Source organism: Plantactinospora mayteni (assembly GCF_016862935.1).
Lineage (GTDB): Bacteria > Actinomycetota > Actinomycetes > Mycobacteriales > Micromonosporaceae > Plantactinospora > Plantactinospora mayteni.
On sequence record NZ_BONX01000031.1, the window covers coordinates 113,457 to 171,127 of the forward strand.

47 protein-coding genes and 2 tRNA genes (2 of these 49 cut by a window edge) are annotated in these 57,671 nt (G+C 71.1%); 31 read left to right on the plus strand and 18 right to left on the minus strand.

Features of this window, described 5'->3' with window-relative positions:
- Positions 1-2,208 carry the 5' portion of a transglycosylase domain-containing protein gene (locus Pma05_RS22760; protein ID WP_203859475.1) on the minus strand. 660 nt of this gene lie to the left of the window's left edge, so 2,208 of the gene's 2,868 nt are visible here — the first part of the coding sequence; the start codon lies at positions 2,206-2,208; its stop codon lies off the left edge, out of view.
- Between the two features lie 200 nt (positions 2,209-2,408).
- Complete coding sequence (locus tag Pma05_RS22765) at positions 2,409-2,876, minus strand: DUF5318 domain-containing protein (protein WP_203859476.1); 468 nt, start codon at positions 2,874-2,876, stop codon at positions 2,409-2,411.
- Positions 2,877-3,075: 199 nt separating this feature from the next.
- Between Pma05_RS22765 and Pma05_RS22770 the strand changes: the two genes are divergently transcribed.
- Positions 3,076-3,693, plus strand: coding sequence for a PadR family transcriptional regulator (locus tag Pma05_RS22770; protein WP_203859539.1), 618 nt, complete (start codon positions 3,076-3,078; stop codon positions 3,691-3,693).
- Positions 3,694-3,743: 50 nt separating this feature from the next.
- Entirely contained in the window at positions 3,744-4,823 is a 1,080-nt protein-coding gene (locus tag Pma05_RS22775; protein ID WP_203859477.1) for an inositol-3-phosphate synthase, read from the plus strand.
- 251 nt (positions 4,824-5,074) lie between these two features.
- Here the strand turns inward: Pma05_RS22775 and Pma05_RS22780 are convergent, their stop codons facing one another.
- Positions 5,075-5,584, minus strand: a complete 510-nt coding sequence (locus Pma05_RS22780; RefSeq protein WP_203859478.1) for a methylated-DNA--[protein]-cysteine S-methyltransferase — start codon at positions 5,582-5,584, stop codon at positions 5,075-5,077.
- A gap of 167 nt (positions 5,585-5,751) precedes the next feature.
- Here Pma05_RS22780 and Pma05_RS22785 point away from each other — a divergent pair, with 167 nt between their 5' ends.
- The 6 genes from Pma05_RS22785 to Pma05_RS22810 all read left to right on the plus strand — a co-directional run bounded on the left by Pma05_RS22785 (position 5,752) and on the right by Pma05_RS22810 (position 12,952).
- Positions 5,752-6,330 carry a TetR/AcrR family transcriptional regulator gene (locus tag Pma05_RS22785; RefSeq protein WP_203859479.1) on the plus strand — a complete coding sequence of 193 codons (579 nt, stop codon included), beginning with the start codon at positions 5,752-5,754 and terminating at the stop codon, positions 6,328-6,330.
- 50 nt (positions 6,331-6,380) lie between these two features.
- Positions 6,381-8,576, plus strand: coding sequence for an MMPL family transporter (locus tag Pma05_RS22790; protein WP_203859480.1), 2,196 nt, complete (start codon positions 6,381-6,383; stop codon positions 8,574-8,576).
- Positions 8,577-8,721: 145 nt separating this feature from the next.
- A complete protein-coding gene (locus Pma05_RS22795; RefSeq protein WP_203859481.1) occupies positions 8,722-9,246 on the plus strand; it encodes a SigE family RNA polymerase sigma factor in 525 nt (174 codons plus the stop codon).
- A 22-nt stretch (positions 9,247-9,268) separates the two neighbouring features.
- Positions 9,269-10,477, plus strand: a complete 1,209-nt coding sequence (locus Pma05_RS22800) for a WD40 repeat domain-containing protein (RefSeq protein WP_203859482.1) — start codon at positions 9,269-9,271, stop codon at positions 10,475-10,477.
- A gap of 299 nt (positions 10,478-10,776) precedes the next feature.
- A complete protein-coding gene (locus tag Pma05_RS22805) occupies positions 10,777-11,289 on the plus strand; it encodes an NfeD C-terminal domain-containing protein (protein WP_203859483.1) in 513 nt (170 codons plus the stop codon).
- 133 nt (positions 11,290-11,422) lie between these two features.
- The gene (locus Pma05_RS22810; RefSeq protein ID WP_203859484.1) at positions 11,423-12,952 is read left to right on the plus strand and encodes a flotillin family protein; all 1,530 of its coding nucleotides are present in this window, start codon (positions 11,423-11,425) and stop codon (positions 12,950-12,952) included.
- 119 nt (positions 12,953-13,071) lie between these two features.
- On the opposite strand, the gene Pma05_RS22815 is transcribed toward Pma05_RS22810, so the two are convergent.
- Together Pma05_RS22815 and Pma05_RS22820 are read right to left on the minus strand one after the other, a co-directional pair.
- Complete coding sequence (locus Pma05_RS22815; protein WP_203859485.1) at positions 13,072-14,118, minus strand: hypothetical protein; 1,047 nt, start codon at positions 14,116-14,118, stop codon at positions 13,072-13,074.
- 13 nt (positions 14,119-14,131) lie between these two features.
- Complete coding sequence (locus tag Pma05_RS22820) at positions 14,132-14,749, minus strand: hypothetical protein (RefSeq protein WP_203859486.1); 618 nt, start codon at positions 14,747-14,749, stop codon at positions 14,132-14,134.
- 155 nt (positions 14,750-14,904) lie between these two features.
- On the opposite strand from Pma05_RS22820, the gene Pma05_RS22825 reads away from it, so the two are divergent.
- Complete coding sequence (locus tag Pma05_RS22825) at positions 14,905-15,378, plus strand: Rrf2 family transcriptional regulator (protein ID WP_203859487.1); 474 nt, start codon at positions 14,905-14,907, stop codon at positions 15,376-15,378.
- On the plus strand, positions 15,375-15,968 hold the full coding sequence (locus Pma05_RS22830; protein WP_239312890.1) for an NIPSNAP family protein: 594 nt from the start codon (positions 15,375-15,377) through the stop codon (positions 15,966-15,968). Before Pma05_RS22825 ends, Pma05_RS22830 begins: the two co-directional genes overlap by 4 nt.
- Here Pma05_RS22830 and Pma05_RS22835 read toward each other — a convergent pair.
- On the minus strand, positions 15,958-17,436 hold the full coding sequence (locus Pma05_RS22835) for a CCA tRNA nucleotidyltransferase (RefSeq protein WP_203859488.1): 1,479 nt from the start codon (positions 17,434-17,436) through the stop codon (positions 15,958-15,960). The two genes, Pma05_RS22830 and Pma05_RS22835, sit on opposite strands and share 11 nt — an antisense overlap.
- Positions 17,437-17,584: 148 nt before the next feature.
- Between Pma05_RS22835 and murJ the strand changes: the two genes are divergently transcribed.
- From murJ to Pma05_RS22870, 7 genes are all read left to right on the plus strand, one after another.
- Entirely contained in the window at positions 17,585-19,303 is a 1,719-nt protein-coding gene (murJ, locus tag Pma05_RS22840) for a murein biosynthesis integral membrane protein MurJ (RefSeq protein ID WP_203859489.1), read from the plus strand.
- Positions 19,304-19,733: 430 nt separating this feature from the next.
- A complete protein-coding gene (locus Pma05_RS22845) occupies positions 19,734-21,359 on the plus strand; it encodes a protein kinase family protein (protein WP_203859490.1) in 1,626 nt (541 codons plus the stop codon).
- 412 nt (positions 21,360-21,771) lie between these two features.
- Positions 21,772-22,563, plus strand: coding sequence for an RNA polymerase sigma factor SigM (gene sigM, locus Pma05_RS22850; protein WP_203859540.1), 792 nt, complete (start codon positions 21,772-21,774; stop codon positions 22,561-22,563).
- Positions 22,560-23,813: an RsmA family anti-sigma factor gene (locus tag Pma05_RS22855; RefSeq protein ID WP_203859491.1), complete on the plus strand. Its 1,254-nt coding sequence runs from the start codon at positions 22,560-22,562 to the stop codon at positions 23,811-23,813. The genes sigM and Pma05_RS22855 overlap by 4 nt, the downstream gene beginning before the upstream one ends.
- 183 nt (positions 23,814-23,996) lie before the next feature.
- Complete coding sequence (trxB, locus tag Pma05_RS22860; protein WP_203859492.1) at positions 23,997-24,953, plus strand: thioredoxin-disulfide reductase; 957 nt, start codon at positions 23,997-23,999, stop codon at positions 24,951-24,953.
- A 35-nt stretch (positions 24,954-24,988) separates the two neighbouring features.
- Positions 24,989-25,312, plus strand: a complete 324-nt coding sequence (gene trxA, locus Pma05_RS22865; RefSeq protein ID WP_203859493.1) for a thioredoxin — start codon at positions 24,989-24,991, stop codon at positions 25,310-25,312.
- Positions 25,313-25,746: 434 nt separating this feature from the next.
- Positions 25,747-26,916, plus strand: a complete 1,170-nt coding sequence (locus Pma05_RS22870; RefSeq protein WP_203859494.1) for an N-acetylmuramoyl-L-alanine amidase — start codon at positions 25,747-25,749, stop codon at positions 26,914-26,916.
- 46 nt (positions 26,917-26,962) lie between these two features.
- Here the strand turns inward: Pma05_RS22870 and Pma05_RS22875 are convergent, their stop codons facing one another.
- The gene (locus tag Pma05_RS22875) at positions 26,963-27,622 is read right to left on the minus strand and encodes a GNAT family N-acetyltransferase (protein WP_203859495.1); all 660 of its coding nucleotides are present in this window, start codon (positions 27,620-27,622) and stop codon (positions 26,963-26,965) included.
- Positions 27,623-28,143: 521 nt separating this feature from the next.
- On the opposite strand from Pma05_RS22875, the gene Pma05_RS22880 reads away from it, so the two are divergent.
- On the plus strand, positions 28,144-29,457 hold the full coding sequence (locus tag Pma05_RS22880; RefSeq protein WP_203859496.1) for an aminotransferase-like domain-containing protein: 1,314 nt from the start codon (positions 28,144-28,146) through the stop codon (positions 29,455-29,457).
- Positions 29,458-29,465: 8 nt separating this feature from the next.
- Entirely contained in the window at positions 29,466-30,497 is a 1,032-nt protein-coding gene (locus Pma05_RS22885; RefSeq protein ID WP_203859497.1) for a D-alanine--D-alanine ligase family protein, read from the plus strand.
- Between the two features lie 586 nt (positions 30,498-31,083).
- On the opposite strand, the gene Pma05_RS22890 is transcribed toward Pma05_RS22885, so the two are convergent.
- The 10 genes from Pma05_RS22890 to rpmH form a co-directional block, all read right to left on the minus strand.
- Positions 31,084-31,899, minus strand: coding sequence for a hypothetical protein (locus Pma05_RS22890; RefSeq protein ID WP_239312892.1), 816 nt, complete (start codon positions 31,897-31,899; stop codon positions 31,084-31,086).
- A gap of 1,116 nt (positions 31,900-33,015) precedes the next feature.
- Positions 33,016-34,047, minus strand: a complete 1,032-nt coding sequence (locus Pma05_RS22895) for a ParB/RepB/Spo0J family partition protein (protein WP_203859498.1) — start codon at positions 34,045-34,047, stop codon at positions 33,016-33,018.
- A gap of 27 nt (positions 34,048-34,074) precedes the next feature.
- Complete coding sequence (locus tag Pma05_RS22900; RefSeq protein WP_372441532.1) at positions 34,075-35,091, minus strand: ParA family protein; 1,017 nt, start codon at positions 35,089-35,091, stop codon at positions 34,075-34,077.
- A 1,021-nt stretch (positions 35,092-36,112) separates the two neighbouring features.
- Complete coding sequence (locus Pma05_RS22905; RefSeq protein ID WP_307836882.1) at positions 36,113-36,751, minus strand: HAD family hydrolase; 639 nt, start codon at positions 36,749-36,751, stop codon at positions 36,113-36,115.
- A 200-nt stretch (positions 36,752-36,951) separates the two neighbouring features.
- Complete coding sequence (locus Pma05_RS22910; RefSeq protein WP_203859500.1) at positions 36,952-37,851, minus strand: 16S rRNA (guanine(527)-N(7))-methyltransferase RsmG; 900 nt, start codon at positions 37,849-37,851, stop codon at positions 36,952-36,954.
- Between the two features lie 7 nt (positions 37,852-37,858).
- Entirely contained in the window at positions 37,859-38,545 is a 687-nt protein-coding gene (locus tag Pma05_RS22915; protein WP_372441533.1) for a Jag family protein, read from the minus strand.
- Between the two features lie 218 nt (positions 38,546-38,763).
- Positions 38,764-39,819, minus strand: coding sequence for a membrane protein insertase YidC (gene yidC / locus Pma05_RS22920; protein WP_203859501.1), 1,056 nt, complete (start codon positions 39,817-39,819; stop codon positions 38,764-38,766).
- On the minus strand, positions 39,816-40,079 hold the full coding sequence (yidD, locus tag Pma05_RS22925) for a membrane protein insertion efficiency factor YidD (protein WP_203859543.1): 264 nt from the start codon (positions 40,077-40,079) through the stop codon (positions 39,816-39,818). The genes yidC and yidD overlap by 4 nt, the downstream gene beginning before the upstream one ends.
- Before the next feature lie 26 nt (positions 40,080-40,105).
- Positions 40,106-40,540 (minus strand): ribonuclease P protein component, encoded by a 435-nt coding sequence (gene rnpA, locus Pma05_RS22930; RefSeq protein WP_203859502.1) that lies wholly within the window; start codon positions 40,538-40,540, stop codon positions 40,106-40,108.
- Between the two features lie 36 nt (positions 40,541-40,576).
- Complete coding sequence (gene rpmH / locus Pma05_RS22935) at positions 40,577-40,714, minus strand: 50S ribosomal protein L34 (protein ID WP_203859503.1); 138 nt, start codon at positions 40,712-40,714, stop codon at positions 40,577-40,579.
- A 640-nt stretch (positions 40,715-41,354) separates the two neighbouring features.
- Between rpmH and dnaA the strand changes: the two genes are divergently transcribed.
- From dnaA to Pma05_RS22960, 5 genes are all read left to right on the plus strand, one after another.
- The gene (dnaA, locus tag Pma05_RS22940) at positions 41,355-43,415 is read left to right on the plus strand and encodes a chromosomal replication initiator protein DnaA (RefSeq protein ID WP_275414738.1); all 2,061 of its coding nucleotides are present in this window, start codon (positions 41,355-41,357) and stop codon (positions 43,413-43,415) included.
- Positions 43,416-44,176: 761 nt separating this feature from the next.
- A complete protein-coding gene (dnaN, locus tag Pma05_RS22945; RefSeq protein ID WP_203859504.1) occupies positions 44,177-45,310 on the plus strand; it encodes a DNA polymerase III subunit beta in 1,134 nt (377 codons plus the stop codon).
- Between the two features lie 26 nt (positions 45,311-45,336).
- Positions 45,337-46,209, plus strand: a complete 873-nt coding sequence (gene gnd, locus Pma05_RS22950; RefSeq protein WP_203859505.1) for a phosphogluconate dehydrogenase (NAD(+)-dependent, decarboxylating) — start codon at positions 45,337-45,339, stop codon at positions 46,207-46,209.
- Positions 46,210-46,212: 3 nt separating this feature from the next.
- Entirely contained in the window at positions 46,213-47,388 is a 1,176-nt protein-coding gene (gene recF, locus Pma05_RS22955; protein WP_203859506.1) for a DNA replication/repair protein RecF, read from the plus strand.
- Between the two features lie 232 nt (positions 47,389-47,620).
- Complete coding sequence (locus Pma05_RS22960; RefSeq protein ID WP_372441537.1) at positions 47,621-48,163, plus strand: DciA family protein; 543 nt, start codon at positions 47,621-47,623, stop codon at positions 48,161-48,163.
- 160 nt (positions 48,164-48,323) lie between these two features.
- Here the strand turns inward: Pma05_RS22960 and Pma05_RS22965 are convergent, their stop codons facing one another.
- Positions 48,324-48,878: a hypothetical protein gene (locus tag Pma05_RS22965; protein ID WP_203859507.1), complete on the minus strand. Its 555-nt coding sequence runs from the start codon at positions 48,876-48,878 to the stop codon at positions 48,324-48,326.
- 591 nt (positions 48,879-49,469) lie between these two features.
- Here Pma05_RS22965 and gyrB point away from each other — a divergent pair.
- From gyrB to Pma05_RS22995, 7 genes are all read left to right on the plus strand, one after another.
- A complete protein-coding gene (gene gyrB, locus Pma05_RS22970) occupies positions 49,470-51,419 on the plus strand; it encodes a DNA topoisomerase (ATP-hydrolyzing) subunit B (RefSeq protein WP_203859508.1) in 1,950 nt (649 codons plus the stop codon).
- Positions 51,420-51,586: 167 nt separating this feature from the next.
- Positions 51,587-55,375 carry an intein-containing DNA gyrase subunit A gene (gene gyrA, locus Pma05_RS22975; protein ID WP_203859509.1) on the plus strand — a complete coding sequence of 1,263 codons (3,789 nt, stop codon included), beginning with the start codon at positions 51,587-51,589 and terminating at the stop codon, positions 55,373-55,375.
- A gap of 3 nt (positions 55,376-55,378) precedes the next feature.
- A complete protein-coding gene (locus Pma05_RS22980) occupies positions 55,379-56,467 on the plus strand; it encodes a DUF3566 domain-containing protein (protein ID WP_203859510.1) in 1,089 nt (362 codons plus the stop codon).
- Positions 56,468-56,636: 169 nt separating this feature from the next.
- Positions 56,637-56,710, plus strand: a tRNA-Ile gene (locus Pma05_RS22985).
- A 42-nt stretch (positions 56,711-56,752) separates the two neighbouring features.
- Complete coding sequence (locus Pma05_RS42690; protein ID WP_225945452.1) at positions 56,753-56,881, plus strand: DLW-39 family protein; 129 nt, start codon at positions 56,753-56,755, stop codon at positions 56,879-56,881.
- A gap of 48 nt (positions 56,882-56,929) precedes the next feature.
- Positions 56,930-57,005, plus strand: a tRNA-Ala gene (locus Pma05_RS22990).
- Between the two features lie 109 nt (positions 57,006-57,114).
- On the plus strand, positions 57,115-57,671 hold the 5' portion of the coding sequence (locus Pma05_RS22995) for a VOC family protein (RefSeq protein ID WP_203859511.1). Its footprint extends 184 nt past the window's final position; only the first 557 of its 741 coding nucleotides appear in the window; its start codon is at positions 57,115-57,117; its stop codon lies off the right edge, out of view.

Consider the following 57,671-nt stretch of genomic DNA (forward strand, 5'->3'; position numbering starts at 1 on the left):
GAAGTGGGCCTTGTTGTAGACCCCGCCGTTGGCGAGCGTGGCCAGCCCGTTGGCGTGGTCGAGCACGGTGATCGGGTACTGCCCGTACGCCACCACGTTGAAGAACGGGTCCGGCGCCAACTCCTCCGGCTTCTCCTTGGCGAGGTCGTGCCACTTCGGCGGGATGTCCTTGGTCTCCCACATGGTCCGGACGCCGGCCTGCCGAGCCATCGACAGCACCTTGTCCGCGCCGATCTTCTCGGTCACGTGGTAGAAGGGCACGTTGTACGACTTGATCGTGGATTCCTTGAGCGTGCAGGACTGGTCACAGGTCCTACGCACGTCCCGACCGGCGTTCTGCACCCTGATCTCGGTGTCCTTGACGGTGAACGGCCGGGCATCCCAGATCGAGTCGATCGAGATACCCGCCTCGATCGCGGCGGCCAGGGTGTAGACCTTGAAACTCGAGCCCGGCGGGTGCCCACCGCTCACGACCCCGTCGTTGGTGTTCAGGCCGGCGTAGTCGTAGTCCGCCCCGCTGTCGCCGCCGTAGTAGGCCAGCACCTTGCCGGTCTTCGGCTCGACCGAGACCAGCGCGGCCATCAGGTTCTTGGGCTCGTCGTAAATCGGCGAGCCCTTCTTGCGCTGGGCCGCGTTCTCGGCCTCCTTCTGGAGCTTCCAGTCGATGGTGGTCGTGATCTTGTAACCACGGTCCCGGAGCGCCGTGGAGCAGTCGAGCTTGCCGGCCGTCGGCGCGCCGAGGGTGCAGAGGCCGCGCTCCGCCATCTCAGCCTTGACGTAGTTGACCACGTTGCCGCGCGGGGTCTTCACCCCGAATGCCTCGTTGGCGCTCTTGCGGGGCAGCACCTTCGGATAGGTGAGCTTGGCCCGCTCCTCTGCCGACAGCCACGTCTTCTCGACCATGCCGTTGAGGACGTAATCCCAGCGGCCCTTGGCCTCCTCGAGGTTGTCCGCCGGGTCGAAGCCCTTGTGCCCGGTGGCCTCGTCGATCTGCGGCTGCTTGATCACCGCCGCCAGCACCGCGCCCTCGGCCACGTTGAGCTTGCTCGCCGACTTGCCGAAGTAGGTCTGCGCCGCGATCTCGATGCCGTACGCACCCCGACCGAAGTAGATCGTGTTGAGGTAGTGCTGCATGATCTCGTCTTTGTCGAACTGGTCGTTCAGCTTGGAGGCGAGGATCGCTTCCTTGACCTTGCGCTGGTAGCTGTCGTCCTTGAGGTTCTCGTACGCGTTCCGGGCGTACTGCTGGGTGATGGTCGAGGCACCCTGCTTGCTACCGCCGGTGAAGTTGTTCCAGGCGGCCCGGGCGATACCTGCGTAGTCGATACCGTCGTGCGTGTAGAAGTTGCGGTCCTCGGCCGAGGCGACCGCACGCTGTACGTGCTGCGGGATCTGCTTGCTCGTGACGATCTGCCGGTTCTCGTCGCCCAGCTTGGCGACGACGTCCTTCTTGTTGGCGGCGTAGATCGTGGTCGACAGCGGCAGTTCGAGTTGGTCCGGCATCGGGACGCTTGTCGAATACCAGGTCGCGGCGACCACGCCGCCGCCGGCCAGCATGATGAAGACCGCGAAGGCCGCGATCAGCATGTTGACCCGCTTGCGCTTCTTGGCCCGCTTCTGCGCCGCCGGGTCGAGGTCACCCGAGCCCCGACGACCCCGGCGGCCACCGGGTCCGTTCGGGTCGTCCGGTCCACCCGGACCGGCCGGCGAGACGGGCACCACGGCCCGGCCCACCCGGGCCCGGCCGGCAGCGCCATTCGCGCCACCACCGCTGACCGAGGCCGTGCCGACGCTGGCCCGGCCGGCTCCGTAGCCACCACCGGAGCCGGGCGCGTCGGGAACCGAGGCGCTGCCGACGCCGGCCCGGCCACCGACCCGGGCCCGCCCGGGGGAGGCCGAGCCGACCGAGGCGGAACCGGAGGCGGGCGACACGGGCGCGGCCCAGCCGCCGTCGGCGGAGGCCCGCCCCGGCGGTGTGGCCCGGCCGGACGAGGCCCGGCCGCTGACGCTGGCCCGGGCCGACGTGCCGCCGGCCCGGCCGTGGTTGGCGGGCCAGCCGCCCCGGTCACCGTCGGACGAGCGGCTAGCGGCTCCCGGATCGTCCCGGGACGGGCGCTGGTATGGATCGTCCGCTGCTCCGTGGTCGCCGTTCGCGCCCGGGTACTGGGCCCGACCGCGCGCGGAACTAGGATCGCCGTACGAGTTCATTCGTCACACCCTGCCGGTCGCGGTGATGGCCATGCGCGCCACCACCGGGTTGCCGTGAGTTGGAACACGCTCCACCCGGTATCGGAGATGCCGATCTACGGATGGTGCGACATCGGAAAAAACCGGACTTATCCGGTTTGCGAGATAAGACTCGTCCCGTCGGCGGGGGAAGATCCCGCAGGCCGGGGAACGAGTCGTGGTCACCGGCGCGCCTCACGCCTTCGTCTGACCGAGGTGCCCGTCGACACGGCCACGGCCGCACCGGCGACCGGCTCGGCGGCACCGACGCTGTCGTCGGCGGACAGGCCGTCCCGGCCGAGCAGGAACTGCTCGACGAGATGGTTCCAGTCGCAGCCGCGGCACACCTCCACCACGTACACCTGGAACTCACGCAGGGTCATCGCCAGCACCGACAACTCCGCTCGGGTGCGGGCCTGACCGGCCGACTGCTTGAGTTCATCGCCGTAAATGTAGTGGACGTGGGTCAGATTTTCTCGCCGGCAGACCGGACAGAGCGTCTCGGTCGGCTCGCCGTGGAACCGGGCAGCGTTCTTGAGGTAGGGCGAGGCGTCGCACACCTCGTGCGTCCCCACCCGGCCCGAATGCACCTCACGCAGCACCGCTCGCTTCTGTAGCGAGTAGTCGACGACCTGGCGCTGCGAACGCATGGGCAGAAGAGTACTGGGTCCGGCCGGACGAGGCGACCACCGTCACTTACTGTAATCGAGCCCGTGGCGTAGCGGAGTTTGCCTCGACGCGTCGGAGGGTCTACGGTGCGATGTATCGGGCCGATACATCGGCCTGGTGAATGGGCTCCCAACGGCGGGAAGCCACTGGGGTCCGGCGGAGACACTGAGAGGGGTGCTCGTGTTCGAGCTCGCCATCCTCGGTCTCCTACAGGAGTCCCCGATGCACGGCTACGAACTCCGCAAGGAGCTCACCGCCAAGCTCGGGGCGATCCGGGCGGCGATCAGCTACGGCTCGCTCTATCCGACCCTGCGTCGGTTGCAGGCGGCCGGCTGGATCACCGAGGCGGCCGAGACACCGGCCACCGCGGAGGAGATCCCGGCGCTGACCAGCCGTCGAGGCCGGGTCGTCTACAAAATCACCGCGGAGGGCAAGGAACGGTTCGCTGAACTGATCGCCCAGACCGGTCCAGAGAGTTACGAGGACACCGGGTTCGGGGTGCATTTCGCATTCTTCGCCCGTACCGACCGAGCGACCCGACTCCGGATCCTGGAGGGCCGGCGCCGCAAGGTGGAGGAGCGCCGCGAGGGCCTGCGCGACGTGTTGGGCCGAGCGGCCGAACGGCTCGACGCGTACACGCTCGAACTTCAGCGTCACGGCCTCGACGCCTGTGAGCGCGAGGTCCGCTGGTTGGAGGAGCTCATCGCCAACGAGCGCTCCGGCCGGACCCCGGATGGGTCCACCCCGGGCACCGCCCCGGGTCCGTCAGAAGAGAACATCCCGCCTCCGCCTGGGTAGTCCAGGAATGAGTCGGAACGGCCGTGATGAACACAAAGGAGGCAAACGCGATGGGCTCCGTCCGCGTCGCCATCGTCGGTGTGGGTAACTGCGCCTCGTCCCTGGTCCAGGGCGTCGAGTACTACCGCAATGCCGACCCCAACGACCGCGTCCCGGGTCTCATGCACGTCACCTTCGGCGAGTACCACGTCTCCGACGTGGAGTTCGTCGCGGCGTTCGATGTTGACGCCAAGAAGGTGGGCATGGACCTCGCGGAGGCGATCGTCGCCAGCGAGAACAACACCATCAAGCTCTGCGACGTGGCGCCGACCGGCGTGCTCGTGCAGCGCGGTCCGACCCTGGACGGGCTGGGCCAGTACTACCGGGAGATCGTCGAGGAGTCCGACCGCGAACCGGCCGACGTCGTCGCGGCGCTGCGCGAGGCCCGGGTCGACGTGGTGGTCTGCTACCTGCCGGTCGGCTCCGAGGAGGCCGCGAAGTTCTACGCCACGGCCGCGATCGAGGCGGGCTGCGCCTTCGTGAACGCGCTGCCGGTCTTCATCGCCTCCGACCCCGCCTGGGCGCAGAAGTTCGTCGACGCCGGGCTGCCGATCGTCGGTGACGACATCAAGAGCCAGGTCGGCGCGACCATCGTGCACCGGGCGCTGGCGAAGCTCTTCGAGGACCGGGGTGTCGAGCTGCTCCGCACGTACCAGCTCAACTTCGGCGGCAACATGGACTTCATGAACATGCTGGAGCGCAGCCGCCTGGTCTCCAAGAAGATCTCCAAGACCCAGTCGGTGACCTCGCAGATCCCGCACGAGATCAACAAGGGTGACGTACACATCGGACCGTCGGACCACGTGCCGTGGCTGGACGACCGCAAGTGGGCGTACATCCGGCTGGAGGGGCGCTCCTTCGGCGACGTACCGCTGAACGCGGAACTGAAGCTGGAGGTCTGGGACTCGCCGAACTCGGCCGGCGTCATCATCGACGCGGTCCGGGCCGCGAAGATCGCCCTCGACCGGGGCATCGGCGGACCGATCCTCTCGGCGTCGAGCTACTTCATGAAGTCGCCGCCCGAGCAGTACGCCGACCACGACGCCCACCAGGCCGTCGAGAACTTCATCGCCGGCACCATCGAGCGCTGACGACGACGCTCGGCAGGCGGGGTCGGACCGGAGAGGGTCCGGCCCCGCCTTCTGTTTCCCGGCCGGCTTGCGTCGTTACCGCCGGCGTGCTCGCCTGGACCGGCATCGTGCGGTGGCACCTAAATATAGAGTGCGGTGGCACCTATATAGGGCGGGCACGGGTATGGCGCGGTCGAGCCGTTGGCGGCGCGGCCATATCCGGACACCGCCGCGGTGATCGCCGCCGACGGCCACCCCACCGCCAGCCGGGATCAGGCCCAGGCGCGCTCGAAGGCGACCCGCGCCTCCAACTCCAGCAACTGGCGCTTGCGGGGCAGGCCGCCGCCGAAGCCGACCAGCTTGCCGCCGGCACCGACGATCCGGTGACAGGGCACGATCACCGGGATCGGGTTGCGGTTGCAGGCCACCCCGACCGCCCGGGCCGCAGCGGGATCGCCGACCGCCGCCGCCACCTCGCCGTAGGTGCGTGTCTCGCCGTACGGGATCTTCGACATCTCGGTCCAGACCGCCCGCTCGAACTCCGAACCCCGGCGCACCGAGAGCGGCACGGCGAACTCCGTCAACTCCCCGGCGAAGTACGCCCGAAGCTGCTCGACCGCCGTCGTCAGCCGGGCGGCGTCCTGGCCCTGGCCGGGTGGGCCGGGCAGGGCGGTGGCGGGCAGCGCCCCTTCCACCGGCCCGAAGTGCACGCCACAGACGCCGACGTCGTCGACTCCGACGGAAAGCTCCCCGATCGGGGAGTCGAGCACGATCCAGCGCATCCCGCCATTCTCTCCCCCGCGCCCACCCAGGCGCACGGTGCCGCCCGCGCCCGGCTGGCTGGCCCGACCCCCGGATCCCGATCCGAGAGTGGCTCAGGTCACATCCTGACCGATCGGTCAACTCTCTGACCGATCGGTCAGGCATGCTCGAATCCGGAGGTGTGGCGATGGCACGCAGCAACAGCCGGACCCGGGACGAGATCCTGGTCGTCGCGGCCCGGCAGTTCGCCCGGATGGGCTTCAAGGGCACCTCGCTGCACGACATCGCGGTCGAGGTGGGCTGTTCGAAGGCCACCCTGCTGTACCACTTCGACAGCAAGGAGGCGATCCTGCTGGCCCTGGTCGCGCCCGCCGCCCGGGACCTGGCCGCCCTCGACGCCCGGCTCGACGGGCTCGCCGCGGACGAGGCCCGGGAGACCGCCGTCGACGGCTTCCTCGACCTCGTGCTCACCTACCGGCGGGAGGTCGCGCTGATCTACGACGACCCGGCGCACCTGCTCGAACAGCCGGCATTCGCCGACCTCGCCCCCGTCACCGCCCGCCTGGTCGACGCCGTCGCCGGGCGTTCCACCGACCCGGCCGACCGGATCGCCGCCGAGGTACTGCTCGCCGGCATCTCGGCGGTCGTCATCGAGCACACCGACGACGACGAGGCCGACCTCCGCTCGGCGCTCCTCCGGGTGGCCCGCCGCGCGCTGCGCCCCGAGGCCGGCGTACCCGCCGTGGACCTCCGCGCGCAGCCCTGAACGCACACCGGTCCCACCACCACACCCGATCCTCGACCGAAGGAACCGACATGGCGACCCTCCTCTACCGACTAGGCCGGGCATCGTTCCGGCGCCGCCGGCTCGTGGTGGTCCTCTGGCTCGTCCTGCTGGCCGCGCTCGGCGGGGCAGCGGTGGCGTTCATGGGCCCGACCTCGACCAACTTCTCGATCCCGGGTACCGAGTCGCAGCGGGCGATCGACGCGCTGAAGCGGGAGTTCCCCGAGGCGAGCGGCGCGACCGGCACCATCGTGGTGGCCGCGCCCGAAGGCCAGCAACTCGGCACCCCGGACCGCCGGGCGGCAGTGACCGAGCTGGTACGCGAGGCCGGCACCCTGCCCGGTGTGGTCGGCGCGCTCGACCCGTTCACCACCGGGGCGCTCTCCCAGGACGGCCGGCACGCGCTCGTGCAGGTCCAGTTCGCCGAGCAGGCCGACGAGATCACCGAGGCGCAGCGCGAGGCGTACGAGCACAGCGGCTCGGCCGCGACGGCGGCGGGGCTGCGGGTGGAACACGGTGGCGAGGTGATGTCCAGCGTGCCCGAGGTGGGCGGCACCGAGGGCATCGGCGTACTGATCGCGCTGGTCGTACTGGTCGTGACGCTCGGTTCACTGGTCGCGGCCGGGATGACGATGCTGAACGCACTGATCGGGGTCGGCGCCGGAATGGCCGGCCTCTACGCGCTCAGCAACGCCATCGAGCTGACCAGCACCGCACCCGTACTCGCCCTGATGCTCGGCCTCGCGGTCGGGATCGACTACTCACTCTTCATCACCTCGCGCTACCGGCAGAACCTGCTGGAGGGGTTGGAACCGGAGGAGGCGGCCGGGCGGGCGATCGGCACGGCCGGCTCGGCGGTGCTCTTCGCCGGGGTCACCGTGGTCATCGCGCTCGCCGGGCTGGCCGTGGTCAGCATTCCGTTCCTGACGATCATGGGACTCGCCGCCGCCGGCACCGTCGCGGTCGCCGTACTCGTGGCGTTGACGCTGCTGCCCGCGCTGCTCGGCTTCGCCGGCCGGCGGATCCTGCCGCGCCGGCTGCGGCGCACCGCGACCGGCGCGGAGCCGGCCGCCGGCGCCGAGGGGTTCGGGTTCCGCTGGGCCCGGCTGGTCATCCGGCTGCGGGTACCGCTGATCCTGGTCGCCGTGCTCGGGCTCGGGGCGCTCGCGCTGCCCGCCGCCGACATGCGGGTCGCGCTGCCGGACCACGGCACCGCCCCGCAGGGAACGCCGCAGCGCGAGGCCGCCGACCTGATCACCGAGGGGTTCGGGCCCGGGTTCAACAACCGACTCGCGCTGGTGGTCTCCAGCGACTCGCCCGAACGGACCGGCACGGTCGCCCAGGAGGTGACCGCCGTACTCCAGGGCACCGAGAACCTGCTCGCGGTCAGCCCGCCGAACCTGAGCCGGGATCGGCTGACCGCGCTGCTGGCGGTGATCCCGACGACCGGTCCGACCGACCCGGCGACCGAAACCCTGGTGCACCAGATCCGGGAGAAGGTCGCCCCGATCGACGGGACCGCCGGCACCGAGGTGGCGCTGACCGGCCAGACGGCGGTCGGGATCGACGTCTCGGAGAAGCTCGCCGACGCGATGCCGTGGTATCTGCTGCTCGTGGTGGGCCTGTCGGTACTGCTGCTGATGCTGGTGTTCCGGTCCCTGCTGGTACCGCTGAAGGCGGCGCTGGGCTTCCTGCTCACCGTCGGGGCCACCTTCGGGCTCACCGTACTGGTCTTCCAGCAGGGTCACCTCAGTGAGCTGGTCGGGCTGGACACCCCGGGACCGCTGGTCAGCTTCCTGCCGATCCTGCTGATCGGCATCCTGTTCGGCCTGGCCATGGACTACGAGGTGTTCCTGGTCTCCCGGATGCGGGAGGACTTCGTGCACGGCGACACCCCGACCCAGGCCACCATCAACGGCATGGGGCACGGTGCCCGGGTGGTGACCGCCGCCGCGCTCATCATGACCTCGGTCTTCGCCGGCTTCGTACTGCTCGACGACCCGGTGATCAAGTCGATGGGCTTCGCCCTCGCCATCGGGGTGGCGATCGACGCGTTCGTGGTCCGGATGACGATCGTGCCGGCGGTGATCTCGCTGCTCGGCCGGAGCGCCTGGTGGCTGCCGGGCTGGCTGTCGAAGCTGCTGCCCAACGTCGACATCGAGGGCGAACGCCTGCGCCAGCACCTCGCCACCGACCCCGAACCCGCACGGGTCCCCGCCGGGGTCTGAGCAACGCCCGATCGTGGGCTGTTACTCCCCCTCTGGGGGTAGTAGCAGCCCAGGATCCGTTTGCGGAAGCCAGCCCGCGGCCGGGGAGGGGGAGGGAGGCAAACTTTTCTCGGTCCCTGGCGTCTGAGGGGGCGGGAGGTGTGCCGTGGGTCGGGCGTCCGAGCGGGAATTCACCGCGTTCGTGCACGAGCGGGGCGATGTGCTGCTCCGCGTCGCCCAGGCACTCGCCGGTGACCGCTACGCCGCCGAGGACCTGTTGCAGAACGCGCTGGCGAAGGCGTACGCCCGGTGGCCCCGGATCCGGGGCGACGCGGAGCCGTACGTCCGGCAGATCCTCTACCACGACCAGGTCTCGGTCTGGCGGCGGCGCGGGCGGCGGGCCGAGGTGCCGCATGCCGAGGTGCCGGAACCACCCGCCGCCGACACCCAGCACGACCACGACACGGCGGTCCGGATGATGCTCCGGGACGCGCTGATGATGCTGCCACCCCGACAGCGGGCGGTACTGGTGCTGCGCTATCTGGAGGACCAGACGGTGGAGCAGACCGCCGCCGCGCTCGGCTGCCGCCCCGGCACCGTGGCCAGCCAGGCATCCCGGGCACTGAGCAAACTCCGCGAACTCGTGCCGGAGTTCGCGGAGCTGACCCAACGGGCGGAGGCGCTGCGATGAGCGAGCGCGCGGAGGTACTGCGATGAGCGAGCGCGCGGATCGGCTGCTGCGGGAGGCCGTGGCCGAGTTGGCCGGTACCCCGCACCAGCCGCCGGACTTCGCGGCCACCGCCGTCGTCCAGGGGCGGCGGATGCGCCGACGCCGGCAGACGATCGCGGCGGCAGCGGCGATCGTCGCGGTCGGTGCGATCGTGGCACCGTACGTCTGGCTCCGGCCCGACCCGCAGCCACCGGCCGAGGCGATCGGCGGGCCACCGGCGGCGACCACTCCGGCGGTCACGCCGACGGGTGCGCCGTCCCCCCGGCCCACGCCCTCGGACGCCTGGCCCAACGGGCCGGTGGAGCTGCCCGGCGATGCCCTGGTGCTCAGCGCGGGCTCGACCAGACAAGGGGGCCCGACCTGGGCTTACGACGCCACCCGGCGCCGCTATGTCAGCATCCCGGCGATCTACACCTCGGTCCGGATGGCTCCGCACCGCCCGGTGGCCGCGGTACGCCGCACCGACCGACCGACCGACGTCGGGCTGTACGACCTGGCGACCGGCAAGCCGGAGTGGTTTCGGACCGACGGCGTCGTCACGGCCATGGAGTGGTCGCCGGACGGAAGCCGACTGCTGGCCACCGTCCAGGACAAGAAGAGCGCGATCTACTCGATCGGACTGCTCATCCCCGACGACGGACCCATCCGGTACCACCCGGTAAAGACGCGTCCAATGACCTGCACCGCTCTCTGCCGCTTCACCTGGCTGCCGAACGGCCGGGAGGTGGCACTGCCGCAGGCCGACCCCGTCGTCGACCGTCCGGGGTCAGACGCGTCCCGTCGATCCGGGCTGCAACTCTTCACCGCCGACGACGGCACGCCGACCCGGTTCCTGCCGGTCCAGGGCGACGTCTCCAGTTCGGCGGCGTGGTCTCCTGACGGCTCGCTGGTGGTGGTCTCCTCGTGGTCGGGGTCATCGGCCCCGGGCACCCCGGGCCCGCCGGCCAGCGGGAAGCCGACCGCGCAGCTCGTCTCGGCGCAGACCGGGGAGGTGGTACGGCAACTTCCGAGCGCCGACGTAACGTGGGTCACGTCCGGCCAGTTCCTCTATCTGGAAACGGTCCAGCCCGGCCGGCTCACCGCGGTGCTGGTCGATTCGACCGGTGTCGAGCAGGAGCGGGCCGAACTCCCGCGCGAACTGCTCAGGAGCGACGACGTCACGGTCGCGGGCATCACGGTCGCGGGCAGGTGATCGTCGGGTAACGATCCGGTACGCAGCACGCCGGAACCGGGAAGTTTTGCCCCCATTCGGGACTGCGAACGGCTAGTGTCGCACGGACGTCCGGCCGGGGTGGGTGCGGTGAACCAGGCCCCGATCCGCTGCCCACCGGCCGGCGTCCGAGCCTTCCCGACCGGGGGTCCAAGCCGTCCCGATCGGGGACCGCCGCATCGGATCCGGCGCCTCCGACCGACACCGTCCAATCTGGATTCACCTGCCGGGACGCAGGCACGGTCAACTCACGGGTTGCCCGGGCAGGTTACCTTTCAGTCGTGGCAGCGGGGACTCTGATCTTCCTCATCATCGGCGGCGCCGGAGTCGCGGTGCTGGTGCTCGCCCTGCTCGGCACCGAGTTGGCGCACATCGGCAACCCGAACATCGACGGCCCGATCAGCCTGGAGACGATCGCCGGGTTCGCCGGCGTACTCGGCTTCGGCGGGGCCATCGCCAACGAGGTACTCGGCGGGCGTACCCTCGGCCAGGTCGTCGCCGCCGCTGGCCTGGGCGCGCTGGCGGCGCTGCCGGCCGGCTGGCTCGCGGCCCGGCTCTCCCGGGCGGCCCGCAACATGCGGACCGACGCCACCCCGACCCGCAACGACCTGGTCGGGGCCCTCGGGGTGGTGGTCACCCCGATCCCCGACGCCGGCTATGGCGAGGTGCGGGTCCGGGTGGGTGGCCAGCCGGTGAAACTCAACGCCCGAGCCGAGCGACCGATAGCGCTCGGCGCGCAGATCTTCGTCGTCGAGGCGCTGACCGAAACCAGCGTCCTCGTCGAGACCTACTGACCCCGGGCCGGTCCGCCCGCCGAGCGCCACCGCCCGGACACCGGCGCCACCCACCCGGTACACCCGTCCACCACCCACGAACCCCGACAGTCGACCGCGCACGTCAAACCCCCAATCCGAAACGGACGGTGCAATGCTGATCCTCATCGCCATCGGCGGAGCAGTGCTCCTGGCCCTCATCCTCGTCATGTTCGTGCTCTCCCGGATCAAGGTCGCCGGGCCGAACGAGGCATTCATCGTCACCGGCCGCAAGGGCCGTACGACGCAGAGCGCCGACGGCAGCCGCTCCACCGACATGTCCGGGCAGAAGGTCGTACTCGGCGCCTCGGTCTTCGTCCTGCCGGTGGTGCAGAAGCTCCAGTCGCTCGACCTGTCCAGCCGGCGGATCGACGTCAGCATCAAGGGCGCGGTCAGCAAGCAGGGCATCCGGGCCGAGCTGCACGGCGTCGCGATCGTCAAGGTCGGCGGTACCGAGGACGCGATCCGCGCGGCGGCGCAGCGGTTCCTGCACCAGCAGGACGAGATCGAGAGCTTCACCCGCGAGGTACTGGCCGGTGCGCTCCGCTCGATCGTCGGCCGGCTCACCGTCGAGGAGATCATCCGGGACCGGGCGGCCTTCGCCAGCGCGGTCGCCGAGGAGGCCGAGCACTCGATGACCAACCAGGGTCTGGTGCTCGACACCTTCCAACTCCAGGACATCCTGGCCGAGGGCTCCTACCTCCAGGACCTCGGCCGGCCCGAGGCGGCCCGGGTGCTCAAGGACGCGGCCATCGCCGAGGCGCGGGCCCGGCAGGTCGCCGAGACGGAGCGGCTGCTCGCCGAGGAGGCGATCGCCGAGGCGAACCGGAACCTGGCGCTGAAGCAGGCCGGCATCCAGGCCGAGATCGACGCGGCCAAGGCCAAGTCCGCCGCCGCCGGCCCGCTGGCCCAGGCCGAGCGGGACCAGGCGATCCTGACCGAGCAGCAGAAGGTCGCCGAGCGCAACGCCGAGCTGAAGCAGCGCCAGCTCGACACCGAGGTCCGCAAGCCGGCCGACGCGGCCCGGTACAAGGTGGAGCAGGAGGCCGAGGCGTCCCGCAACGCGGCGGTGCTGGGCGCCGACGCCGAGCGGCAAGCCACCATCGCCGCCGCACAGGCGCACGCCGAGCAGGCCCGACTGACCGGTGAGGGCGAGCGGGCCCGCCGGGCGGCCCTGGCCGAGGCGAACGCGATCGAGGGTGCCAAGGAGGGTGAGGCCGAGCAGCGCCGGCGTACCGCGATCGCGGACGCGGTCGAGCGGGAGGGCCAGGCGGAGGCCGCGGCGATCCTCGCCCGGGGCCAGGCCGAGGCCGAGGCGATGTCCCGCAAGGCCGAGGCCTTCGCGTCGTACGGCGAGGCCGCCGTGCTCGACCTGCTGGTCAAGGTACTGCCGCAGGTGGTCGAGGCGGCGAGCGCTCCGGTCGGCGCGATCGACAAGATCACGGTGATCTCGACCGACGGCGCCTCCTCGCTGACCAAGTCGGTGGCGGCCAACGTGGCCCAGGGCCTCCAGCTCGGCAGCGACCTGACCGGGGTCGACCTGACCGGGCTGCTCGCCCGGCTCGGCGCGGCCCGGGGCGGCGCCGACCAGGTCGTCGACGGCACGCTGACCAACGGCGGCAAGGCGGTCGAGCCGACGAGCTGACCCGAGGACGTTCCACCCGCGGCCCGGCCCCGGAGTTGCCGCTCCGGTGCCGGGCCGCCTGCCGTCCCCGGCGGGGAGTCTCGCGCGGCCGTTCGTTCCGGCAGGGCGGGGCGGGGTTGCTACTGGAGGTCGAGCAGGAACGGCGTACCGGGGCAGGTGGGGCAGACGAAGATCCGGAGCGAGCCCCACCGTCCGACGGTCACGCCCGTGGGGCCCGGCGCGTACCGGTCCGGCGGCTCGTCGTCCGGCCGGGGCCGTTCGACCGGGCGCCACCGGTCCCGCGTGCCGCCGTCGTACTCGCTGGAGGCGACGACCAGGGCCAGCGCCGTCGGGCCGGCGCACTCCGGGCACGGGGTCGGGATCAGGTCGGTGAGGCTCCAGTTGGCGTACCCGCCGACCTTCCAGCCCGGCGCCATGAAGGTGGCGACGTAGTCGGCGCCGGACTCCTGCTCCCAGTCGTCCACCCGGGCGCGCAGCTCGGCGGGGAGTTCGTCCGGAAAGGGGTACTCGACGACCTGCTCCGGGAAGACCCGGCACGACCTCGGCAGGTATCCCTCGTTACCGACCTCGCCGGATGGCGGCGGCCCGGGGCGTACCCGGGTCAGCCCGGCCTCCCGCCGCCAGTGCAGCCGTACGGTCGGGCCCCAGAGGCGGTCCTGCTCGTGTTCGAACGGGCACCAGAGCACCTGCAACAGGTCGGCACCGCCCGGCCGGGGCAGGTCCGGTACGTCGTCCGCCCGCAACTGCGCCAGCACCGTCATCGGGTTCGGCACCGGGTGCGGTCGGGGCCGGTAGCGGTGCCCGAGCACCCGACCGCCGCCCTCGGAGCCCCAGCCGGTGAAGCCGTCCCCCACCAGCCGGCGGATCTCGTCGTGCAGCTCCCGTTCCCCGTCGGCGAGCACGTGCCGTGCGGTCCGCCGGGCCTCGGCCGCCCGCAACCGCTCGACCAACTCGACCGGGATCGGCACCTCCTCCCGCACCTGGTGCGGCGCGTCGCAGGTCGGCCACGGCTCGTCCGCCGGCCACCGCAGCGGCCCGCCGACGTGGCTGCCGGTCGCGGTCACCGGCCCCGGTCGCGGGTGCAGCCGGGTGGTGGTCCGGCCGACCGCCGCGAGCCCCGGAAACCGGTCCAGCAGGTTGGCCGGCAGTGCCGGCGTGGTGATCACGGTTCTGTGCTCCCTACTCCGAGCGGGCGTACAGGGTGGTGGAGGCCAGGGACTCCAGGGTCAGCTTGTCGCCGGCACAGGTGTGGCTGGACGGGGCGGTCGAGGCGGTGAAGGGCCGCCAGCGTCCGGGGGTACCGGCACCGACCCGAAGCCGTACCTCGGCGGCGGAGCGTACGTCCCGCAGCTCGATCCGGTCACCGGCGAGCGTGTAGCGGTAGTCGACCCGTCCCCGCAGTTCGAGCACGACCTCCTGGCCGGCGTGACTGCTGGCGAAGACCGTGCCGCTGCCGTAGTCGACGATCCCGACGCCCTCGGCGCTGAGCGAGAGCGTCGACCCAATGCCACCGGTGAAGCTCAGCCGGCCCACCTCGGGTACGTCCACCTGCTCTCGATGCGAGGTGACCCGCCAGGTGCCGGCCAGACAGCCGGCGGCGACCGGTGCACCGCTCGGGATATTCCCCGGCGTGGGGGTGCCGCCGGTGGACGGGCCGGTGCCGGTCGGGTCCACCGGCCCGCCGTCCCGGAGCACGAGTACGAGCACTGTCGCGACGACGAGGGCCACCAGCGTCGACCCCAGCGCCACCATCGGCACCAGGAAGGAGCGGTTGTCGGGCCGACCCGAGACGGCCACGATCACCTCCCCGCCGGTCGTACGCCGGATAGCACGGTAGCGGAGTGGGCGCGGCGGGCGAACCGGCCGTTCCGGCATTGACATCCCGCCGGCTGTAACAGAGGCTGTTACAGCGAACCAGATCTGTTACAGCTAACGGACGGCGGTGCGGCACGGTGGCGGCGAACAGTCGACTGACGATCGCGGTGCACGCGCTGACCTGGATGGCGCTCGCCGAGCGGCGTGGCCGGCAGGTGCTCACCTCCGAGCAGGTCGCCGCGAGCGTGCGGACCAACCCGGTGGTCGTCCGGCGCAGTCTCGGGCAGCTTCGGCAGGCGGGCCTGGTCACCGTGCGGCACGGCGTCGGCGCGGGCTGGAGCCTGGCCCGGCCGCCCGACGAGATCACCCTGCTCGACGTGTACGCCGCGGTCGAGCGGGAGCCCCTGTTCGCCCTGCACCACAGCGAGCCGAACCTGGCGTGCCCGGTCGGCAGGGGCATCCGACCGGCCCTCGGACGGTTCTACGGCGACGTCGACCAGGCGCTGCGCCGGGAACTCGCGCGGACGTCGATCACCGACGTGCTGGACGAGACCGTCACCGACGTGCGGGACGAAACCCTGGAGACGGGACAGGAGCCGGGACTGGAATGAACGACGTACGCCACCCGGTCGTCGAACTCCGGCAGTACACCCTGCACGGGGGCGCGCGGGACGTGCTGGTCGACCTCTTCGACCGCGAGTTCGTCGAATCGCAGGAGGCGGCCGGGATGGCGGTCGTCGGGCAGTTCCACGACCTGGCCGACCCGGACCGCTTCGTCTGGCTCCGGGGGTTCCCCGACATGCCCCGCCGGGCCGCGGCACTGCACGAGTTCTACGGCGGCCCGGTCTGGCGCCACACCCGTCGCCTGCCTGTCGACCGAGTACGCCGAGAACACCTTCCCGGCCCTGCCGGTACGTACCGGGGAACACGTCGTCTGCTGGCTCAGCCGGTTCGCCGACGCCGCGCGGCTCGACGACCACCTCCGGCGCCTGGACCGGTTTCCCCGCTGGCGGGACGAGGTGCTGCCCGAGCTGTCCGCCACGCTCACCGCGCCACCGCGACAGTTGCGGCTGGCACCGACGGCCCGCTCGGCGCTGCGCTGACAGTGCGGATGTACGTGAGTCCCGTACCGGCCGGTCTGACCCTCGCTCTGACGGTGCGGCTGGCCGGGTCGGTCCCGCAGGTGCCGGTCAGCCGGTGACACCCTGTTCCCGGGCCCAGCGCCGCAACTCGGCCTCGGCCTCGTCCCGGTCCAGCGGGCCCCGCTCCAGGCGCAGTTCCTTCAGGTGCCGCCAGGCCCGACCCACGATCGGTCCGGGTGGTACCCCGAGCAGCTCCATGATGGCGTTGCCGTCGAGGTCCGGGCGTACCCGGGCGAGGTCCTCCTCCGCCGCCAGGCGCGTAATCCGCTCCTCCAGCGCGTCGTAGTCGGCGGCCAGCGCGGCGGCCTTGCGGCGATTCCGGGTGGTGCAGTCGGAGCGGGTCAGCTTGTGCAGCCGGGGCAGCAGCTCACCGGCGTCGGTGACATACCGGCGCACCGCCGAGTCGGTCCACTCGCCCCGCCCGTACCCGTAGAACCGCAGGTGCAGCCCGACCAGCCCGACCACCTGGCCGATCACGTCCTTGGGATAGCGCAGCGCCTTCATCCGCTGCCTGGTCAGCCGGGCGCCGACCACCTCGTGGTGGTGAAAACTGACCCGGCCGTCCGGCCCGACCGCCTTGGTGGCCGGCTTGCCGACGTCGTGCATCAGCGCGGCCAGCCGAAGTACGAAGTCGCAGCCGGCCTCCTCCAGCCGGACCGCGTTGCCGACCACCGTCAGGGTGTGCTCGTAGACGTCCTTGTGCTGTGCGTGCTCGTCGATCTCCAGCTTCAGCCCGGACAGCTCCGGCAGGAACCGGTCGGCGAGGCCGGTGTCGACCAGCAGCCGCAGCCCGGTGATCGGGTCGACCCCGCAGAGCAGCTTGGTGAACTCGTCCCGGATCCGCTCGGCGGTGATCCGGTCGAGATCGGCCGCCATCGCCCGCATCGCCGCCCGGACCTCCGGCGCGACGGCGAAGCGCAGTTGCGCGGCGAACCGGGCCGCCCGGAGCATCCGCAGCGGATCGTCCCCGAACGACTCGGCGGGGGTACCCGGGGTCCGGATCACCTTGTCCGCGAGGTCGTCCAGCCCGCCGTGCGGGTCGGTGAAGTCGTGCGCCGGCAGGCTGACCGCCATCGCGTTGACGGTGAAGTCGCGGCGCCGCAGGTCGTCGGCGAGGTTGGTGCCGTACCGGACGACCGGGTTCCGGCTCACCTGGTCGTACGACTCGGCCCGGAAGGTGGTGATCTCCAGCCGCAGCCCGTCCCGCTGTGCCCCGATCGTGCCGAACTCCCGCCCGGTCTCCCAGGTCGCCTCGGCCCAGCCCTTCAGCAGCCGCAGCGTCTCGTCCGGATGCGCGTCGGTGGCGAAGTCGAGGTCCTCGCCGAGCCGGCCGAGCAGGGCGTCCCGGACCGAACCGCCGACCAGGTGCAGCTCGTGACCGGCCCGGGTGAACCGGCGGCCCAACTCGTCGGCGACCGGCGAGACCCGGAGCAGTTCGGCGACGGCGTTGCGCTGGGCAGCGGTCAGGGCCGACCGGTTGGCGGACGGCGTCGAAGGGGCGCTGTTCGGGGCGGATGTTTCGGACATGGGAACGCCAGCCTACTGAACCCTCCGGCACCGACTGGCGCCGGGCACGCCAACCGGCGACGCGGCCGGACGAGCGGGTGACCGGGTTGACTATGGTTCCAACAGTGCCGGCGGGCGCCCTGCCCGCCGTACCCCTTGGGAGGCTGACATGGCTGGCGGGCTGTACCGCAGCGCGAACGCCATGCCGGACGGCGTCCCGCCGCCCCTGGACGGCGCCACGCTGATCGGCGCGTCGCCGGCCCTGGAGGGCACCAGCCCGCCGCCGGAGACCGAGGGCAGCGCCGCCGGCAACAGCGCGATCATGGCGATCGGCAGCCTGGTGAGCCGGGGTACCGGCTTCCTGCGCACCCTGATGGTGACGGCCGCGCTGGGCGCCTTCGCCGTCAACGACGCGTACACCACCGCGTTGATCATCCCGCAGATGGTCTACGAGCTCCTGCTCGGCGGCATCCTGACCAGCGTGCTGGTGCCGGTGCTGGTACGCCGGCGCCGGGTCGACGCCGACGGCGGCCAGGCGTACGCCCAACGCCTGCTCACCCTGGCCGTGCTGACCCTCGGCGTGGCCGCGGTACTCGCCATCCTGGCCGCCCCGCTGCTGACCGAGATCTACGCCGGTGGGCGTGGCGACGACTACCAGGGCCTGGTCACCGCACTCTCCCGCCTGCTGCTGCCGATCATCTTCTTCTCCGGGCTGAGCGCGCTGGTCGCCGCGATCCTCAACACCCGTGGGCACTTCGCGGCGCCGATGTGGACACCGATCCTCAACAACCTCGTGATCATCGCCGCCTGCGCGCTCTACATCGCGGTCTACGGCGCCGAGATCATCGACCCGGCGCAGATGAGCCCGGGTCGGATCCTGCTGCTCGGCGGCGCCACCCTGCTCGGCATCGTCGTCCAGGCCGTCGGCCTGCTGCCGGCGCTGCGCCGGGTCGGCTTCCGGTGGAAGTGGCGGTTCGACTTCCGGGCGCTGGGCCTGCGCGAGCTGGGCCGGCTCGGCGGCTGGATGTTCTGCTACGTCGCGGTCAACTCGGTCGGCCTGTTCGTGCTCTTCCGCCTGCTCAACCAGGTGAAGGGCGAGTCGGCCGGCCCGGCCATCTACAACAACGTCTTCCTGCTGCTGATGATGGCGCACGGCATCATCTCGGTCTCGATCATCACCGCCCTGATGCCCCGGATGAGCGCCGCCGCCGCCGATGGCCGGTTCGAGGACATGGCGAGCGACCTGTCCCGTACGGTCCGGACCGTCACCGCCGTACTCGCGCCGATCGCGGTCTGCTACGCCGTACTCGCCGAGCCGATCGCGGTGAGCCTCTTCGACTACGGGGCGGCCCGGGGGGACGCGGGTGCCATCTCGCCGGTACTGCTGGTCGCCGCGCTGGCGCTGATCCCGTTCGCGGTCAGTCAGGTATTCACCTTCGCGTTCTGGGCGCTGCCCGACACCCGGATGCCGGCGCTGATCAACATCCCGGTCGTACTGCTCCGGATCCTGGTACAGGTGCTCGTCTTCGCCGCCTTCTCCACCTCGGTACTCGCCTCCGGGATGATGGTCGGCAACGCGATCTCGTACGTCGCCGCGGCGGTGATCTCCGCCTGGCTGCTGCGGCCCCGGATCGGCCGGATCGGACTCGGCAGGATGTTCAACACCTTCGGCCGGGTACTCGTGGCCGCCCTCGGCGCGACCCTGGTCGGCCTGCTGGTGGTGACCCTGCTGCCCGGTCAGGCGACCGAGAACCGCTGGCTGGGCTTCCTGGAGGTGGCGATCGGCGGGGCGGCGATCGGAGCCACGTACCTCGGACTGGCCCTGCTGCTGCGGATCCGGGAGATAACCGCGGTGGTCGGCATGGTCCGGCGCCGGCTGGGCCGGTGAGCCGCCGACCCCGCCGGGCCACCGTTCCGATGTGACCGACGCGACCGCCGCTGCGGCAACCACCCGGATGCTCTCGACCTCACGCGTCCGGCATACTTCCGGCGCACGGGGGAAGGTGCCGGGTGCACGCCGACGCCCCGGACGACGAGGGTGCCGGGCGGGGGCGGGCGGGCCGGCACACCTACCAGGTAGCAAACTGTTGAAATTAACCTATAGATTGCTAAAAGCACGGGCCATCACGCTGGCTGACAGCGGGCGATCCAGCACGCTTCCCGACACATCCGCACAACAGGTCGGCGCACGGCCGCAAGATGACGTGTCGGGGATCAGTCAGACCCGGGTAAGGTCGCTCTCGACGGGTGCGGCGAGCGCCTAGGCTAGGGGTGCCGGTGGCCGTCCGATTTCCTTCAGAGGCGGAGCGGGAAGCCAGATGCCCAGCAGCACGGGTCCATCGATCGACACGATCACCGAGGGAGGACGGGTGACCCAGGTCGGCGAAGGTCAGGAGGCGGACGAGGCAGCTCCGTCCGTGATGACCTTCGGTGCCCCCGCCGTCGGTGAGATCCTGGCCGATCGGTACGAGCTTGCCGAACACATCAACGACGACAGCGCCGGCCGGCAGGTCTGGCGCGGTGTCGACGTCATCCTGCGCCGACCGGTCGCCGTGGTGCTGCGCTATCCCGGCGGCGACTCGGCGAAGGAGATGCTCCAGGCCGCGGTGGCGGCCAGCCGGGTGATCCACCCCAACCTGGTCGGCGTCTACGACGCGATCGACGAGGAGGACCGGGCGTACGTCGTCCGCGAGTGGGTGGACGGCCACTCCCTGCGTGAACTCGTCGCCGAGGGCGTACTCGACCCGGCCCGGGCCACCAGCATCGCGCACGCCGTATCCGGGGCGATCGCCGCCATCCACGCCACCGGCATGGTGCACGGCAACCTGCACCCCGGCACCGTGATGGTCGGCGACGACGGCCGGGTGGTGCTCGCCGACGCGCGTACCGACGGCGCGGACACCCCCGAGACCGACGTACGGGCGGTCGGCGGCATCCTCTACTTCGCGCTGACCGGCCACTGGCCCCACACCGAGGCGTCCCTCACCGCCGGCTCGACCCGGCGGTCCCGCTCGCCGCTGCCGGACGCCGTACGCGACGCGAGCGGCACCATCGCGGCCCCCCGGCAGGTCCGGGCCGGCGTCCCCGCCTACCTCGACGACCTGACCATGGACCTGCTCGACTCGCAGCTCGCGGTGCCGTCCTCGGACGTGCTCGCCGCCGAGTTGGGCCGGCTCGACGCCGCCTCCGAGGAGCACTACCTCGACAGCGGGCCGCTCCGCTTCACCTCCGGCGACGACGGCGGCCCCGACCTGCCGACGCCCAGCAACCGCAGGATGCTGATCGGGATCGCCGCCCTGCTGGTGATCGCGCTGGTCGGGCTCTCGCTCGGCATCAACGCGCTGGTCGGCGATGGCGACCCGACCGACGACCAGGGCGGGCCGACGCCGAGCACGGGGGCCAGCACCCAGCCCGCGGTCGCCGGCGACCCGGAGCCACCGGCCGCCACCCCGCGAAAGGTCAACCTCCGGGGCGACCAGGTCCGGGTGATCGACCCGGACGGTACCCGAAGCGAGCTGGACGACGTGGAGAAGGCGGTCGACGGCGACGCCAACGAGGGCTGGAAGACCGAGACCTACCGAAACGGGTCGAAGTTCGGCAACAAGAAGTCCGGGATGGGCATCCTGATCAACCTGGGCGAGCCCCGCGAGGTCACCAGTGTGCAGGTGGACTTCTCCGAGAGCGGTGTCGCCGCCGAACTGCGCTCGGGCCCCCGGGACTTCCCGGCGAATTCCAACGGCGACCGGGCCCTCGTCGACGCGTTCAGCAGCCGGATCGGCAACGCCTACGAGAAGACCGACAGCACGAAGGTCTCGTTCAGCCAGTTCGTGCCGGGCCAGAAGCACCAGTACCTGATGCTGTGGATCACCGACCTGCCGGAGACCGAGCCGGGTTCCGGCCGGTGGGCGATCGGCGTTCAGGAGATCACGGTCCAGAGCCGGTGAGCCACCGGCTGTCCCAGCGCGTGCGTGACTCGGTTATCGTGCGGCCATGACCGGCGGGTTGGGTTCCGACGCTGCCGGCCGGGCCGGCTCGCCCTCCGTCCGCCCCTGGGCGCCGACCGATCCGGCCCGGCCGACGGGTCCGACCATGGGCAACGTCGAGCCGGCCGGCTCGCAGACCAGCGGCCGGACCGACCGTACGCCCCGGCCGGCAGGCTCGGTCCGGCTCGACCCGACCACCCGCCCCGACGCCCCCACCCCGACCGACGAACTCGCCCCGTCCGACGGAGCCACTCCGACCGATGCGGGATCGCCGACGGGCGAGCCGGGTCCGACCGGAGCGACGCCGAGTGCGGGCACGTCGAATCCGACCGTGGACGCCTCGAACCCGACCGTAGACGCCTCGAACCCGACCGTGGACGCGTCGAAGCCGGCCGACGGGGTCGACTGGCCGGTCGGCAGCGCACCGCCCGGCGCCCCGGAGCGCAGCGACGCCGAGCTGCTCAGGGCACACGTCGACGGTGACCGGGACGCCTTCGCGACCCTCTTCCACCGGCACCGGGACCGGCTCTGGGCGGTGGCGCTGCGTACGGTGACCGACCGCGAAGAGGCGGCGGACGCGCTCCAGGACGCCCTGCTCTCGGCACACCGCTCGGCGGCCCGGTTCCGGGGCGAGGCAGCCGTCACCACCTGGCTGCACCGGATCGTGGTGAACGCCTGCCTCGACCGGATCCGCCGTCGGCAGGCCCACCCGACCGTGCCACTGCCGGACAGCACCCGCCCGCAGGACGCCGCCCGCTGGCAGGGCGGTGTCGAGCCGGCCGCACCGGCCACCGACCACGACACCACGCTCGTCGTACGGCAGGCGCTCGCGCAACTTCCGGTGGAGCAGCGGGCCGCGCTGGTGCTGGTGGACCTACAGGGCTATCCGGTCGCCGAGGTGGCCGAGATCCTCGGCGTCGCCGAGGGCACCGTCAAGAGCCGCTGCGCCCGGGGCCGGGCCCGACTCGCCGTGCTGCTCGGCCACCTCCGACCGGCGGGTGACGGCCGAGGCCCCGCGCCGAGCCCCAGGGTGCCCTCTGTCACCGGCGGGAACCTCGGCTCGGGTGGCGGCGTCCGATCGAAATCGATCCGGCTCGGGGCGGACAAGCAGGTGGCACCGGACCGGCGCGATGGCCGGACCGACCAGGACCAGGAGGAATCGTGACCGGGGGCCAGTTCCGGGAGGTCGATCTCGACCTGCTGGCCGACTATGTCGGTGGCGCGCTGGACGGCACCCCGGACGAGGTCGAGATCGCCCGCCTGGTCGACCAGGACCCGACCTGGGCGGAGGCGTACGCCGACCTCACCGCCGGCCTCGACGCGGTACGCCTCGACCTGGCCGGCTGGGCCGCCGAACCGACCCCGATGCCGTCCCTGGTGGTCGACCGGCTCACCTCGGCGCTGGCAGGTGTGGGAGGTGTGGCCACGGCCGGCACCGCCGACCCGGCCACCGCGACCAGCCCGGCCGACGCTCCCGAGGAGTCCGTCGACCCGCCGGCAAAGCCGGACGACGCCTCGGAGCAGCCGGACGACGCCTCGGCGCCGGCGGAGCCGGACGGCGGCTCGGCACCGGGCGTCGGCACCCGGTCCGGCGCCGTCCCGGACTCCGGGCCCGGTCCGTCGGGCGGATCCGTGCCGGGCGGGCCGACGCATCCGGCCGGCCGGCCCCGCCGACAACCGCCCGCGACGACCGGGCAGCCCGGTGGCGGCGGCCCGCAGCGCCCCGGCCGAGCGGGCCGGCGGCGACGCTGGGCGCGACGGATGGCCGGTCCGATCCTGGTCGCCACCGTGGTCGCCGGCTTCGCCGGGTTCGCCGTCAGCGGTCTGCTCGACAGCGGCGACAACGCCGGTGAACAGACCGCCGGTACGGCGATGAACTCCGGCGAGGACGCCGCCGCGCCGCAGGTCCTCGGCTCCGGCCCGCCCCGGACGGTGGTCGGACCCTCCACCGAGCGGGTGCTCGCCACCGGCACCGACTACACCCCCGACTCGCTGCCCGGCACCGTCTCCGATCTGGCGAAGCAGGCCGCCCCGACCGTGACTCCCCCCCGCTCCTCGCCGCAGGCCCGCAGCTCCGGCCCGGTGCGGGAGGACGCCGCCCCGGAAGCCGAGAACACCAGCCCGACCCCGGCGACCGCCGGGGCGCCGTGCTGCCTGCCGATGCAGGCGGGCAGCCCCCTGGAGCGGCTGGCCGACCCCTCCATACTCGCCGCCTGCCTCGACGCGATCGAGGCGGCGCACGACCAGGGGCCGGTCGCGTTCGACCTGGTGGACTACGCCACCTTCCAGGGCAAGGCCGCGCTCGTCGTCGTCTTCACCGACCGGTCGGGTGCCCGCTGGGCCTGGGTGACCGGGCCGGACTGCGGTTCACCCGCTGCCGGTGCCGACCTCACCTACCAGAGCCGGGTAGGGTGAAACAACGCCTCATCGGCTGTTTCGTCGACGCAGTGACATGACCCACCGGATGACCGGCTCGGGAATCCCCGGTTCGTACGATGACGTTCTGGCTTGCAGGCGCCGGTGCCGTACGTGGCCGGCGCTCGGATCGCCGTCGGCGCCTGGCGTCGGTGGCGCAGAGACACACATCGGGAGACGGCAGTGGACGAGGTCCGCAACCTGATCATCATCGGCTCTGGGCCGGCCGGTTACACCGCGGCGGTCTACGCCGCGCGCGCCAATCTCAAACCGCTGGTCATCGAGGGTGTGCAGTCCGGCGGTGCCCTGATGACCACCACCGAGGTGGAGAACTTCCCCGGCTTCGCGGACGGCATCATGGGTCCCGAGCTGATGGACGCGATGCGCAAGCAGGCCGAGCGGTTCGGGGCCGAGTTCGTCACCGACGACGTGACCCGGGTCGAGCTGGTCGACACCGGCGTGCCCGGCTCCGGGGCGGTGAGCACGGCGTACGTCGGTGAGACGGCATACCAGGCGAAGGCGGTCATCCTGAGCACCGGTTCGGCGTGGCGGCCACTGGGTGTGCCGGGCGAGCAGGAATATCTGGGGCACGGTGTGTCGTCCTGTGCCACCTGTGACGGCTTCTTCTTCCGGGGCCAGGAGATCGTGGTGGTCGGCGGCGGCGACTCGGCGATGGAGGAGGCGACCTTCCTCACCAAGTTCGCCAGCAAGGTGACGATCGTGCACCGCCGCGACGAGTTCCGGGCCAGCAAGATCATGGCGGACCGGGCGCTGGCCAACGACAAGATCCAGGTCGAGTGGAACAGCGTGGTCGAGGAGGTGCTCGGCGACGACGGCAAGGTCTCCGGGGTACGCCTGCGCAACGCGCACACCGGCGAGGCCAAGACGCTCGACGTCAGCGGCGTATTCGTGGCGATCGGCCACGACCCGCGCAGCGAGCTCTTCCGGGGCCAGGTGGAGCTGGACGACAGCGGCTACGTCAAGGTCGAGGCACCGAGCACTCGGACCAACATCCCCGGCGTGTTCGCCGCCGGTGACCTGGTCGACCACACCTACCGCCAGGCGATCACCGCGGCCGGCACCGGCTGTGCCGCCGCCCTCGACGCCGAGCGGTTCCTCGCGACGCTCGAAGAAGACTGAATCCCAACGCACGAAGTAACCCCCGAGGAGGACTAGTGGGAGCAACAAGCGCCGTCACGGACGCCAACTTCACCAGTGACGTGCTTCAGTCCGATACGCCGGTACTGGTGGACTTCTGGGCCGAGTGGTGCGGGCCGTGCCGCAAGGTCGACACCCTGCTGGAAGAGATCGCCGGCGAACTGGGGGACAAGGTCCGGATCGTCAAGCTCAACATCGACGACAACCCGGAGACGGCCCGCGCCTACCGGGTGCTGTCGGTGCCGACCCTGACGATGTTCAAGGGCGGCGAGCCCGTCCAGTCCATCGCCGGAGCCCGGCCCAAGAGCGATCTGATCAAGCTGATCGAAACGGCGCTGTAGCGCACGCCACAGCCACGCCGACGCGCCCGACCTCCGGATCACCCGGACGCGGGCGCGTCGGCGTTTCCGGCCGTGCCGGGAACCGGGTGCCGACCGCCGCTCGCGACGGACCTCCCACAATCGCCGGCCGGCACGCGTCGGGCACCGGTCGAGCGGGTATATCCGCAGCTCGTCGGCGGGGTTGGCCGGATGCCGTACGGTCAACCACGGGCGAGGGCCGGAGCGCCACGGTACGCTCCGGAAGCGTTCCTCCTCGCGAAGAGGGCTCGGCGCCAGCGGGCCGGGATCCTGCCGAGCGCTCCACCGGGCCGCCCGGAGGAACCACGAACCGTCCGTCGCCGGACCGGTCGCAGGGCCGATCCGGCACAGGGCCCGACAACCGGGCAGCCCCGACAACCGGGCAGTCAGCCGAAGGCACGCAGAGGAGGTCGTCCGTGCGTCCGATCCGACGTGGTGACCGGGGACGTGCGGTCACCGAGATCCGAGCCGTCCTGGTCGGGTTGAGCCTGCTGCCCGCCGGTGGGCCGCCCGGCGCCGACGAGTTCGAGGCGGAGACCGAACGTGCCGTACGCGCCTTCCAGCAGGACCGTGGGCTCAGCGTCGACGGTCAGGTCGGCCCGGAGACCTGGCGGGCACTGGACGCTGCCCGCTGGCACCTCGGTGCCCGTACCCTCTACCAGGCGATTCCCGACCCGCTGATCGGCGAGGACGTGCGTACCCTCCAGGAGCGCCTGCTGGAGATGGGCTACGACGTCGGCCGCGCCGACGGGGTGTACGGCGCCCGGACGGCCCGCGCGGTCGCCCAGTTCCAGCGCGAGGTCGGGCTCTCCCCGGACGGCGCCTGCGGCCCGCACACCATGAACGCGCTGCGCCGGCTCGGCCGGAAGGTGGTCGGCGGCCGGCCGACCCTGCTCCGCGAGTCCGACGCGTTCCGCCAGTCCGGCCCGAACCTGGTCGGCAAGGTCATCGTGATCGACCCCGGGCACGACCCCTTCGATCCCGGGTTCGTGGTGCAGGACGGCACGGCGCGGTGGACCGAGGCCGACCTCGCCTACGACCTCGCCGCCCGGCTGGAGGGCCGGCTCGCCGCCGCCGGCATGCGGGTGCACCTCACCCGGGGCCCGGCGCCGGCCGCGCCGCTGGCCGACCTCACCCGGGCCGACCTGGCCAACGAACTCGGCGGCGACCTGCTCATCTCGCTGCACATCGACGGGCACGCCAACCCGGAGGCGGACGGGGTCGCCACCTACCACTACGGCACCGCGAACGGGGTGACGTCGAGCGTCGGTGAACGGCTGGCCGGGCTCGTCCAGCGGGAGATCGTGGTCCGGACCGGGCTGCGCAACTGCCAGACCCACGCGAAGACCTGGGAGCTGCTCAGGCTGACCCGGATGCCGGCGGTACGCGTCGATGTCGGCTACCTCACCTCACCCACCGACCGGGCGCGGCTGATCGATCCCCGGTTCCGGGACCGGGTGGTGGACGCCGTCGTCGCCGCCGTGCAGCGGATGTACTTCCCGGTCGAGGAGGACGTGCCGACCGGCTCGATCGACGTCAGCGAGCTGCGGGCGATGGTGGCGGCCGGCGCCGCCACCCGCGACTGACCGGCTGCCACTGGCAGAACCGGCCACCCGCTCGGCCGGTCGACCGTCAGCCAGCGGCCGACCGGGTGGCCGGGCGTACCGGCCGGAGCAGCCCTTCCGGGCTCATCGAGCCGAGCAGCTTCTCCAGCGCGTATTCCACGTCGGACTTCCAGGACAGCGCGGTACGCAGCTCCAGTCGGAGGCGGGGAAAGCGCGGATGTGGCCGTACCGTCTTGAAACCGACGGAGAGGAAGTAGTCGGCCGGGGCGACGCAGCCGCCGGCACCCTCACCGGCGTCGCCGAACTTCGCGTCGCCGAACGCCTCGATCGCCTTGATGCCGCGCTTCGTCAGGTCCCGTGCGACGCCCTGGACGAGCATCCGGCCCAGCCCGCCACCGGCGAAGGTGGTGATGATGTGTGCCGTGGTCAGCAGTGCGGCGTCCGCCGAGACCGGCGAGGTGGGGAACGCCATCGACCGGGGGACGTAGGCCGGCGGGGCGTACATCACGAATCCGGCGGGCATGCCGTCGACGTATGCGAGCTTTCCGCAGGAGCCCCATTCGAGCAGCGTCTGGGAGACCCAGGCTTCCTTCTCCAGGCCGGGATCGCCCGCCTCGCGGGCACGTTCGGCCGCCACCGGATCCAACTCCCAGTAGACGCACCGGCGGCAGGGCCGGGGCAGGTCTTCGAGAGTGTCGAGGGTCAGACTGACCAGACGTCGCGACATCGGCGCATCCCCAAAAATCATCTCGGAGGTCGAAAGACCGCAAATATCGCCATCTCCGGTCCCTACCCCCAACGAGCGATCGTACGCCGGAACCTCCCGGCCCGGGAGAGTACGGGTCGACTACCCACCGTTGCGCCGGGTCAGCCGCTGACCGGGCAGGTCAACCGGTCCGACATGTGGACGGGCCGCTGGGCCGAGGGCCGTACCGGGTGATCCGGATTACGATCGAGCGACGAGCGCCGACCGGCGGAGTTGCCGGCCAGCCCCGCCGACCCGCCCGCACGGGGGTTCCGCGCGGACCGGGACGGAGACGGGCGCGGCGTTCGAGGTGCCGAGGGCGCCCGGGCGGGATCAAACGACCGGTTTCGGGAATGCTGTTCGGTGACGTCCCGGCCAGGACGGGGAGGCACGACGAGCGCGGCGGGAGGCGGGATGAGCGGGCGGGACGCGGCCATCCGCCGGCTCGGTCGCGGACGTCGCGACGAGGAGTCGCGACAAGGAAAGCGCAGCGAGGAGGCGGCATGACCGGCACGACGCTGGACGACTACACGGACCGCTACGCCCGACGGGTACGCGGGATGACGGCATCGGAGATCCGAGCTCTCTTCGCCGTCGCCAGTCGTCCGGAGGTCGTCTCGTTGGCCGGCGGCGCACCCTACATCGCCGCGTTGCCGCTGGACGCGGTCGGCGAGATGCTCAACAAGCTCGCCGCCGACCAGGGCGCGAACACCCTGCAATACGGCATCGGCCAGGGCACCCTCGAACTGCGGGAGCGGATCTGCGAGGTGATGGCGCTCTCCGGCATCGACGTCGGCTGCGGCGCCTCCCCGGAGGACGTGGTGGTGACGGTCGGCGGGCAGCAGGCGCTGGACCTGATCGCCCGACTCTTCCTCGACCCCGGCGACGTCGTACTCGCCGAGGGGCCCACCTACGTCGGCGCGCTCGGCGTCTTCCAGAGCGCCCAGGCCCAGGTGGTGCACGTCCAGATGGACGCCGACGGCCTGATCCCGGAGGCGCTGGAGCTGGCCATCGCCGAGGTCGCCCGCTCGGGCCGGCGGGCGAAGTTCCTCTACACGATCCCGACCTTCCAGAACCCGGCCGGCGTGACGCTGACCGAGGAGCGCCGGGAGCGGGTACTCGACATCTGCGAACGGGCCGGCCTGCTGGTGGTCGAGGACGACCCGTACGGCCAGCTCGGCTTCGACTGCGAGGCGCCGCTGCCGCTGCGGGCGCGCCGCCGGGACGGCGTCTTCTACCTGAGCACCTTCTCCAAGACCTTCGCCCCCGGGCTACGGGTGGGCTGGATCCTCGCCCCGCACGCCGTACGCGACAAGCTGGTGATCGCCAGCGAGGCACAGATCCTCTGCCCGAGCGCCTTCGCCCAGGCCGCCGTCGCCACCTACCTGTCGACGATGCCGTGGCGGCAGCAGCTCAAGATCTACCGTGAGGTCTACCGGGAGCGCCGGGACGCCCTGCTCGGCGCGCTGGCCGACTACATGCCGGCCGGCACGAGCTGGACCGAGCCGGGCGGCGGCCTCTTCGTCTGGGCGACGCTGCCGGACGGCCTGGACGCCAAGGCGATGATGCCGCGGGCCATCGCGGCCCGGGTCGCCTACGTGCCCGGCACCGGCTTCTACGCCGACGGCACCGGCGCCGGGCACATGCGGCTCAACTTCTCCTTCCCGCCGCCGGAGCGGATCCGCGAGGGTGTGCGCCGGCTGGCGACCGTGATGGAGCAGGAGACCGCGATGCGCGAGGTCTTCGGCACCGTCGGCACCCCGTCCCGCCGCCGTGGGCAGGCCGGCGCGGACGTGCCAGGTCCCGACTTGGCATGATCTCCGGCATGGGTACGCACGCTGCCGACGATCCGCTCCAGGCCGCCGAATGGCCTGACCTCGTACCACGGGACGCCACGACGGAGCTGCGCGTCCTGGTGCTGGCCGGCGGTCTCTCCTACGAACGCGACGTGTCGCTGAAGTCCGGCCGCCGGGTGCTCGACGCGCTCCGCTCGGTGGGCGTGGAGGCGGAACTCCGAGACGCCGACGTCACGCTGCTGCCGGCGCTCCGGGACGATCCCCCGGATGCGGTGGTGATCGCCCTGCACGGGTCGACCGGAGAGGACGGCTCGCTGCGCGGCGTACTCGACATCTGCGACGTGCCGTACGTCGGCTGTGACGCCCGGTCGTCCCGACTGGCCTGGGACAAACCGTCGGCGAAGGCGGTACTCCGCGAGGACGGCATCCCCACCCCGGACTGGGTGGCGCTGCCGCACGACCGGTTCTCCGAACTCGGCGCGGTGGCGGTGCTGGACCGGATCGTCGAGCGCCTCGGGTTGCCACTCATGATCAAGCCGGCCCAGGGCGGCTCGGGTCTCGGTGCCGCCGTGGTCCGGGATCCGGCCGCGCTGCCGGCGGCGATGGTCGGCTGCTTCGCGTACGACTCGACGGCGCTCGTCGAGCGCTACGTACCCGGAATGGACGTGGCGGTCTCGGTGGTCGACCTCGGCGACGGCCCGCGTGCCCTGCCCGCCGTCGAGATCGTCCCCCGCAACGGCGTCTACGACTACGCCGCCCGCTACACCGCCGGGCTCACCACGTGGCACGCCCCGGCCCGGTTGTCGGCCGCCGCGGCGGCCCGGGTGGCGGAAACCGCTCTCGCGGCCCACTCCGCGCTCGGGCTGCGCGACCTGTCCCGGGTGGACCTGATCGTCGACGAGGACGACCGGCCGCACGTACTGGAGGTCAACGTCTCGCCGGGCATGACCGAGACCTCGTTGCTCCCGCTCGCCGTCGGTGCCGCCGGCCTCGATTTCGGCGAACTTCTCCGTACCCTGGTCACCCGCGCCACCCAGCGCCGGAACCTCGGCAACTCCTGACCCGCTGACCGGCCCGGTACGCTCGTCCGCTCCGACCATCGGTCCCGCCCGCTGCCAAGCCCGCTGGTCGAGGAGCGGCGTTGGTCGAGGAGCGGCGTTGGTCTAGAAGCGTGGTGGTCTAGAAGCGTGCTGGTCGACGCAGCTACCACCCACGAACTCGCCGCCCAGTTCGTCGAGGGGCGGTGCTGGTCGCCGTCCGGATCACCGACTCGATCCGGGCTTCCCCGGCGCCTCGGCCTGTGCATGTCCGGCCTGTGTGCGTCTGGCTTGTGCGCGGTGTCCGACCCAGATGCGGTGCGCGGCCTGGGTGGCACGCCCGGACCCGGGCGCTGCCATCGGGTCCGGGTCGCGGCGCGGCGGTTCGTTCGGTCGGGTCCGGGACGCGGCGGTTCGAGCTCGAGCCGGTCCGTCGTCCGGTCCGTCGTCCGGTCCGTCGTCCGGTCCGTCGTCCGGTCGGTCGTCGGGTTCCTCGTCCGGTTCCCCCGGCTGGCTCGTCGCGGCGGTTCCGAGCCGGGGTCGACTGTCGTCCGGCCGGCTTCTTGGCTCGACTACCGTGTGGGCCCGGTTGGCTGGTAGGCCCGCTTCGCTAGTAGGCCCGGGTGGCCGGATCGCCGTGGGATTCGCGGCGGTCGGTCGGGGCGGAAGCCTCCGTCGGGTGCGCCGTCTCCGTTCCCCCCGGTCCTTCCTCCGCCTCCGCCTCCGTCACCCTCGGCATAGCCAGGGCCGGGGAAGCGACGGCCGGCCCGGTCGACGCCGCCGAGCTGGCAGCCGGTGCGGTCGCGGGGGACGCCGTGCTGCCCTGCTGAGCCAGGCTCGACGGCGCTTGCCACTGGATGCGGGGCGGCTCGGCCAGCGGACGTCCGCCGAACTCGGCGAGCCAGGCGGCAACGAGCGCCAGATTCTCCCGCCACTGTGATTCGGGGATCGGGGGCAGGATGTCGTCCCACAGGGACAGGAAGGTACCGCGCAACTGGAGCCGCCCGTACGGCCGCGCCAGGAACCACAGGTGCAGGTGCGCGGCACCGTCACCCCAGCGGTTGACGTGCACCCGGGCAACTCCGTCCAGGGACCGTACGGCCCGCTCGAGCCGTACCGTCATCACCCCGAGTTCGGCAGCGAGCAGGTTGGGCAGGTCACCCAGGTCCAGATGCGAGCGTGATTCGAGGATCAGCACCATCGGCAGCCCGGTCGGCCGATCCATGGCGCGTACCCGCCAGCGTTCGCTGACCCAGATGTAGGCGTCGTCGGGAGCATTGCAGGAGTGGCATTCGCCGGAACCCTCGCCCTTGCGCAGCGGCTCGACCGCTACGGGCTCGTCGAGTTGCTTGACGCGGAACTCGCCTTCGAAGGGGAACGAAGGCCACCTGGTGAAGTCTGGTACAGCGGGAGGGGTGTGGGGCACGACGCTGACCCTAACCGAGTTCGGGACCGCTGTCCCTACCCTGTTTCGGCCGCCGATCATCGGGCTCACGCACGGCATCGGGCCATTTCGGCCGTTCCCTGAACGATGGCCGAGTGGGCTCGAATCGCTCCGGGACGTGGACACCGGGCCGACTCGCGAGGGCCGACGACTCTGTCCGCAGGTGGCCTTCGCGCCAGTCCGGGTGGGCCGCCTGCCGGTTCGGTCCGGGCTGCGTCGGCCCGGAGACCGCCCGGGTTCATGAACGCGATCTGCGCCCCGCCCCGGCCGGCCGCCGTTCAGGCTCCAGCTACCGGGTCCTCCCGGCGTCGCCATTCGTGGGCTTGCCGGCGTCGGGCGGCTCCGGGGTTGCCTGCCCTTGAGGGGTCCCGGGTTGACCGGCGTCGGGCGTCCGGCGGCTCGTTATATGTCCGCCGCGCCGAACGCCCGGGCCAGAGCAACCCCCATCTGGAAGCCGTCTCGTACGGATTCCACCGCCGTCATCCACAGGCCGATACCGCGTTTCACGCGCTGTTTCACGTGAAACAGGGGGAGCCTGTGGACAACCCCTGTGGATTACTCTCGCCGCTTCCGGGCACCGCTTCGTAGCCACGTAACGGGGTCAGGCCCGGCACGCCGACCACCGAGCGGGCGGTGGTGGTGAACGAGGATGAAGCGCCGCTCGTCGGAGCATCGCGGCGGACACCGCCGAGCTAGCTACTTGGGACAGATTCGGCTCTCGGCGCGCGACCGGCACCGGAGCGTCCCCTCAGGACCGCTGAGATCTCCGCTGGAGCGACAACTCCTCCGCGCGAGCCCCCGGGGGCAGAACGGTGACTGCCCGGCGCAGCCGACATCTGGCGGCGGTACGACCCCATGGCAAGCGGACCTTGAACCAGCAACCGCGCGAACCATCTCCCTGGCCGTGAAAGACGGTGGCCGTGGGAGGCGGCGGCCGTGGGGGGCGGCGGCCGTTTCACGTGAAACCAGCGCATCGCGCGGTCGGCCCCGGCAACGTGAATGGCCACGCCCCCCGGTCCATTCGGGGGCGTGGCCATTCGCACGCTGTAGAGGTAGGCCGTCCACCGCCCGCCGAACGCGCGGATGGCGACCTGCGGATCAGACCGACTCGTCGGGCTCGGCGTCCGTGCCCGTCATCCCGATCACGCCGACGATCCGTTCGAGATCGTCCACCGAGGCGAACTCGATGGTGATCTTCCCCTTGCTACGCCCGATGTCGACCTTGACGCGGGTGTCGAACCGATCCGACAGCCGATCCGCAAGATCGGTCAGCCCTGGGGCATGCACCTTGGCCCGCCGCTTGGCCGGGCTGGGGCGGCTGGGGGAGATCTCGGTCAGCTTCACGACCTCTTCGGTGGCCCGTACCGACAGCCCTTCGGCGACGATCCGTCGGGCGAGTTCCTCCTGTGCGGCCGAACTCTCCAGGCTGAGCAGCGCCCGGGCATGTCCGGCGGAGAGCACTCCGGCGGCAACCCGCTTCTGTACCTCGGCCGGGAGGTTCAGCAGCCGGATGGTGTTCGAGATCTGCGGGCGACTGCGGCCGATCCGCCGAGCCAGCTCCTCGTGCGTCGCGCCGAACTCCTCCAGCAGTTGCTGGTAGGCCGCCGCCTCTTCGAGCGGGTTGAGGTTGGCCCGGTGGATGTTCTCCAACAACGCATCCCGGAGCATCGCGTCGTCCCGGGTGTCCCGGACGATCGCCGGGATCGACTCCCGGCCGACCGCCTGGGCTGCCCGCCAGCGCCGTTCACCCATCACGAGTTCGAACCGGTCGCCGGGAAGCTGGCGTACCACGATCGGCTGGAGGAACCCGACCTCCTGGATCGAGAGCTTGAGTTCCTCCAGGGCCTCCTCGTCGAAGACCTGCCGTGGCTGCTTCGGGTTGGGCACGATCGCGTCGAGCGGAATCTCGGCAAACCGTGCCCCGGGAACGGGTGCCAGTTCCGGCCCGGCCGGCTGGACCGGAGCGGGGGGCGTCGACGACGGCCAGGAGGAGTCACCGGGCTGCGTTGCCGCGACCTCCGGTCGGCCGACGGGAGGCTCCGCCGTCACCACCCCGGCGGCCGGTTCCGATGTGGTGGGAATCAGCGCGCCCAATCCCCGACCCAGCCCGCCCCGCGGACGGTTCTTCATGCCACGCCTCCCGACGCATCAACCGAGCTATGCATTGCGGCCAACAGACTCTTTGACCCCGCGCATCGCGATCTCCTGGGCCGCCTCGAAATAGCTCGTGGCGCCCCGCGAACCGGGATCGTAGGTCATCACCGACTGGCCGTAGCTCGGAGCCTCCGATACCCGCACGTTGCGGGGAATCACCGCTTGGAGCACCTTGTCGCCGAAATGGTTCCGGACATCCTGCTCGACCGCGTCCGCCAGCCGGGTCCGCCGGTCGTACATGGTGAGCAGGATCGTCGAGACTTCGAGGGTCGGGTTCAGGTGCTGCCGTACCAGGTTGATGTTGTTGATCAGCTGGTTGAGGCCCTCCAGCGCGTAGTACTCGCACTGGATCGGGATCAGGACCTCCTGGGCGGCGCAGAGCGCGTTGACCGTCAGCAGGCCGAGCGAGGGCGGGCAGTCGATGAAGACGTAGTCGAACTCCGACGGGTGGCCGGCGATGGCCCGGGCGAGCCGGGACTCCCGGGCTACCACGGAGACCAACTCGATCTCGGCACCGGCCAGGTCGATGGTGGCCGGTACGCACCACAGGTCGGGGATCCCCTCGACCCCCTGGGCCACCTCGGCCAGCGGCACGTTGTCGATCAGGCAGTCGTAGACGTCCGGGACGCCGGCGTGGTGCGGCACGTTCAGCCCGGTCGAGGCGTTCCCCTGCGGGTCGAGGTCCACGACGAGGACACGGTTGCCGTGCAGCGCCAGGGCCACCGCCAGGTTGACCGTCGTGGTGGTCTTGCCGACGCCCCCCTTCTGGTTCGCGACACACATGATCCGTGGCCGGTCCGGACGCGGCATCGTCACCTCGCCGCTCGGGTTCAGGATTTGCACAGCGCGCATTGCCTCCATTGCCAACGGGGGATCGTCCTGTTCGCGCGACGGGGTTTCACGTGAAACGTACGCGTCGGATGCGGTGTCCTCGGGGAAGGTCTCCGGTACGGCCGGCGGCGTGTCGGCCGGCGGCTTTGGCTCCGCGCCCCGGCGGGAGGGCGGACCCGCCCCGTCCACCCGTGCAGGCTCGGGCGACCCGACCGGCGCCGCCGGAGCCTGAGTGCTGACGGGCGGAGCAACCGGGGCCTGGGCGCCGGGGTGCGGGGCCACCGGCTGGGGTACGTCCGCTGGCGCCGAGAACGTCGGTGCCGTCGCCCGTCCAGCCGGCCTAGGGTTCTCCGGGCCGCCCCCGGAGTGCTCCGGACCCGGTCCGCGTACCGGCTGGCGGGGCAGATCCGGCACCGACCCCTGGCCGGACGTCTCCGCCGCGAACGGCGAACCCACCGGGGGGTACCCCGGCCCGCCATGCTCGGGCGAGCCCGGCGGCGGCCCGACCCGAGCGGTACCGCGACTCGGACCGTGCGGCGGCGCGGGGTCGTATCCCGTCGGTTGGCCGTCGGGGCCGTCGCCCTGCTCTGGCGGCCGAGCCCGGCCGCTGGCAGACCAACCTTCGTAGTCGGTTTCACGTGAAACATCGGCGCCCCCGGAGTGGTAGCCCCCGGAGTCCGTCATCTCTGGATCGTCATACCTACCGTTGTCATGCACCGTGTCATCCCTGCCAGCTTCGGATGGTGTCGGCCCGGTCAGCGCCCATGCCCGCGCCTTGGGGCTTAGCGTGCGGTCCGGCAAGAAGCAGCGAAGGCCCGATGCGCCACCCGCTGCCCGGTCTACACTATCGACGCGCGGTCAGCCTACGGCCGCTGGGCAAATAGGGCCACGGCTGTCCGTAGGATGAAAGCTCGTCGTTCCGGAGTTCCGTCCCTGAGGACCGGCTCTGATCAGCGGATTCGACGCCTCGGCCCGACTGCCAACAATTGTGCCTGCCACACCCGCCTTGTTGGGTACGCCACGTCGCGCCCGCCCTTCCGAGAATCGCAACCGCTGCGACGGCCCGCCCCGCCGCCACCTTCCACACAGCGGCCGGCACGGCCGACAAGGCCGCCGAAAGCCGCTGGACATAAACATCGACCTCGATCGAAACAAGCTTGCCCTGCTCACTAAGCCGCCGCTATCACCGCAGCCTGCGAAAACGTTTCCGTCAGAACGCCGCCGACGCCTCACCGATACGATCCCGCTGGCGACCAACCGTCCGGCGCTGCCCGGCCTCCGGTACGCGTACCGACGCCATCCCCGCCGCCGTCGCCGCCCGGATGCCCAACTCGGTGTCCTCGAACACCAGACAGGACTCCGGGGGTACGCCCAACAGGCGGGCGGCGAGCAGGAAGCCCTCCGGATCGGGCTTGGCCATCGTGTAGTCCTCGGCGCAGACCAGTACGTCGAACTTCTCCAGCAGGCCGAGCGTCTCCAGCGAGGCGGTGACCGACTCCCTCGTACTGCCGGACACCACGGCGAACGGAAGTCGCCGGTGGGCCTGGTCGATGTGCTGCCGCACCTCGGGTACGGCGGTGAGACGCGGCAGCAGCTCGCGATAGAGATCCTCCCGACGTCGGGCAACCGCCGCCGGCGGCATGGCGAGACCCTGCCGCTCGTTGAGGGCGGCGATGATGTCGACCACCGTCCGGCCGCCCCAGGCGTAGAAGACGTCCTCCGGAAAGTCGCAGTTCCACTCCGCCAACGCCTGCTGCCAGGCGAGGTAGTGCAGCGGCATGGAGTCGACGATGGTGCCGTCGCAGTCGAAGAGGTATGCCTGGAACTCGCCGGACGGCAGGGGCAGCATCACCGGCCCAGGGTATCGCCGGAGCGCCCTGCCCAACGCACCCGACCGGTGTGACCAAAGCCGCCCGCAACAGCGCCACGCCCGGCGAGACACGACAGTCAGCCGCCCGACACACAACAAAGAAGCCGACACCCCAGGCATCCGGCCCGGAGGGTCGCGGCGGAGCCGACCGGCACAGACCCGGCCCGTCGAGCAACCCGCTACCGGGTGGCGCTGCCTCGCCGGCCGCCCGCCGAACCCGGGGCAGTCGTTCGGCCGGCACGCTCCCGGACCACCTCCACCACGGTCGTCGGCGGATCGACCACGCCAAGGCCGGCATGCCGGACGACCGGCGGCGACCCGCCCAGCCGGCGTACCGCTTCGGCGTGTTCTGCCACCTCCTCGGCGGCGCTGGCTCCCTTGAGAGCGAGCAGCCGCCCGCCGGGCCTGGCAAGCGGAAGGCACCAACCGGCGAGCCGGTCGAGCGGGGCGACGGCGCGGGCCGTCACGACGTCGGCCGGTACCCGCAACTCGGCCGGAAGGTTGGCCAGCTCCACCGGTCCGCCGGGCTCGACCGGAAGCGGAGCGGCGGACCGGCCGCTCCTACCGGGACGGCGGCGCCGGCCACCGGCACTCTCGCGCCGGCTCGCGGCGAGTTCCTCCGCCCGGGCCCGGACCACGGTGACGGCGTCCGCGAGGTCGAGCGCGGTGACCACCTCGGCCAGGAAAACGGCCCGTCGGGCCAGCGGCTCGACCAGCGTGACGGCCAGGTCCGGCCGGGCGATCGCGAGGACGATTCCGGGAAGCCCGGCACCGGAGCCGACGTCCACCACGGAGGCACCGACCGGCAGGAGTTCCACCACCGCCGCGCAGTTGAGCAGGTGCCGGTCCCAGATCCGGGGCGTCTCGCGGGGGCCGATCAGGCCGCGCAGCACACCGGGGCCGGCCAGCAGTTCGGCGTACGAGGCGGCGAGCGGAAGCCGGTCCGCGAAGAGGGTACGGGCCGGCTCGGCGAGTTCGGCGGGAAGCGGTACGGCCGGCGAGCTGTCGCCCCCGGCCCGGACAGGCAACGGCCCGGGCGGCGGTTCGCCACCCGGGCCGGATTCGGATCGGTACGTCATCGACCGCTCAGTCGACCGGGCGTACGACGATCCGGCGGTTCGGCTCGACGCCCTCGGACTCGCTCTCCACCCCGGCGATGGCGTTGACCACGTCGTGCACGCACTTCCGTTCGAAGGCGGACATCGGCTCCAGCCGGACGGCCTCGCCGTGCTGCTTGACCTTCTCGACCGCGTTCTTGGCCACCGCGGACAGCTCCTTGCGGCGGGTCGCCCGGTAGCCGCCGACATCCAGCAGCAGCCGGCTGGGCGACCCGGTCTGCCGGAACACGGCGAGCCGGGTCAGCTCCTGGAGCGCCTCCAGGGTGGCACCGCGCTGCCCGACCAGCGCCTGCAACCGCCCGCCGACCACCTCGACCACCGGTCGTCCGGCGGAGACCAGCTCGTCGATGTCGCCGTCGTAGTCGAGGATGTCGAGCAGCCCCTCGACGTAGTCCGCCGCGATCTCGCTCTGCCGGAACAGGTCGGCGTCGCTGGTCGGCGCGGCCGGCTTCGCACCGTTGCTGGCCTGCTCGACCTCGTCGCCGTCCTCCTCGCCGTCCACGTCGTCGTCGTCCGGCTCCGGACCGGCGTCCGCGCTCTCCCCGGCAACCGCAACGGCCTCGGTGGTTTCGGCGTCCGCGGGCGAGCCCGCCGGCAGGACCGGATCGGTGTCCCCGATGGGCTGCTCGGCGCGCGGAATACTGGTGTCGGTCACCGTCTCATCTCCGTACTCTCTCGGCCGGACCGTACGGTCCCGCTGGTTTCCCGGGGCCCGGCGGGAGATCGCCGAGTGCCACGGGCACGTCTGCACGGGCAACAGTGCCCGTCGTCACGGGGCGCGGCGGATTCCGGCCGGCGCCAGCGCTGGTGGCAGCACGGCCCGAAGTCCTACCGGGCCACCGACCGAACAGTTTCGGCCGGTGGCCGGTCGCGTCAACCCTGACGCTTCGCCGGTCGCCCCTTCTTGGGGTTGACCGGCTTGGCGCCCGGCTTGGGAGCGAGCGCCTTGGTGTCGACGGCCGGCTTCTCCGGCTGCACACCGTTGGCCTTGGACCGCCCGAACCGCCCGGCGGGCTTCGCCGGCTTGCCGGGCTGTACCGGGTTGCGGGAGTCGGTGCCGCGCCGGCCACCACCGGATCCGGCTCCGGCGGTACGCCGAGGAGTCGACTCGCCCGGCTTCGGCAGCCGGCCGGCGGTCGGCGGCGGCGGGTACTTGCGCAGCACCCACTGCTGCTGGCCGAGGGTGAAGAGGTTGTTGGTGACCCAGTAGATGACCACACCGATCGGGAAGATCGCGCCGGAGACCAGCAGCGAGGCGGGGATGCCGTAGAGCATCAGCCGCTGGATCATGCGCTGCTGCGGGTCCTCGGCCCAGCCGGTCTTGAGGATCATCTGCCGGCTGGTCAGGTAGGTGGTGGCGATCATGATGGCCACCAGGACACCGGCCAGGATCTTCACCGAGGTGCCGCTGGCGTCCAGCCGGGCCAACTCCGCCGCGGTGGAGCCGAACTTGCCGGCGATCGGCACGTCGAAGAGCCGGGCGTGGGTGGCGCTCTCGAACTGGTCGGCGGTCCAGCCGTACCGGGTCTTGCCCTCGTTTGCCGGGTCGAGCCGGCGGAGCACGTGGAAGAGACCGATGAAGACCGGAGCCTGTAGGAAGATCGGAAGGCAACCCATCAGCGGGTTCGCCTTCTCCTTCCGGTAGAGCTCCATCATTTCCTTCTGGAGCGTCTCCCGGTCACCCTTGTGCTTCTCCTGGAGCGCCTTCAGCTGGGGCTGGAGCGCCTGCATCGCCCGCTGCGACTTGATCTGCTTGACGAAGATCGGGAAGAGGATCACCCGTAGGGTGACCACCAGGAAGATGATCGCCAGGATCCAGGACCAGTTGGTACCCAGGACCGCCCCCGCCGACACCCCGATGGCGTCCCAGGCGGAGTGCCACAGCAGCAGGATCCACGAGATCGCCCAGTAGATCCAGTCGAGACTCAATTCGGGGCTCCAGTCACATCGGCATGGCGGCGTGCGCCCGGCTCCGGTACCGGGTCATATCCACCGGGGTGGAAGGGGTGGCAGCGCAACAGCCGCCGAACCGCCAGGACGGCTCCCCGGAGCGCACCGTGCCGCGTGACCGCCTCCAGGGCGTACGCGCTGCACGACGGGTAGAACCGACAGCGGGCCGGCAGCGCCGGGCTTATCCAACGACGGTACGCGACGACGGCTCCCGCCAGCACTCGGGCACCGAGTGTCATCCCGGACGTACCGTCGGATGACGTCGTCATCGGGGCCGCCGGGAGGACTTCCGGGGGGCGAGTGCCGCCGCGATCGCGGCGTCCAGGTCGGTGCCGAGCCGGGCGTACGAGGCGCCGGCGGCGCCGGGCAGTGCGCGTACGACCAGGGTGGTGTCGGGCGGCAGGCCCGGCAGCCGGTCGCGGACCAGGTGCCGCAGGCGGCGCCGGACCTTGTTCCGGACCACCGCGCCGCCCACCGCCTTGGAGACGACGAAGCCGGCCCGGGCGGGCGCGGGCTCGTGTCCCGCACCGGCGCTCCGAACCGGCTCCAATGCCGTCGTGGTCGTCGGGGAAGAAGGTGCATCCGGGGTACCGGCCGAATCAAGATGGACCACCACGGATCCTCGACTGGCACGGCGCCCACCCCGGATCGCCGCGGCGAAGTCACTGCTGCGCCGCAGTCGCTGCGCGGCCGCCAGCACGACTGCCTACATCCCCCGGACCGGCCTTGCCAGCCGTCAGGCCGACAGGCGGGCGCGACCCTTGCCACGGCGGGCCGAGAGGATGGCGCGACCAGCCCGGGTGCGCATGCGCAGCCGGAAGCCGTGGGTCTTCGCGCGCCGGCGGTTGTTCGGCTGGAAGGTGCGCTTGCTCACGTCAGGCTCTCCGTCGTCGTACGCCCCGGTCGTGCGACAGCGGGGTCGGGTGATTGTCTGGCGTCGACCGCCTGGGACGGCCGGGTGTCGATGCCGTCCAGGCATCAGCCACGGCCCGTGCCGGGTCGCGGTCAACAGTCTCCCATCACCCTAGCAGAGGGCGACAGAGCAACCGTCGGAGCCTACGCAGCCCGACAACGGCCGTCAAACGTCATGATCGGCAACCGGCTCGGCCCGTCGACGAAGCCGCTGACCGCCCGGTCGGCGGGGGTTTTTCGCCGATGTCGACAAGGTCCCGGCGGAGCCGACGGTTGAAGGGTTGTGGACAACGCTGTTAGCGTGCCCGATTGCACGTCAGCGTCAGGGGGTGGGGATGCCGCTGACGGGCAAAACCGGACAAGCTCGTCGATCGTTCGACAGATGAACCCGCGTCAACGCCGGTCGGGCCGGGGCAAGACGACACGGAACGCCCGGCCGAGCGACACAATCGGTCGATACACAGGCTGTGGATAACCTGTGGACGGCGCCGACAACCGTCGGGCGCCGCGCGTGCCTGTTCGAGCACGTCAGCAAGCCTGGAACGGTCGACTGGGACGGCAACGGCGGCCGGAGACGCAGAGGCGATGGGGGTGGCGCGACGGTGGCCGACACGATCGACCTTGGCGCGGTGTGGGCGGCGACGACCGAGGAACTGGCCGACGAGATCATTTCGGCCCAGCAGCGCGCCTACCTCCGGCTGACCCGTCTGCACACCATCATCGAGGACACCGCGCTGCTCTCCGTACCGGACGCCTTCACCCGGGACGTGATCGAGTCACGGCTCCGCCCGGCGATCACCGAGGCGCTCTCCCGCCGGCTGGGCCGGGCGGTCCAGGTGGCGGTCACCGTACGGCCGCCGGAGGATGGCCAGGTGCGCCCGGCCGGTACCGGCTATCCGCCCGGACCCGAACCGGCCGGGCTGGCCGTACCCCCGGGTTATCCGGGGTCCGGCGGCGCGGCCGGTTATTCCGGCGGTGCCGATCCGGCCACTGGATACGAGAACACCGACCCGCCGAGGGGCTACACCGGCCCGGACCCGACCGGTGGATACGGCGACCGCGAGCCCGCGCCCGACCCGGCCGGCGGATACCGGGCCGAGCCGCTCCGCTTTCCCGGTGACGCCGAGCGCGACTACCGGGCGCGGCCGGAGCAGGAGTTTCCGGCCGGCACCGGCCCCGACGTACCCGAACACCGGAACCCGGCGCCGGACCAGGCCGGCGGGCGCAAGCCTCCGCCGTTCACCGGCTCGGCGCAGGTGCCGTCCGGCGGTGCCGGGCGACCGCCCGTGCGACCCGACACCGCCCGGGGCAACCTGATCCCGGCCAGCCGGGACGGCCAGGAGACGTTGTTCAGCGCGCCCTACCCCGAGCCGTACCGGCCGACCGCCCCGCACCAGGATCGGCGGGGCTTCGACGAGCGCGGGACCGACACCGGCGACCTCGGCCAGTTCGGCGACCACCGGTCGGTGGACCGTCGCTACCACGACGCCCGGGACGGTGCCGGACGGCTCGGGCCGGGACGGGACGGCGGTCCGGACAACGGCCCCGGCCGGGGCGGGGGGTTCGCCGAGCACCGGCCGGGTGGCCGGGACGACCGCCGGCCGGGCGGGGTCGGCGGGGCCGGAGACGTCGGCGGCAACCGGCTGAATCCGAAGTACATGTTCGAGACGTTCGTCATCGGCTCGTCCAACCGGTTCGCCCACGCGGCGTCGGTCGCGGTCGCCGAGTCGCCGGCCAAGGCGTACAACCCGCTGTTCATCTACGGCAGTTCGGGGCTGGGCAAGACCCACCTGCTGCACGCCATCGGGCACTACGCGACGACGCTGGGCAACGCCCGCTCGGTCCGGTACGTCTCGACCGAGGAGTTCACCAACGACTTCATCAACTCGCTCCGGGACGACAAGACGAGTGCGTTCCAGCGCCGCTACCGCGACGTCGACATCCTGCTGATCGACGACATCCAGTTCCTGGAGAACCGCGAGCGGACCCAGGAGGAGTTCTTCCACACCTTCAACACCCTGCACAACGCCAACAAGCAGATCGTGATCACCTCGGACCGGAAGCCGAAGGACCTGGCGACGCTGGAGGACCGGCTGCGTACCCGGTTCGAGTGGGGGCTGCTCGCCGACATCCAGCCGCCGGACCTGGAGACCCGGATCGCGATCCTCCAGAAGAAGGCGGCCCAGGAGCGGCTCTTCGCCCCGCCGGACGTGCTGGAGTTCATCGCCTCCCGGATCGCCAACTCGATCCGGGAACTAGAGGGGGCGCTGATCCGGGTCACCGCGTTCGCGTCGCTGACCCGGTCGCCGGTCGAACTCTCGCTGGCCGAGGAGGTGCTCCGGGACTTCATCCCCGACGGCTCCGGTCCGGAGATCACCGCGGACCAGATCATGATCTCCACCGCCGACTACTTCGGGGTGAGCCTGGAGGACCTGCGCGGCCAGTCCCGGTCCCGGGTACTCGTCAACGCCCGACAGGTGGCGATGTATCTGTGCCGGGAGCTGACCGACCTGTCGCTGCCCCGGATCGGCCAGGCGTTCGGCGGGCGTGACCACACCACCGTGATGCACGCCGACCGGAAGATCCGGCAGCAGATGGCGGAACGCCGCTCGCTCTACAACCAGATCGCCGAGCTGACGAACCGGATCAAGCAGAACACCTGACTCCACCGACCGCGCCGGCGAGGGCCGGGTACGGGCCGATCCGGTCCGTACCCGGCCCTCGGTCGTATCCGGCGGGGCGCTGCCGCCGACCGCCCGGTCCCGAGTCGTGCACAGGGCGGCGCGTTGTCCACCGGCTGTCCACAGCCGGTTGTCCACCGTCGGTGGATAACCTCCGGTCGGCTTCGGACGGAGAACCCACAACCTGTGGACAAAGGTTGGGGAAACGTGTGTGGACAGTCACTGACCGTCACGAAGTTGTCCACCGCTCCCGCCGGGCTGTGTACGAGCTGTTGAAGGTTCTGGGGACGGTGCTCGTCGATCTTTCACCGGCTGTACCCACAGATGGGGAAAAGCCGGTGGGTAACCCGGTGGACAACCGGTGGACAAGGGTGGAAAACCTCACCGACGGCGGTGCCTGTGGATCGCGAGCCGGGTTTCGACCCCGGTTGTCCACACCTCGTACACCGGTGGACAACTCGTTGATCAGGGCAGAGGCCGCTCCTCCACAGTTTGCACAGCACCGATGAAGACGATTGAGTTATCTCTAGAAGAGAACAAAAACCAATCATCGGCGTTGGGCATCCTGTGGACTCTTTTGATCCGTCGTACCCATGGGTCAGGATCTGCCGAAGTACCGGGGTCGGGCGCACAGCCGATGCGGCCGGGCCCTAAGGTGCGAGTGAGACCCGCAGGGTTGGCGGGGCCGGAAGGCGGCCGCCGGCATGAGACAGTTGTCGCTGACGTCGATCCGGAGGCATGGCATGAAGTTCCGCGTGGAGCGTGACGCGCTCGCCGACGCCGTGGCGTGGACCGCGAAGAGTCTGCCCAACCGTCCCTCGGTGCCGGTGTTGGCCGGCGTACTGCTCCGGGCCGGCGAGGGCGGGCTGCACGTCTCGGGCTTCGACTACGAGGTCTCCAGCCAGGTGACCGTCGACGTGCAGAGCGAGGCGGAGGGCGCCGCACTGGTCTCCGGCCGGCTGCTGGCGGAGATCACCAAGGCGCTGCCGGCGAAGCCGGTGGACATCGCCGCCGCCGGGGCGCATCTGGAGCTGGTCTGCGGCAGCGCCCGGTTCACCCTGCCGACGATGCCGGTCGAGGACTACCCGACCCTGCCGGAGATGCCGGGCAGCGCCGGCACCATCGACGCGGCCACCTTCGCCGCCGCGGTCGGCCAGGTCGCGATTGCCGCCGGCCGGGACGAGACGCTGCCGATGATGACCGGGGTACGCATCGAGCTGAACGGCTCCACCCTGGCGATGCTGGCCACCGACCGCTACCGGCTGGCGCTGCGCGAGATCGACTGGCGGCCGGACGACCCGGAGGTCAGCATCAACGCGCTGGTGCCGGCCCGGACCCTGCACGACACCGCCAAGGCGCTCGGGCCGCTCGGCGGCGACGTCACGATGGCGCTCTCCCAGGGTGCCGCCGGTGAGGGGCTGATCGGGTTCGCCGGAGGCACCCGCCGGACCACCAGCCGACTGCTGGACGGCGCCAACTACCCGCCGGTGCGTTCGCTCTTCCCGGCCAGTTCCAACGCGGAGGCCCGGGTCTCGGTCGCCGCGCTCGTCGAGGTCGTCAAGCGGGTGTCACTGGTCGGCGGCCGGACCACGCCGGTGCTGCTCAACTTCAGCTCGGACGGCCTGGTCGTCGAGGCCGGCAGCACCGAGGAGGCCCGGGCCAGCGAGGCGATGGACGCCACCTTCACCGGCGAGCCGCTGACCATCGGCTTCAACCCGCAATACCTGATCGACGGACTCCAGAACCTTGGCTCGACGCTGGCGGTCTTCTCCTTCGTCGACGCCTTCAAGCCCGCGGTGATCTCGCCCTCCACCGAGGACGGGGAGATCGTTCCCGGCTATCGCTATCTGATCATGCCGATCCGGGTCACCCGCTGATCGCACCGGTTCTGGAAGGAAAGTTCATGCAACTCGGCCTGGTGGGCCTCGGCCGAATGGGCGGCAACATGCGCGAGCGACTGCGCGCCGCCGGGCACGAGGTGATCGGCTACGACCAGAATCCGGCGCTCAGCGACGTGGCCAGCCTGGCGGAGCTGGCCGAGAAGCTGGCCGCGCCCCGGGCGGTCTGGGTGATGGTGCCGGTGGCGTACACCGAGCCGACCGTCGACGGGCTGATCGAGGTGCTCTCCGCCGGAGACATCGTCGTCGACGGCGGAAACTCCCGGTTCAGCGACGACCTGCCCCGGGCGGAGAAGCTCGACCGACACGGCATCGGCTACATCGACGTCGGCGTCTCCGGCGGCGTCTGGGGGCGGGAGAACGGCTACGGCCTGATGGTCGGCGGCGACGAGCAGCACGTCGGGCGGCTGATGCCGATCTTCGACACGCTCAAGCCGGCGGGCGAGTTCGGCTTCGTGCACGCCGGGCCGGTCGGCGCCGGGCACTACGCCAAGATGGTGCACAACGGCATCGAGTACGGCCTGATGCACGCCTACGCCGAGGGCTACGAGCTGCTCACCGCCTCCGAGCTGGTGACCAACGTGCCGGGGGTGGTCAAGTCCTGGCGGGAAGGGACGGTGGTCCGATCCTGGCTGCTCGACCTGCTCGACCGGGCCCTCGACGAGGACCCGGAGCTGGCCCAGCTCAGCGACTACACCGAGGACACCGGCGAGGGCCGCTGGACGGTCGACGAGGCGGTTCGGCTCGCCGTGCCGTTGAACGTCATCACCGCCGCGCTCTTCGCCCGGTTCGTTTCCCGCCAGGACAGCTCACCGGCGTTGAAGGCCGTCTCCGCGCTGCGCCAGCAGTTCGGCGGGCACGCCGTCCGCAAGCACTGACCGGTGTACGTCCGCCGGCTCGAACTGGTCGACTTCCGTTCGTACGAGCGGGTCGGCGTCGACCTGGAGCCGGGTGGGAACGTACTCGTCGGCCCGAACGGGGTGGGCAAGACCAACCTCGTCGAGGCGCTCGGCTACGTGGCGACGCTGGCCAGTCACCGGGTCGCCACCGACGCCCCGCTGGTCCGGGCCGGCGCGGCGACCGCCGTGCTCCGGTGCGCGATCGTGCACGACGGCCGGGAGCTGCTGGTCGAGCTGGAGATCGCCCCGGGCCGGGCCAACCGGGCCCGACTCAACCGCTCACCGGCCCGCCGCGCCCGGGACGTGCTCGGCGCACTGCGGCTGGTGCTCTTCGCCCCGGAGGACCTGGAACTGGTCCGGGGTGACCCGGCCGAGCGGCGGCGCTACCTCGACGACCTGCTGGTCACCCGGATGCCCCGGTACGCCGCCGTCCGCGCCGACTACGAGCGGGTGGTGAAGCAGCGCAACGCGTTGCTGCGTACCTCCTATCTGGCCCGGAAGACTTCGGGTGGGCGGGGGCGGGCGGCCCGCGCTGACGCCGAGGGACCGGCCGAGGGCGGGGGCGACCTGTCGACCCTGGCGGTCTGGGACACCCACCTGGCCCGGCACGGGGCGGATCTGCTGGCCGGGCGGCTGGAGCTGGTCGCCGCGCTGGGACCGCACGTGACCAAGGCGTACGACGCGGTGGCCGCCGGGCGGGGTGCGGCGTCGATCGCGTACCGGCCGTCGGTGGAGCTGCCCGACCCGGTGCCGGACCGGTCGGCCCTGGAGGGAGCCCTCTCCGCCGCGCTCGCCGAGTCCCGGCCGGCGGAGATCGACCGTGGCATGACCCTGGTCGGCCCGCACCGCGACGAGCTGACCCTGACCCTCGGCACCCTGCCGGCCCGGGGGTACGCGAGTCACGGCGAATCCTGGTCGTACGCGCTGGCGCTCCGGCTCGCCGCCTACGACCTGCTCCGCGCCGACGGTGTCGAACCGGTGCTGATCCTGGACGACGTCTTCGCCGAGCTGGACAGCGGTCGCCGGGAACGCCTCGCCGAACTGGTCGCCGGGGCCAGTCAGCTCCTGGTCACCTGCGCGGTCGCCGACGACGTGCCGAATGCCCTGCGGGGCGCCCGGTACGAGGTCTCCGACGGGCAGGTGTCCCGTGCCGACTGACCCGCAGACGCCCGGACCGCCCCCGGGACAGCGCGGCTCCGGTACCGACTTCGACTCCGGTGGCGGTGCTGGTGCCGGTGGCGGCCGGGCCCGGAACAGGCCGGCGACGCGATCCTCCGCCGAGCCGGCGACCCCGACCGGGCCGACCGCGGTCGAGCCGACATCGGTACCCGCCGGAGCGGCGAGCGATTCGGCACCGACGGCCGGGGACGGTGAGCTGGCCGGTCCGGCGCTGGCCCGGGCGGTACTCGACGCCGCGCTCGCCAAACGGAAGGCGAGCGGCCCGCGTCGGCGTACCCCTGGCGGAGCCGACCTGGACGTGGAGCCGGCGGCCGGCGGGCCCGGCGGTGCCGGCTCGACCGCCGGACGGGGCGGGCAGCGGCGCCGGGCGCGCGGCTACTCCGGCCCCGGGCCCGACCCCCGGGATCCACAACTGCTCGGTACGGTGCTGGCCCGGCTCGTGAAGGCCCGGGGCTGGCAGCAGCCGGCCGCCGAGGCGACCGTCTTCGGTGCCTGGGAGCGGGTGGTCGGCCCGGACGTGGCCGAGCACAGCCGCCCGGTGAAGCTGGAGAACGGCGAACTCACGGTCGAGGCGGAGTCGACGGCGTGGGCGACGCAGCTCCGGCTGCTTGCCGGCTCGCTGCTGCGGCGGATCGCCGCCGAGGTCGGGCACGGCGTGGTTCGTCGGCTGCACGTGCACGGCCCGACGGCGCCGTCCTGGTCCCGAGGTCCCCGGCGGGTGCGAGGACGTGGCCCTCGGGATACGTACGGCTGAGCCGGACCGACGGCACGCGCTGGCCGAGCCGGCTGATCGCGGGCCGGCTGATCGCGGGCCGGCGCCGAGCGGGCCGGCGCTCATGGCCGCCATGGTGACCCGGTAGTCGCGGCCCACTGTCGACCGGCGGCAGGCGGCTGTCGGTCAGGCCGGCGTTCGATCAGGAGTCGGCGTAGACGGCGAAGCCGCGTTCGGCGCAGCGACGGTAGAAGCCGGCCAGCACGCCCAGCTCGGAGCGGGGAAAGCTCCACTGCGGCGGCGCTCCGGAGTCGTCGCGCAGCGCGTCGAGCCGGCTGTCCAGCCAGCGCAGTTGCTGCTCGGCCAGGCGGCCGTCGGCGAGCGCGGCCCGCAGTACGGCGCTGACCGTGTCGAAGGTCACGGACTCGCCGTGCTCGCGGTGCCCGTCCACGAACCGCTCCAGGCCGCCGGCGATCCAGGCACAGCCGTCCGGGTCGATCACCGGATCCTCGTCCTCGGCCGCGGCCTCGGTGGCGTAGAGCACGCCGTCCAGCCCGAGCAGCAGGTCGACGAGTTCGGTGTAGGCGGTCGCCCGGACCGAACCGTTCTTGGCGATGTATCCGGCCAGGGCCGCGGTCGGCGCGGCCATCTCGGGTACGTCGGCCAGCTCGCCGAAGTCGACGAACTCGGCCGGAGCGACCGGGTCGTAGAAGCGGCCGGTCCGCGGCCAGCGCACCGCGACGTTGTCCAGCCCCATCGGGCGTCACCTCTCCATGCACCTGACGAAACCGGTCAGTTGGACCGTCCGATGCGCTTACCGGGCATCCTGGCCACGGAGCTTACTTCCGGCGTCGCAAAGCTACGGCACCGCTCGCCCTCCGCGCGACCCCCGGGTCGGGCGTGCGCCCGGAGTCCGTCCGTCGGCGGCCCGACTGGGCGGCGACGACCAGGCTGGGCGGTGTCGGCTGGCGAGGGTACGACGGTGCCGGAAACCGCCCCCGATTCGATCTCGCGCCTGTGGGGGGAGTCGTGGGCGAGGGGGTACGGCCGCCTACGGGGGTCTCAGGGCGCCGCGCAGGGGTGCCGCATACCCAATATGTCATCTGGGCACAGTAAGCTTGACGGCGAGACGACGACACGGTGTGGAGCGGGGACCCGGGCCCGAAACGGTCCGGCCGGCACCGCACCGGGTCCGAGCCGATCGCGATCCGTGGGCAGCCGCGGCGACCGGCGCGTTCGACCGTACCCGGAGTTCCTCGTGGTGCCGGCCCGCGCGCCTGTCGTTGGCCGCCCACCAAACCCGCGCTCCCGCGCCGCACGGCGTGGACCGCGCGAGAAAGTGGCCAAGGTGGCAGCGCAGAAGAAGCAGGAGTACGGCGCCGAGTCGATCACCGTTCTGGAGGGCCTGGAGGCTGTCCGCAAGCGGCCCGGTATGTACATCGGATCGACTGGTGAGCGCGGTCTGCACCATCTTGTCCAGGAGGTCGTGGACAACGCGGTGGACGAGGCGATGGCCGGCTACTGCGACACCATCGAGGTGGTGCTGCTCGCCGACGGCGGGGTCCGGGTCACCGACAACGGCCGGGGTTTCCCGGTCGACCTGCACCCGAAGCTGAAGAAGCCGGGTGTCGAGGTGGCGCTGACCGTGCTGCACGCGGGCGGCAAGTTCGACGGCAAGGCGTACGCGGTCTCCGGCGGCCTGCACGGCGTCGGCGTCTCGGTGGTCAACGCGCTCTCCACCCGGATGTTCGTGGAGATCCACAAGGACGGCTACGTCTGGCGGCAGAGCTACACCAACTCCAAGCCGTCACCGCTGGAGAAGGGCGAGACCACCAACACCAGCGGTTCGGCGGTCTCCTTCTGGCCCGACGAGACCGTCTTCGAGACCGTCGACTTCTCCTTCGAGACCATCTACCGCCGGCTCCAGGAGATGGCCTTCCTCAACCGGGGGCTGACCATCCAACTCCGCGACGAGCGGGTGCAGGAGGAGGACGGCAAGCCGCGCGAGGTCACCTTCTGCTACAAGAACGGCATCTCCGACTTCGTTCGGCACCTGAACGCCTCCAAGAACCCGATCCACAAGACCGTGGTCGAGTTCGGCGCCGAGGAGGAGGGCGAGGGAATGGCGGTGGAGATCGCCATGCAGTGGAACGAGTCGTACGGCGAGTCGGTCTACACCTTCGCCAACACCATCAACACGCACGAGGGCGGCACCCACGAGGAGGGCTTCCGGGCCGCGCTGACCAGCGTGGTGAACCGGTACGGGGCGGACAAGAAGCTGCTCAAGAACGACGAGAAGCTCTCCGGCGAGGACATCCGGGAAGGGCTCGCGGCGATCATCTCGGTCAAGCTGACCAACCCGCAGTTCGAGGGGCAGACCAAGACCAAGCTCGGCAACACCCCGGTGAAGAGTTTCGTGCAGCGGGTCTGCAACGAGTGGCTGGTCGACTGGTTCGACCGTAACCCGGGCGAGGTCAAGCTGATCATCACCAAGGCGACCCAGGCGGCCCGGGCCCGGATTGCGGCGCAGCAGGCGCGCAAGCTGGCCCGGCGCAAGTCGCTGCTGGAGTCCGGCTCGATGCCGGGCAAGCTGGCCGACTGCCAGTCCACCGACCCGCGCGAGTCCGAGGTGTTCATCGTCGAGGGTGACTCGGCGGGCGGCTCGGCGAAGCAGGGCCGGGATCCGCGTACCCAGGCGATCCTGCCGATCCGGGGCAAGATCCTCAACGTGGAGAAGGCCCGGATCGACCGGGTGCTGAAGAACAACGAGGTCCAGGCGCTGATCACCGCGCTCGGCACCGGCATCCACGACGACTTCGACATCGAGAAGCTGCGCTATCACAAGATCGTGCTGATGGCCGATGCCGACGTCGACGGCCAGCACATCCAGACCCTGCTGCTGACCCTGCTGTTCCGGTTCATGCGGCCACTGGTCGAGCTGGGGCACGTCTACCTGGCCGCACCGCCGCTCTACAAGATCAAGTGGAACCGCAAGGGCGACGACGCCCAGTACGCCTACTCCGACCGGGAGCGGGACGGGCTGATCGCGCTGCGGCAGCAGAAGAAGCCGAACGCCAAGCCGGACGACATCCAGCGGTTCAAGGGTCTGGGCGAGATGAACTACCCGGAGCTGTGGGAAACCACGATGAACCCGGCGACGCGTACGCTCCGCCAGGTCACCCTGGACGACGCGGCGACCGCCGACGAGCTGTTCAGCGTCCTGATGGGCGAGGACGTGGAGGCACGCCGCTCGTTCATTCAGCGCAACGCCAAGGACGTCCGGTTCCTCGACATCTAGCGGCGGTACGGCGCTCCCGACGTTGACCGGCCGGCCGGGTCGAGATCCCCGACCCGGCCGAACGGCCGAGCGGAACCCGCCGTTCCACACAGTTATCCACAGCTTCCACGGTTTCCACAGCCGTTATCCACAGCGGAATGCGGCTTTGAGTCTGATAAGGGTTGACAGTGACGGATACTCCCGAGTCCTCCGCTAACGAGCCGGAGCAGGACGCGGCTGCCGCCAGCGCGGTCGCTCAGCACGACCGGATCGAGCCGGTCGGGCTCGAGGTGGAGATGCAGCGCTCCTACCTCGACTACGCGATGAGCGTGATCGTCGGGCGGGCGCTGCCGGACGTACGGGACGGGTTGAAGCCCGTACACCGGAAGATCCTCTACGCCATGTTCGACTCCGGCTACCGCCCGGACCGGGGCTACGTGAAGTGCTCCCGGGTGGTCGGCGACGTGATGGGTCAGTTCCACCCGCACGGCGACTCGGCGATCTACGACGCGCTGGTCCGGATGGCCCAGACCTGGTCGCTGCGCTACCCGCTGGTCGACGGCAACGGCAACTTTGGGTCGCCCGGAAATGACCCGGCTGCGGCGATGCGTTACTGCTTGTCCGGAGATGCCCGTATTCGTGCTGCTAACGGCACCGTCCGGATCGACCAGATCGTTTCCGGCGCGGCGCCCAGCTCCGAGACGGACATCGACCTCAAGGTCCGGGACCGCAACGGCGACCTCGTCCGCGCCTCGAAGTTCTTCCACTCCGGCGAGCACCCGACCTTGCGGCTGCGCACCCGGGAGGGCTACGAGCTGACCGGTACGCACAACCACCCGGTGCTCTGCCTGGTGCAGGTGGCCGGGGTGCCGACCCTGCTCTGGAAGCTGCTCGCCGAGGTCCGCCCCGGCGACCGGGTGGTGCTCCAGCGGACGGTGCCGGACGAGATCGGCTACCCGATGCTGGAACACGTCGAAGCGGCGGTGCTCGCCGGCGCGTTCGTGAGCGAAGGCTGGGTCTCGGCCGGCCGGGCCGGGTTCAACAACGTCGACCGGGAGTTCTTCGTCCGGGTGCTCGCCGCCTACGACCTCGCGGTCGGCGGCCCTCGATACGTCAATGAGCGGGTGATCGCCTCCGGCAGTGTGCTGCACGAACTCGACGTACAGGATCTCACCGAGCTGCGGAAGAGCCTGCTCGGTGAGATGGTCGGGGCGCGGAGCGCGGCGAAGTTCGTGCCGGAGTTCGTCTGGCAGGGGCTGGCGGCGGTCAAGCGGGCCTTCCTCCAGGCGCTCTTCGAGGGCGACGGGTCGTCGTCCCTGCTGCCCCGCAACACCATGCAGATCTCGTACTCGACCCGGAGCGAGCGGCTGGCCCGCGAGGTCCAGCAACTGCTGCTGGAGTTCGGCGTGATCAGCAAGCAGTGCCGGTACGACGACGGCGAGATCAAGGTCGTGGTGACCAACCGCCGGGACGCCCGGCTGTTCGCGCGGCACGTTGGCTTCCTCGGCCGCAAGCAGGCGAAGCTGGAGTCGGAGCTTGCCAGCGTGCCGGCCAGCAGCACGGCGCTCTCCAGCGACCACGTGCCGTACGTCGGCGACTTCATCCGCGAGCACGGCGCGCAGCGCTGGACCGAGCGGGACTGGCTGCGCCGGCACAACGTCGACCGGATCGAGCGCTGGGAGCGGGACCGGGCCGAGATCGCGGCCCGGATCACCGATCGGGGGGTACTGGACGTCGTCGAGCCGCTGGTCGACGGCCGGTTCTACTACGCCGAGGTGGCCGAGGTCGCCGACGCGGGGGTGCGGCCGGTCTACAGCCTGCGGGTCGACACCGACGACCACTCCTTCGTCAGCAACGGGTTCGTCAGCCACAACACGGAGTGCAAGCTCGACCCGCTGGCGATGGAGATGCTCCGGGACATCGACGAGGACACCGTCGACTTCCAGGACAACTACGACGGCCGGGCCAAGGAGCCGACGATCCTGCCGTCCAGGATTCCCAACCTGCTGGTCAACGGTTCCGAGGGCATCGCGGTCGGCATGGCCACCAAGATCCCGCCGCACAACCTGCGGGAGATCGCCGCCGCCGTGCAGTGGTGCCTGGAGCACCCGGAGGCCGACGAGGCCAGCACGCTCGACGCGCTGATCGGGATCGTGAAGGGGCCGGACTTCCCGACCCACGGGCTGATCGTGGGCACCACCCCGATCCAGGACGCGTACCGGACCGGGCGCGGTTCGATCCGGATGCGCGCGGTGGTGGAGGTCGAGGAGGACAAGAAGGGCCGGACGAGCCTCGTCGTCACCGAGCTGCCGTACCAGGTCAACCCCGACAACCTGGCCGAGCGGATCGCCGAGCTAATCAAGGAGGGGAAGCTCGCCGGGATCGCCGACATCCGGGACGAGTCCTCCGGGCGTACCGGCATGCGGATCGTGCTGGTGCTCAAGCGCGACGCGGTCGCGAAGGTGGTGCTGAACAACCTCTACAAGCACACCCAGCTCCAGGAGACCTTCGGCGCGAACATGCTGGCCCTGGTCGACGGGGTGCCGCGCACGCTCAACCTTGCCCAGTTCATCCGGCACTACGTGGCACACCAGATCGACGTGATCCGGCGTCGGACCGCGTACCGGTTGCGCAAGGCCGAGGAGCGGGCGCACATCCTGCGCGGTCTGGTCAAGGCGCTGGACGCGCTCGACGAGGTCATCGCGTTGATCCGGCGGTCGCCGACGGTGGAGGAGGCCCGGCAGGGCCTGATCCAGCTCCTCGACATCGACGAGGTGCAGGCCACCGCGATCCTGGATATGCAGCTCCGCCGGCTCGCCGCGCTGGAGCGTCAGAAAATCATTGACGAGCTGGCCAAGATCGAGCTGGAGATCGCCGACCTCAAGGACATTCTGGCCAAGCCGGAGCGGCAGCGGAAGATCATCTCCGAGGAACTCGGCGAGATCGTCGCCAAGTGGGGCGACGAACGCCGGACCAAGATCGTGCCTTTCGAGGGCGAGGTCTCGATGGAGGACCTTATCGCCCGCGAGGACGTGGTCGTCACCATCACCCGCACCGGGTACGCCAAGCGGACCAAGGTCGACCTCTACCGTTCACAGCGTCGGGGCGGCAAGGGGGTCAGTGGCGCGACGCTGCGCCAGGACGATATCGTCAGCAACTTCTTCGTCTGCTCCACGCACGACTGGATGCTCTTCTTCACCAATAAGGGGAGGGTCTACCGGGCCAAGGCGTACGAGTTGCCGGAGGCCAGTAGGGTGGCGAGAGGCCAACACGTGGCCAATCTGCTCGCCTTCCAGCCTGACGAGCAGATCGCCCAGGTGATCGAAATCCCGGACTACCAGGTCGCGCCGTACCTGGTCCTGGCCACCAGGAACGGTCTGGTGAAGAAGACGAGGTTGGAGGAGTTCGATTCCAACCGCTCCGGCGGCATCATCGCGATCAACCTCCGCGACGAGGACGAGCTGGTCGGAGCGGCGCTGGCGGGACCCGGGGACGACCTCCTGCTGGTGTCCAAGAAGGCGCAGGCGATCCGGTTCAACGCCACCGACGAGGCGCTCCGGCCGATGGGGCGGGCCACCTCGGGCGTGATCGGGATGCGGTTCACCGACGACGACGTGCTGTTGGCGATGGAGGTGGTCCGCGAGGGCATGGACCTGGATGTCCTCGTGGCGACGAACGGGGGTTACGCGAAACGTACCCCGATCGAGGAATACCCCGTGCAGGGTAGGGGAGGTAAAGGGGTGCTGACCGCAAAGATCACAGAGCGCCGTGGCGGTCTGGTCGGTGCGGTCGTCATCAGCCCGGACGACGAGCTGTTTGCCATCACCAGCAACGGCGGCGTGATCCGGACTCCGGTGAAGCCTGTACGCCGAACGCGTGATCGGAACACAATGGGGGTCAAACTGATGGACCTACCAGACGGCGTGACTATTGTGGCGATTGCTCGCAATGCCGACGAGCCTGACGAACAGGACTAGTTGATGACGGAGACACAGGCGAAGTCGGGGGCTGCGGGGACCTCGACCAACCCGGTCGACGAGGAGGCCGCCGCCGGCGGTGCACCAGCGACCGGCCGCGCGGCCGTTGGCCGGGCGATGGTCAGCGCCGACACGCCGTCCCCCAAGTTCACCCGGGCGCCGGGCATGCCGCCGCCACCCGACCAACTGCCCGAGGAGTCGACCACGCCGTCGGCCGGGGCGGCCGAGGGTGGAAAACCGGCGCCTGCCACGACGGAAGCCGCGACTGCCGCGACGTCTCCGGCGGCGACCGCCGCGGCTTCCAGAGGCAACACCGGGGTGAACCGGTCCGATCAGGCGGGCAACAGCGATTCGACCGTGACGAGCCGGCTGGAGCAGCCCGGCGACGCGTTCCGTACCGAGCGGATCCCCGGCCGGACCGATCGGCCGGGTGCCCCAGGTGTCGTCCCCGGCGCCGAAGCGACCCAGCCGATCTCCGGCGGTGCGCCGCAGAGCGCGTTCCGGCCGGGGCGGGCCGGTGGAAGCGCCCAGACATCGGGTACCAGCCGGTTCGGGCTCGGCGGTTCGGCGGCACGTACCGCGACCGGAGTTTCCGGGGCTGGGGCTGGGGCCGCCGGTGTCGCCGGCCCGGGCGGGCCCGGTGGCGCCGGTGCGGTCGGCGCGGCCCGGGTGACCGAGGCGGTCCGCGCCGCCCGCAGTACCGTCAGCTCCGCCGCCTCGCGTGGTCCCCGGCGGGCCCGGCTGAACCTCAAGCGGATCGACCCCTGGTCCGTGATGAAGTTCTCGTTCGCGGTCTCGCTGGTGCTCTTCATCGTGGTGATCGTCGCGACCTCCGTGCTCTACCTGGCGCTCGACGCGATGGGCGTCTTCGACAGCGTGAACGGCACGTTGACCGACATGATCAGCGCGAGTGGCGGGCAGGGCGGCAACACGTTCCAGATCACCGCCAAGGGCGTCATCCTCACCTCGGGTCTGATCGGGCTGGTCAACGTGGTGCTGTTCACCGCGCTCGCCACCCTCGCCGCGTTCATCTACAACGTCTGCGCCGACCTGGTCGGCGGCGTCGAGCTGACCCTCGCCGAGCGCGACTGAACGGTACGACAGCAGCTTCGCCGACGCCGGGGCGCCGCAAAGCGGTGGCCCCGGCGTTCTTCGTTCCGGTACGGTCTGCGTCATAGCTGGTCGACGGGCCGGGTCCCGTATCGCCGCCCCCGAGTTGGGATCGGCGTCGGAGGTACGGTAACCTTGCTCGTCGCAACGGGGGGCTATAGCTCAGTCGGTTAGAGCGCAGAGCTGATAACTCTGAGGTCGATGGTTCGATTCCATCTAGCCCCACTTCATACCGTCCGACGGCTCGTCGAGCGTGAGGATACGTCCATGTTGAAGAAGATCCTTCTCGTTGTCGGCGTGGTGGGCGTCGCGGCCCTCGTCTACAAGAAGGTCAAGGAATCCAACGACGAGCGTGCCCTCTGGCACGAGGCCACCACCGCACCCGACCTGCGGTAGGGCGTCGAGCGGATTGGCAGCATCCCCGGAGGCGGCATCGTCCCGCCCGGGGCCGTAGCTCAACTGGCAGAGCACTGCCTTTGCAAGGCAGGGGTTAGGGGTTCGAGTCCCCTCGGCTCCACCACACACTGCCCTGAGCAGGCGAAACGCTTGATGCAAGATCATCGAGTACAACGTCGGTACAACCGCTACCTGCGGATGTCGTGGCAGAGCGGGTGCATAGGATCGCCGGCATGGCACCGCGACCTGTTCAGGTGAACATCAAGGCTCTTGATGCCTCGGCGGTCGGCCGATTCTGGGCGGAAGCGCTTGGCTGGAGTGCTTACAGCCCCGGCGTGACCACCTACGTCGGACCCGCCGGCGGCCTCGTCTGGCCGGACCCGGTCGTACTCGGCATCGACGTCGTTCCCGTCCCGGAAGCCAAGACAACAACAAAGAACCGCGTGCACCTCGATCTCGCCACCACCTCCGCGGCCCATCAGGCGGAGTTGGTCGCGCGCCTCCAGGCTCTCGGTGCCACGCCCGCCCAGGTGGGCCAGGGCACAGTGCCGTGGACGGTCCTCGCCGACCCGGAGGGCAACGAGTTCTGCGTACTGGAGCCTCGGGAGATCTACCGGGACACCGGGCCGATCGCCGCGGTGGTGGTCGACTGTACGGACCCGCGGGCCATGGCCCGGTTCTGGGGCGAGGCGATGGACTGGACCCTGCACGAGGTGACCGACGATCAAGCAGCGTTGCGCTCCGCCAAGGGTGTCGGCCCGTACCTCGAGTTCCTCCGTACGCCGGGTGC

Coding starts and splice junctions, on each gene's coding strand:
- Pma05_RS22810 (WP_203859484.1), top strand. CDS start 11,423: ATGCTGATCCTCATCGCCATCGGCGGAGCAGTGCTCCTGGCCCTCATC.
- Pma05_RS22905 (WP_307836882.1), bottom strand. CDS start 36,751: ATGCTGCCCCTGCCGTCCGGCGAGTTCCAGGCATACCTCTTCGACTGC.
- Pma05_RS22880 (WP_203859496.1), top strand. CDS start 28,144: ATGACCGGCACGACGCTGGACGACTACACGGACCGCTACGCCCGACGG.
- Pma05_RS22895 (WP_203859498.1), bottom strand. CDS start 34,047: ATGAAGAACCGTCCGCGGGGCGGGCTGGGTCGGGGATTGGGCGCGCTG.
- Pma05_RS22785 (WP_203859479.1), top strand. CDS start 5,752: ATGGCACGCAGCAACAGCCGGACCCGGGACGAGATCCTGGTCGTCGCG.
- Pma05_RS22780 (WP_203859478.1), bottom strand. CDS start 5,584: ATGCGCTGGATCGTGCTCGACTCCCCGATCGGGGAGCTTTCCGTCGGA.
- Pma05_RS22845 (WP_203859490.1), top strand. CDS start 19,734: ATGCCCAGCAGCACGGGTCCATCGATCGACACGATCACCGAGGGAGGA.
- Pma05_RS22775 (WP_203859477.1), top strand. CDS start 3,744: ATGGGCTCCGTCCGCGTCGCCATCGTCGGTGTGGGTAACTGCGCCTCG.
- murJ (WP_203859489.1), top strand. CDS start 17,585: ATGGCTGGCGGGCTGTACCGCAGCGCGAACGCCATGCCGGACGGCGTC.
- gnd (WP_203859505.1), top strand. CDS start 45,337: ATGCAACTCGGCCTGGTGGGCCTCGGCCGAATGGGCGGCAACATGCGC.
- Pma05_RS22910 (WP_203859500.1), bottom strand. CDS start 37,851: ATGACGTACCGATCCGAATCCGGCCCGGGTGGCGAACCGCCGCCCGGG.
- Pma05_RS42690 (WP_225945452.1), top strand. CDS start 56,753: ATGTTGAAGAAGATCCTTCTCGTTGTCGGCGTGGTGGGCGTCGCGGCC.
- Pma05_RS22790 (WP_203859480.1), top strand. CDS start 6,381: ATGGCGACCCTCCTCTACCGACTAGGCCGGGCATCGTTCCGGCGCCGC.
- Pma05_RS22875 (WP_203859495.1), bottom strand. CDS start 27,622: ATGTCGCGACGTCTGGTCAGTCTGACCCTCGACACTCTCGAAGACCTG.
- dnaN (WP_203859504.1), top strand. CDS start 44,177: ATGAAGTTCCGCGTGGAGCGTGACGCGCTCGCCGACGCCGTGGCGTGG.
- Pma05_RS22800 (WP_203859482.1), top strand. CDS start 9,269: ATGAGCGAGCGCGCGGATCGGCTGCTGCGGGAGGCCGTGGCCGAGTTG.
- Pma05_RS22885 (WP_203859497.1), top strand. CDS start 29,466: ATGGGTACGCACGCTGCCGACGATCCGCTCCAGGCCGCCGAATGGCCT.
- Pma05_RS22835 (WP_203859488.1), bottom strand. CDS start 17,436: ATGTCCGAAACATCCGCCCCGAACAGCGCCCCTTCGACGCCGTCCGCC.
- Pma05_RS22980 (WP_203859510.1), top strand. CDS start 55,379: ATGACGGAGACACAGGCGAAGTCGGGGGCTGCGGGGACCTCGACCAAC.
- yidD (WP_203859543.1), bottom strand. CDS start 40,079: ATGACACTCGGTGCCCGAGTGCTGGCGGGAGCCGTCGTCGCGTACCGT.
- Pma05_RS22965 (WP_203859507.1), bottom strand. CDS start 48,878: ATGGGGCTGGACAACGTCGCGGTGCGCTGGCCGCGGACCGGCCGCTTC.
- Pma05_RS22830 (WP_239312890.1), top strand. CDS start 15,375: ATGAACGACGTACGCCACCCGGTCGTCGAACTCCGGCAGTACACCCTG.
- Pma05_RS22765 (WP_203859476.1), bottom strand. CDS start 2,876: ATGCGTTCGCAGCGCCAGGTCGTCGACTACTCGCTACAGAAGCGAGCG.